At 64.8% G+C, this 41,100-nt stretch carries 37 protein-coding genes and 1 pseudogene (1 of these 38 only partly in view); 7 read left to right on the plus strand and 31 right to left on the minus strand.

From position 1 onward, the window contains the following. The 3 genes in view from YUU_RS0147110 to rimP are tightly spaced (at most 24 nt apart) and all read right to left on the minus strand, a layout consistent with a single transcriptional unit that may run on beyond the window. Nucleotides 1-237 carry the 5' portion of an RNA-binding protein gene (locus YUU_RS0147110; RefSeq protein ID WP_027528328.1) on the minus strand. 447 nt of this gene lie to the left of the window's left edge, so the window shows 237 of its 684 coding nt (coding positions 1-237); its start codon is at nt 235-237; its stop codon lies off the left edge, out of view. 24 nt (nt 238-261) lie between these two features. Then, nucleotides 262-1,872 carry a transcription termination factor NusA gene (gene nusA / locus YUU_RS0147115; RefSeq protein ID WP_027528329.1) on the minus strand — a complete coding sequence of 537 codons (1,611 nt, stop codon included), beginning with the start codon at nt 1,870-1,872 and terminating at the stop codon, nt 262-264. A gap of 2 nt (nt 1,873-1,874) precedes the next feature. Beyond that, nucleotides 1,875-2,630, minus strand: coding sequence for a ribosome maturation factor RimP (gene rimP, locus YUU_RS0147120; protein WP_027528330.1), 756 nt, complete (start codon nt 2,628-2,630; stop codon nt 1,875-1,877). A gap of 354 nt (nt 2,631-2,984) precedes the next feature. Here rimP and YUU_RS0147125 point away from each other — a divergent pair, with 354 nt between their 5' ends. Then, a complete protein-coding gene (locus tag YUU_RS0147125; RefSeq protein ID WP_027528331.1) occupies nt 2,985-4,067 on the plus strand; it encodes a DUF2336 domain-containing protein in 1,083 nt (360 codons plus the stop codon). A 93-nt stretch (nt 4,068-4,160) separates the two neighbouring features. Here YUU_RS0147125 and trmB read toward each other — a convergent pair whose 3' ends face one another. From trmB to murJ, 18 genes are all read right to left on the minus strand, one after another. Beyond that, on the minus strand, nt 4,161-4,874 hold the full coding sequence (trmB, locus tag YUU_RS0147130) for a tRNA (guanosine(46)-N7)-methyltransferase TrmB (protein ID WP_027528332.1): 714 nt from the start codon (nt 4,872-4,874) through the stop codon (nt 4,161-4,163). Beyond that, nucleotides 4,871-5,998 (minus strand): M20 family metallopeptidase, encoded by a 1,128-nt coding sequence (locus YUU_RS0147135; protein ID WP_027528333.1) that lies wholly within the window; start codon nt 5,996-5,998, stop codon nt 4,871-4,873. Before YUU_RS0147135 ends, trmB begins: the two co-directional genes overlap by 4 nt. Nucleotides 5,999-6,118: 120 nt before the next feature. Further along, nucleotides 6,119-6,532: a helix-turn-helix domain-containing protein gene (locus YUU_RS0147140; protein WP_027528334.1), complete on the minus strand. Its 414-nt coding sequence runs from the start codon at nt 6,530-6,532 to the stop codon at nt 6,119-6,121. Between the two features lie 218 nt (nt 6,533-6,750). Next, complete coding sequence (gene lnt, locus YUU_RS0147145; protein WP_027528335.1) at nt 6,751-8,364, minus strand: apolipoprotein N-acyltransferase; 1,614 nt, start codon at nt 8,362-8,364, stop codon at nt 6,751-6,753. Beyond that, complete coding sequence (locus tag YUU_RS0147150) at nt 8,361-9,479, minus strand: hemolysin family protein (protein WP_027528336.1); 1,119 nt, start codon at nt 9,477-9,479, stop codon at nt 8,361-8,363. The genes lnt and YUU_RS0147150 overlap by 4 nt, the downstream gene beginning before the upstream one ends. Nucleotides 9,480-9,492: 13 nt before the next feature. Then, nucleotides 9,493-9,990 (minus strand): rRNA maturation RNase YbeY, encoded by a 498-nt coding sequence (gene ybeY / locus YUU_RS0147155; protein WP_027528337.1) that lies wholly within the window; start codon nt 9,988-9,990, stop codon nt 9,493-9,495. Between the two features lie 56 nt (nt 9,991-10,046). Next, nucleotides 10,047-11,042, minus strand: a complete 996-nt coding sequence (locus YUU_RS0147160; RefSeq protein WP_027528338.1) for a PhoH family protein — start codon at nt 11,040-11,042, stop codon at nt 10,047-10,049. Between the two features lie 65 nt (nt 11,043-11,107). Then, on the minus strand, nt 11,108-12,505 hold the full coding sequence (gene miaB, locus YUU_RS0147165) for a tRNA (N6-isopentenyl adenosine(37)-C2)-methylthiotransferase MiaB (RefSeq protein ID WP_027528339.1): 1,398 nt from the start codon (nt 12,503-12,505) through the stop codon (nt 11,108-11,110). A 213-nt stretch (nt 12,506-12,718) separates the two neighbouring features. After that, nucleotides 12,719-13,129 (minus strand): hypothetical protein, encoded by a 411-nt coding sequence (locus tag YUU_RS0147170; RefSeq protein ID WP_051390304.1) that lies wholly within the window; start codon nt 13,127-13,129, stop codon nt 12,719-12,721. Nucleotides 13,130-13,139: 10 nt separating this feature from the next. Continuing rightward, on the minus strand, nt 13,140-13,823 hold the full coding sequence (locus YUU_RS0147175) for an HAD family hydrolase (RefSeq protein ID WP_027528341.1): 684 nt from the start codon (nt 13,821-13,823) through the stop codon (nt 13,140-13,142). After that, entirely contained in the window at nt 13,823-14,278 is a 456-nt protein-coding gene (locus tag YUU_RS0147180; protein WP_027528342.1) for a Fur family transcriptional regulator, read from the minus strand. Before YUU_RS0147180 ends, YUU_RS0147175 begins: the two co-directional genes overlap by 1 nt. A 38-nt stretch (nt 14,279-14,316) precedes the next feature. Next, a complete protein-coding gene (gene rimI, locus YUU_RS0147185) occupies nt 14,317-14,802 on the minus strand; it encodes a ribosomal protein S18-alanine N-acetyltransferase (RefSeq protein WP_027528343.1) in 486 nt (161 codons plus the stop codon). Beyond that, nucleotides 14,799-15,494: a tRNA (adenosine(37)-N6)-threonylcarbamoyltransferase complex dimerization subunit type 1 TsaB gene (gene tsaB / locus YUU_RS0147190; protein WP_027528344.1), complete on the minus strand. Its 696-nt coding sequence runs from the start codon at nt 15,492-15,494 to the stop codon at nt 14,799-14,801. The genes rimI and tsaB overlap by 4 nt, the downstream gene beginning before the upstream one ends. Nucleotides 15,495-15,582: 88 nt before the next feature. Continuing rightward, nucleotides 15,583-16,152, minus strand: a complete 570-nt coding sequence (locus tag YUU_RS0147195; RefSeq protein WP_027528345.1) for a NifU family protein — start codon at nt 16,150-16,152, stop codon at nt 15,583-15,585. Nucleotides 16,153-16,307: 155 nt separating this feature from the next. Continuing rightward, nucleotides 16,308-16,802, minus strand: a complete 495-nt coding sequence (locus YUU_RS0147200) for a universal stress protein (protein WP_027528346.1) — start codon at nt 16,800-16,802, stop codon at nt 16,308-16,310. A gap of 78 nt (nt 16,803-16,880) precedes the next feature. Next, on the minus strand, nt 16,881-17,276 hold the full coding sequence (locus YUU_RS54650; RefSeq protein ID WP_051390305.1) for a hypothetical protein: 396 nt from the start codon (nt 17,274-17,276) through the stop codon (nt 16,881-16,883). 16 nt (nt 17,277-17,292) lie between these two features. Further along, entirely contained in the window at nt 17,293-18,345 is a 1,053-nt protein-coding gene (gene trpS, locus YUU_RS0147210) for a tryptophan--tRNA ligase (protein WP_027528347.1), read from the minus strand. Between the two features lie 86 nt (nt 18,346-18,431). After that, entirely contained in the window at nt 18,432-19,982 is a 1,551-nt protein-coding gene (gene murJ / locus YUU_RS0147215; protein ID WP_027528348.1) for a murein biosynthesis integral membrane protein MurJ, read from the minus strand. A gap of 186 nt (nt 19,983-20,168) precedes the next feature. Between murJ and YUU_RS0147220 the strand changes: the two genes are divergently transcribed. Beyond that, the gene (locus YUU_RS0147220) at nt 20,169-21,170 is read left to right on the plus strand and encodes an adenosine kinase (protein WP_027528349.1); all 1,002 of its coding nucleotides are present in this window, start codon (nt 20,169-20,171) and stop codon (nt 21,168-21,170) included. A 147-nt stretch (nt 21,171-21,317) separates the two neighbouring features. On the opposite strand, the gene YUU_RS0147225 is transcribed toward YUU_RS0147220, so the two are convergent. Both YUU_RS0147225 and YUU_RS54655 read right to left on the minus strand, forming a co-directional pair. Beyond that, entirely contained in the window at nt 21,318-23,012 is a 1,695-nt protein-coding gene (locus YUU_RS0147225) for an AMP-binding protein (protein ID WP_027528350.1), read from the minus strand. A gap of 116 nt (nt 23,013-23,128) precedes the next feature. Then, nucleotides 23,129-24,318: pseudogene (locus tag YUU_RS54655) on the minus strand (serine hydrolase domain-containing protein). 338 nt (nt 24,319-24,656) lie between these two features. Between YUU_RS54655 and YUU_RS0147235 the strand changes: the two are divergent. Further along, nucleotides 24,657-24,977, plus strand: a complete 321-nt coding sequence (locus YUU_RS0147235; RefSeq protein WP_027528351.1) for a hypothetical protein — start codon at nt 24,657-24,659, stop codon at nt 24,975-24,977. 220 nt (nt 24,978-25,197) lie between these two features. Next, a complete protein-coding gene (locus tag YUU_RS0147240) occupies nt 25,198-26,691 on the plus strand; it encodes an NAD-dependent succinate-semialdehyde dehydrogenase (protein ID WP_027528352.1) in 1,494 nt (497 codons plus the stop codon). Nucleotides 26,692-26,805: 114 nt separating this feature from the next. Here YUU_RS0147240 and YUU_RS0147245 read toward each other — a convergent pair whose 3' ends face one another. The 3 genes from YUU_RS0147245 to YUU_RS0147255 form a co-directional block, all read right to left on the minus strand. Further along, on the minus strand, nt 26,806-29,022 hold the full coding sequence (locus YUU_RS0147245) for an SLC26A/SulP transporter family protein (protein ID WP_027528353.1): 2,217 nt from the start codon (nt 29,020-29,022) through the stop codon (nt 26,806-26,808). A gap of 341 nt (nt 29,023-29,363) precedes the next feature. Then, the gene (locus tag YUU_RS0147250) at nt 29,364-30,278 is read right to left on the minus strand and encodes a phosphoribosylaminoimidazolesuccinocarboxamide synthase (RefSeq protein WP_027528354.1); all 915 of its coding nucleotides are present in this window, start codon (nt 30,276-30,278) and stop codon (nt 29,364-29,366) included. A 65-nt stretch (nt 30,279-30,343) separates the two neighbouring features. Next, entirely contained in the window at nt 30,344-31,261 is a 918-nt protein-coding gene (locus YUU_RS0147255) for a pirin family protein (protein WP_027528355.1), read from the minus strand. 190 nt (nt 31,262-31,451) lie between these two features. On the opposite strand from YUU_RS0147255, the gene YUU_RS0147260 reads away from it, so the two are divergent. Together YUU_RS0147260 and YUU_RS0147265 are read left to right on the plus strand one after the other, a co-directional pair. Next, nucleotides 31,452-32,513 (plus strand): helix-turn-helix domain-containing protein, encoded by a 1,062-nt coding sequence (locus YUU_RS0147260; RefSeq protein WP_027528356.1) that lies wholly within the window; start codon nt 31,452-31,454, stop codon nt 32,511-32,513. 145 nt (nt 32,514-32,658) lie between these two features. Beyond that, nucleotides 32,659-34,086 (plus strand): serine hydrolase, encoded by a 1,428-nt coding sequence (locus tag YUU_RS0147265; protein WP_027528357.1) that lies wholly within the window; start codon nt 32,659-32,661, stop codon nt 34,084-34,086. Between the two features lie 61 nt (nt 34,087-34,147). Here the strand turns inward: YUU_RS0147265 and YUU_RS0147270 are convergent, their stop codons facing one another. Next, nucleotides 34,148-35,515 (minus strand): MmgE/PrpD family protein, encoded by a 1,368-nt coding sequence (locus YUU_RS0147270; protein WP_027528358.1) that lies wholly within the window; start codon nt 35,513-35,515, stop codon nt 34,148-34,150. 119 nt (nt 35,516-35,634) lie between these two features. Here YUU_RS0147270 and YUU_RS0147275 point away from each other — a divergent pair, with 119 nt between their 5' ends. Further along, nucleotides 35,635-36,759, plus strand: a complete 1,125-nt coding sequence (locus YUU_RS0147275; protein WP_027528359.1) for an aromatic acid exporter family protein — start codon at nt 35,635-35,637, stop codon at nt 36,757-36,759. Here YUU_RS0147275 and YUU_RS0147280 read toward each other — a convergent pair. From YUU_RS0147280 to YUU_RS0147295, 4 genes are all read right to left on the minus strand, one after another. After that, nucleotides 36,756-38,066 (minus strand): SMI1/KNR4 family protein, encoded by a 1,311-nt coding sequence (locus YUU_RS0147280; RefSeq protein WP_027528360.1) that lies wholly within the window; start codon nt 38,064-38,066, stop codon nt 36,756-36,758. The two genes, YUU_RS0147275 and YUU_RS0147280, sit on opposite strands and share 4 nt — an antisense overlap. Nucleotides 38,067-38,161: 95 nt before the next feature. Continuing rightward, nucleotides 38,162-38,812: a 2-hydroxychromene-2-carboxylate isomerase gene (locus YUU_RS0147285; protein WP_027528361.1), complete on the minus strand. Its 651-nt coding sequence runs from the start codon at nt 38,810-38,812 to the stop codon at nt 38,162-38,164. Further along, the gene (locus tag YUU_RS0147290) at nt 38,809-39,306 is read right to left on the minus strand and encodes a DUF2867 domain-containing protein (RefSeq protein WP_027528362.1); all 498 of its coding nucleotides are present in this window, start codon (nt 39,304-39,306) and stop codon (nt 38,809-38,811) included. The genes YUU_RS0147285 and YUU_RS0147290 overlap by 4 nt, the downstream gene beginning before the upstream one ends. Further along, nucleotides 39,303-40,697 carry an MATE family efflux transporter gene (locus YUU_RS0147295; protein ID WP_027528363.1) on the minus strand — a complete coding sequence of 465 codons (1,395 nt, stop codon included), beginning with the start codon at nt 40,695-40,697 and terminating at the stop codon, nt 39,303-39,305. The genes YUU_RS0147290 and YUU_RS0147295 overlap by 4 nt, the downstream gene beginning before the upstream one ends. Between the last annotated feature and the right edge of the window lie 403 nt (nt 40,698-41,100).

Genomic DNA, 41,100 nt, shown 5'->3' on the forward strand with positions numbered 1-41,100 from the left:
GCTGAAATGGTTACGGCGGACGGCTTCCGCAACCGCCTGTCGCGAGGCCGATATCCACATGCCCCGGCCAGGGAGCTTGCGCTTGAGGTCGGGAACAATATCGCCCTGGGGTGAAACGACGAAGCGGATCAGCTCGTCGATCGGCCGGACCTTTCGGCTGACCACGCACATGCGCATGGTCGCGGACCTTTCGGTCCGCGGTCCATGGTCGAGTTCGGGGTCAGTGCTAGCAAGCATCCGGGCGACATCTCCTGATCGCCCTTAAGCCGGCTGCTGTTCGGACGCCTCGGCGTCTTCAGCGGGCTTGGCGAGGTCGGCCTCGGTGATCCAGCCGGCCTTGACGCGCGCCTGCATGATCATCGCCTCCGCATCGTCGCGGGAGATGTCGATGCCGTCGAGCGCGCCCTTGAACTTGGTCTGCTCGCCGCCTTCCTTGCGCTCGGTCCAGCCGACCAGGTCGTCGGTGGCGCAGCCGGCGAGGTCGTCGACAGTCTTGATGTCGTTCTCGCCGAACTTCACCAGCATCTTCGAGGTGACGCCGGGCACGTCCTTGACGGCATCCTCGACGCCGAGTTCCTTGCGCTTGGCCTCGAGCTCGGCTTCCTGCTGCTCCAGATATTCGCGCGCGCGGTTCTGCAGCTCCTGCGCGGTCTCCTCGTCGAAACCTTCGATGCCGGCGAGTTCCTTGACGTCGACCATCGCCAGTTCCTCGACCGAGGTGAAGCCTTCGGACGCCAGCAATTGACCGACCACCTCGTCGACATTGAGCGATTCCATGAAGACGCGGGTGGAGTTCTCGAAATCGGCCTGGCGGCGCTCCGATTCCTCCTGCTCGGTCAGGATGTCGATGTCCCAGCCGGTAAGCTGCGAGGCGAGGCGGACGTTCTGGCCGCGGCGGCCGATCGCCAGCGACAGCTGGTTGTTGGTGTCGGGCACCACGACCTCGATGCGCTCGCGGTCCTCGTCGATGACGACCTTGGACACTTCGGCCGGCGCCAGCGCGTTGACCACGAAGGTCGCGATATCCGGCGACCAGGGGATGATGTCGATCTTCTCGCCCTGCAATTCGTTCACCACCGCCTGCACGCGAGAGCCGCGCATACCGACGCAGGCGCCGACCGGATCGACCGAGGAATCGCGGGAAATTACGCCGATTTTCGCGCGCGAGCCGGGATCGCGGGCCACCGCCTTGATCTCGACGATGCCGTCATAGATTTCCGGCACTTCCTGCGCGAACAGCTTCGCCATGAACTGCGGATGGGTGCGGGAGAGGAAGATCTGCGGGCCGCGGGTCTCGCGGCGCACGTCGAAGATATAGGCGCGGACGCGATCGCCGTTGCGGAACACCTCGCGCGGCAGCATCTCGTCGCGGCGGATGATGGCTTCGCCACGGCCGAGATCGACGATCACGCTGCCATATTCGACACGCTTGACGACACCGTTGACGATGTCGCCGATGCGGTCCTTGAATTCCTGGTACTGCCGGTCGCGCTCGGCCTCGCGCACCTTCTGCACGATGACCTGCTTGGCGGACTGCGCGGCGATGCGGCCATATTCCAGCGGCGGCAGCGTATCGGCAATGGTGTCGCCGACCTGGGCGCCGGGATTGGCGCGCTGCGCGTCGACCAGTGAAATCTGGTTGGAATGATTTTCAACCTTGTCGACGACCAGCATGTGGCGCGACAGCCGGAGCTCGCCCTTCTTGGGGTCGATCTCGGCGTGAACGTCGGTCTCGCTGCCGTAACGGGCGCGCGCCGCCTTCGCGATGGCGTCCTCCATCGCGGCAATGACGATACCGCGGTCGATCGATTTCTCGCGCGCAACGGCGTCGGCGATCTGCAGCAATTCAAGTCGATTGGCGCTGACTGCCATGGTTAGTCTCCTTCGTCAGGCTCGATTTCGCCGCGCCGCGCCCGTTCGGCGGCCAGGCGATGTTGCTTGGTGTTCTTCGGTGCCGGGTTCTTTTTCGGCTTGGTGTTCTTGGTCGTCTTTTCGCTGATCTTGGCGTGCGCCGGTTGCGGCGGCTCCAGGCCGAGATTGCGGCGCATCTCGCGTTCCTGCGCCTTGCCCCGGCGCATGGACTCCGCGATCAGCTCGTCGGTCAGGACCAGTCGCGCCTCGCCGATATCCTCCATCACCAGGAGAACGTCGGTGTCCTCGCCGGCCTTGACGTCGTCGCGCGTGATGCGAACGCGGTCGCCTTCGATGCCGGCAATGGTGCCGCGGAAGCGCTTTCGCCCGTCATGGGCGACGGCCATCTCGATCTTCACGAGGTGACCCAGATGGCGCTCGAAATCGGAGCGGCGCACCAGCGGCCGGTCGATCCCCGGCGAGGATATCTCCAGCCGATAGGCGCGGTCGATGGGATCGGCGACGTCGAGCACCGGCGACAGCGCCCGCGAGATCGCCTCGCAATCCTCGATCTGCATTGAGCCGTCCGGCCGCTCCGCCATGACCTGGACCGTGCAGCCGGCTTCCCCGGAGATGCGGATCCGCACCAGGCGATAGCCCATGCCTTGCAGCACGGGGCCCGCGATCGCCGAGACCCGCGCGGCCACGCCCGGCTCGACCACGAGCCGCGGCTCGGCCAATAGCTCGGTATCTGTGGAACCAGCGCTGGGTTCGATCATATCAGGGGTCAAGACGCTTCTAGTGGTTAACGCTTGCTTTAAGCTGCTTTAGGGAACTCGTGGGGTCGGTCGGCCCTCGCAGACGTGGTCGCCCGATCTCGTCGTCGATGCAGGTAACAAAAAAGAGCGGGTCCTTCCGGGCCCACTCTCAATACCGATCGTATGAGAAGATAAGTTGCCGCGGATATAGCGCTTTTCGCCCCTCTCGACAAGGCCCGGCCGCCCCAGGAGCGGCTTTTTGTGCGGCCCATGGCCTAACCGTTCCTTCACCAAGGATGGCCTAAATTGCCTGCTGGCGGCGCATTTTAAGGCTTCTCGTGTACTCCCGGCGTGCCCAATGCGAGTTTGCGTTTCATGACCGTTGCCACGTCGCTCATTCCCGGACTGGACGAGATCGTCAGGCGTGGCGACCCCCGGCGTCGCAGCGACATCGCGCGCGCCGTCGCTGACCTGTTCTTCCAGGACGCCGCCAAGCTCAGACCTGATCTCGTCGATCTCTTCGACAATCTCCTGATCGACCTCGTTCCGCATGCCGACCTGACGGCGCGCATCGATCTTGCCGAACGGTTTTCGCGCGTGGCAAACGCGCCGCGCCATCTCGTCGGTCAGCTCGCGCGCGAAAACGAAATTCAGGTGGCGGGCCCCGTGCTGCGCCGCTCGCCGGTGCTCGACGAAGCCGCGCTGCTGGAGATTGCGCGCCTGAAAGGTCAGGGCCACCTTCTTGCCATGACCGAGCGACCCGTCCTGTCCGCCGACATCACCGATGTGCTGGTCGAGCGCGGCGATCGCGACGTGGTGCGGCGTGCCGTCGGCAATGCCGGTGCGATGTTCTCGGCAGGAGGCTATTCGGAGCTGATCAAGCGTGCGGCACAGGACGGCGTGCTGACGCTCAAGATCGGCCAGCGCGACGATCTCTCCGGCGACCAGCTCAGGGACCTCCTGGGCGGAACGCTCGACGTCATCCGCCGTCGTCTGTCGAGCGTGGTCAAGCCTGCGCGCCAGGCCGAGATCAGGCGCGCGATGAACGAGCTCGAGGAGGCCTCGCTGCCGCCAGGTCCGCGGCGCGATTATGCGGCGGCACAGCGCACCGTGCTCGGCCTGCATCGCGAAGGTCACCTCGGCGAAAGCGCGCTGCTCGGCTTCGCTAAGGCCCACAAATATGAGGAATCCATCGCTGCGCTGTCCGCGATGTCCGGCGTCAGGCTCTCCGTGCTCGACCGGCTGATCGCCGGCGACCGTTACGATCCGATCCTGATCCTGGGCCGGGTTCTGAATTTCGGCTGGCCGACCGTGCGCGCCCTGATCCTGTTGTGGTACGGCCCGCAGCGCGCGCCCGCAGATGCCGATATCGAAGCGGCGCGAATGAACTTCACCAAGCTGATGCCGTCGACCGCCGAGCGCGTCGTGAATTTCTGGCGCAGCCGCCAGACGATCTGAGGTCAATTCTTCTGTCATTCCGGGGCGCGCGAAGCGCGAACCCGGAATCCCGAGATTCCGGGTTCGATGCTGCGCATCGCCCCGGAATGACAACTATAGTCGTTTGAATCGCAAATACGCCGCCTTGCGGCCCTCGCGCTCGGCTTTTCTGCCATAGCGCGTCATGGTGTAGCCGTCCCAGGGCTGCCGAAAATCGTCGGCGCGCTCGGCGAGCCAGACGAAATCCGGCGAGCGCGCGAGATGCGACAGCGTCCAGGCGCAGTAATCGTCGATGTCGCAGACGAAGCGGAATTCGCCGCTGCTTCTAAGCACGCGCGCCATCGCGGCAATGGTCTTGTCCTGGACGAAGCGTCGCTTCCAGTGCCGCCGCTTCGGCCAGGGATCGGGATGGATCAGGTCGATCCGCGACAGCGAAGAGTTCGGCAGCCAGGCCAGCAGCTCGGCGGCATCGCCCGCGAACAAGCGGATATTGCCGATATTGCGCGCCTCGATCTGCGCGAGGATCTTTGCCATGCCGTTGACATAGGGCTCGCAGCCGATGAAGCCGGTGGCCGGAAAGTCTTGCGCCTCCGCCGCCAGATGCTCGCCGCCGCCGAAGCCGATCTCGAGCCGCAGCGCTTGCGCGGCGGGATCGAAGATCTCGCGCGCATTCGCAGGCGCGCCTTGCGTGATGTCGAGCGTGAGATGCGGCAGCAGATGCGCAACGAGGTCGGCCTGGTGCTGGCGGAGCTTGTGCCCCTTGCGGCGGCCGAAGAACGCGCGTTCGCCGTCGTCAGCGCGAGCCGGATCCGATCTGCGCTCGCTCATCGCAGCGTCTGGTACAGGCGATAGAGCAGCCGCGCGCGCGGCTCGAGCGAGGAGACGTAGAGCTGCTCATAATGGGTGTGTGCGCCCTTGCCGTCGACGCCGAGCCCGTCGAGCGTCGCGGTATGGGCCGCGGTGAAATTGCCGTCCGATCCGCCGCCGGTGTGGGTGTCGATCAGGTCGAAGCCGAGCTCGCCCGCCAGCGTTTTCGCGTGCTCATAGAGCGAGGCGCCGGAATTGCTCTTTTCGTAGGGCGGCCGGTTGAGGTTGCCCGTCACCTTGACGGTGACGCCTTCGGTCTTCGATGTCAGCCCAAGAATCTTTCCGACGAATTCTTCGGCGTCGGCATTGCTGAGCACGCGCAGGTCGACCTCGGCATGGGCTTCTTCCGGCGTGACGTTGGGTCGCGTGCCACCGCGCACCACGCCGACATTGACGGTGACGCCACGCTCGAGATCGTTCATCCCCTCAAGTGCGTGGATGATGTGGGCGAGCTCGCGGATGGCGCTGCGGCCATCCTCGGGCCGCGAGCCCGCATGCGCGGGCACGCCCTTGATGAAGATTTCGAATCGCCCGACGCCCTTGCGGCCCGTGACGATCTTGCCGCCGTCGCGCGCCGGCTCCGTCACCAGCACATATTTGGCCTTGCGTCCTTCCGCTTCGATCAGCGCGCGCGAAGTCGGGCTGCCGATCTCCTCGTCCGAGGTGAATATGTGGGTGATACCGAGCGGCGAGCGGTCGGACGTGGCGCACAGGTTGCGGAATGCGTGATGGGCGATATAGGCGCCGCCCTTCATGTCGTAGATGCCGGGGCCGAAGGCGCTGTCGCCCTCGACCTTGAAGGGCAGGCGCTCGATGAAGCCCATCGGGTGTACTGTATCGAGATGGCTGAGCACGAGAATGCCGGGTCTGTCCTGTCCCCATGCCGAACGCACCACGAGATGATCACCGCAGCCATTGATGCCCGCGACGCGTTCGGTCGTGACGGGCAGGTCGCGATGCTGCTCTGTGACGACAGACATCAGCTTGTTGACCTGCTTAGGCGCCTCCGTCGGCGTCTCGATCTCCACCCAGTGGCGAATGCCCTCGAGGATGGTCGCAGTGTCGAACGGATTTGAGCTGGACATGTCGTCGCCTAAAGCCTCGGGGTGAGGAATGTCGTGGAAGGTCGCGCGCCTTATACGCGGACCGCACATCACGACATAGGCCAGATTTGGCGCAGCCTCATGGCCCGAATGCAGGGCGCGTCAGCGGTTGTCGGGGCCTTCGCGGGCGGCAATCTGCTCGACGAGATCGACGATCGAGCGGCGCAGCTTGGAATCGGTGATCCGGGTGAAGGCTTTCGTCAGCGCCAGCCCTTCGGACGTGGCGAGGAAGTCGGAGACGTAGGAGGGCGAGGCGCCCTCGCTGAAGCCTTCGGGGCCCGGCGTGCCGCTCGGTCCGCCCTCGAACAGGAACGACACCGGCACCTGGAGGATTTCCGCGATCTGCTGAATGCGACTCGCGCCGACCCGGTTGGTGCCCTTCTCGTATTTCTGGATCTGCTGGAACGTCAGGCCAAGCGCTTCGCCAAGTTTCTCCTGGCTCATGCCCAACATGATGCGGCGCATGCGCACGCGGCTGCCGACATATTTGTCAACAGGGTTGGGCGCTTTCGACATCTCCTCTGCCCTCCTCAGACACCTTTAGCGCAACAGGGGAGTATGCGTCAGGTGATAACGTCGCCAAAACCTCTCTTGGGATTTTTGGGAAACATTGCGGAGAAATTTAGCAACGCCCCACTGTCTTGGTGCAGCAAGGGCAGAATGCGGAGCGCGCCGCCGCTCTGTCAACCGGTGGATTACGGTTGTCAAAAGTTTACCGGCAGCGCCGCCGGCGATCAGGGAAGCCGTCTGGCAACGCGCTTGCGCACTGCAAGAATGACGGCGAGCGCGACGAGGATCGCGGCCGGAATGTCGCCGACCCTGGCATACACGGTCGGCGGGATCGCAGTGGGCAGGCCCGAATCCAGCACGCCTTCGATGCCGAGGCCAAGACTGGCGACGACCCGGCCGACGGGATCGACGACCGCCGAAATCCCTGTATTTGCCGAGCGGACCAGCGGCAATCCGAGCTCGATGGCGCGCATCCGCGCCTGCTCCATGTGCTGGTGCGGGCCAGTGGAAATTCCGAACCAGCCGTCATTGGTCAGGTTGACGATCCAGCCCGGGCGTTCTTCGCGTCCCGCAACGTCACCGGGAAAGATGGCCTCGTAGCAAATGAGCGGTAGCGCGGACGGCGCGCTCGGCACCGGCAGCGCGTGCCGCAGGGTGCCGGGAATGAAGCCGCCCTGAACCCGGGTCAGTTGCTCGAAGCCGAGCTTCTCCATCAGATCCTGATAGGGAAGAAATTCTCCGAACGGTACCAGGTGCAGCTTGTCGTAGACGGAAAGCACGCTGCCGTCGTGGTCGATCACGTAGATCGAGTTATAGGCGCGCGTGATTCGCGTGCCGGGCGGCAGATCGGGCGCACGGACCGACCCCGTGATCAGCACCGTTCCCTTCGGCAGGAGGTCCGCGATTTGCGCCATCGCGTCGGCTTCGCGGGTCAGGAAGAACGGAAAGGCGGATTCAGGCCAGATCAGGATGGTGGCATCGCGTACGCCGGTCGACTGGGGTCCGGAGGCGCGGTCCGACAAAGCGAGGTACTTCTTCATCACCTCCGCCTTGGCGGAGTAGTTGAACTTGGCGTCCTGCTGGAGATTCGGCTGCATCAGGCGGAGCTTTGCGCCCGCCACCATCGTCGTTGGATGCAGCGACAGGCGGATCGCGCCGAAGATGCCCATGACGATCAGCAATGCGATCGCTGCGACCGGCACGCGCCACGGCATTTTCCGATCCGCGGTGCGGTCGATCAGCACCGCGGGACTGGCGAAGATCGCGACCGTCAGGAACGTCATGCCCCACAGGCCGATCAGGGACGCGGTCTGTGCCAGCGGCAGCGGCTCGGACAACGCATAGCCGAAGGCATTCCAGGGAAAGCCGGTCAGGGCATGGCCGCGCAACCATTCGGCGACGGTGAGACTAGCCGCGAGCGCGAGAATGCGCCCGCCGTCCTTGGTCCAGAGCAGCCGTGCCAGGCCAAAGCCGATCGCCGTGTAGATCGCGAGATAGGCCGGCAGGCCCAGCACCGCGAACGGCGTCAGCCAGGCAAAGGTCTGGGCATCGACGAAGAAGGCGTAGCCGATCCAGTAGAGGCCGGGGACGAAATAGCCGAGCCCAAACCAGTAGCCGGTCAGCGCAGCGGCTGGAACGCCACCGAACCGGCCGCCGCCGGCACCGTCGATCAGCCAGACCAGCACCGGAAAGGTCAGGAACAGCACCGGCCAGGCGTTGAACGGTGAGAGCGCCAGCACCGAGAGCGCGCCGGCCGCCATGGCAATGAGCGCGCGCTTCCATCCCCAGGTGAGGATGATGGCAAGAGCGACCATCCGAAGTCGTTGCGCCGGGGTCACTGCGTGCCGGCTCCGTCGCTGGGCGGCGGATTGGGCGCGTCACCGGATGGCGGCGTACCTTGATCGGGTGAGGCCTCGCGGCGGCGGCTTTCGCGCTGGGTGCGCGGGGCCGGACGCTCTTTGCGGGCCGCGATGCGCAGCCGCTTGACGCGGCGCGGGTCGGCGTCGAGCACCTCGACCTCGTAATTGCCGGGGCCGGAGATCACCTCGCCGCGTACCGGCAGGCGGCCGACGAAGCTGACGAGATAGCCGCCGAGCGTCTCGACCTCTTCACCCGCCTCGCCAGTGACGAAATCCTCGCCGATCACGGAGCGGACGTCGTCGATGCTCGCGCGCGCATCGGCGATGAAGGAATTGTCGAGCTGGCGCACGATCGACGGCGGCTCGTCGCTGTCGTGCTCGTCGTCGATCTCGCCGACGATCTGCTCGACGATATCCTCGAGCGAGACCAGCCCGTCAGAGCCGCCATATTCGTCGACCACGAGCGCGAGATGGATGCGCGAGGCCTGCATCTGCGCAAGCAGGTCGATCGCCCGCATCGAGGGCGGCACGTAGAGGAGCTTGCGGATGATGTTGGCGTCCTGCAGCGGCAGCGCGAGGTCGACCGCGCGCAAATCGAGACCGGCAGGCAGCGGCTTCTTGCGCTTGGTCTTGGTGGCCTCCGAGACGCGGGCCTTGGCTGTCATGAAGGTCAGGAGGTCGCGGATGTGCACGATGCCGACGGGATCGTCGAGCGTCTCGTTGTAGACAACGAAGCGGGAATGGCCCGCGCTCTCGAAACGGTCCATCAGCTCGCCGAGCGGGATGTCGCGCTTCACCGCGATGATGTCGGCGCGATGCACCATGACGTCGGCGATACGGCGCTCATGCAGGTTGAGGATGTTGCGCAGCATGGTGCGCTCGACGGCGGAGAAGCCGGCATCGTCAGGCGTCGTGGCGTCGAGCACGACCTGGAGATCGTCGCGGACCGATCCCGCCTTCCAGCCGAACAGCGTGCGGATCGCGCGGATCAGCCAGCCTTCGGCGGTCGGACGCGCGATCTCGCCCGGCTGCACCACCGCGGGCAGGTTGCGGGTGTTTCGCGGATTGTCGTGGATTGGTTCGGAATCCGCCATCTCAATCGATCCGTCAGCGCTCTGCATAGGGGTCTGGGATACCGAGCTGGGCCAGGACGTCCTGTTCGAGCGCTTCCATCTCCTCCGCGTCAGCGTCGTTTTCGTGGTCGTAGCCGATCAGGTGCAGGAAACCGTGCACCGCGAGATGGCTCAAATGGTGGTCGAACGGCTTCTGTTCCTCGTCCGCCTCGCGCCGCAGCGTCTCATACGCGATCGCGATGTCGCCGAGCATGCGCGGCGCATCGCCCGCCTTCCATTCGCCCTCCGGCTGGAGCGCGGGAAAGGACAGCACGTTGGTCGGCTTGTCGATGCCGCGCCAGTTGCTGTTCAGCGTGCGGATGCCGGAATCATCGGTCAGCATCACGGCCACTTCGGCATCCGTGACGTCGTCGTCGACGAAAGAGGCCGCCGCGGCGATCGCGCGCTGGATCACCGCCTCGGCATCGGGCTCGCCCTGCCAGCAATCGGCAACGACGAGAACCTCGGTCATGGGAAGGTTGGAATGCGACATGGTGTTGTTCGGAGCGGACGACGCTTGTCTTGCGTCTTTCGATCCGGCTTTTCTCGCTATGGCTTGCCTGCGGCCGGCCGCTGTGCCGACCCCTCATAGGCGGCAACGATCCGCGCCACGAGCTCGTGGCGGATCACGTCCTCGGCGGTGAAATGAACTTGTGAAATGCCCTCGACGCCGCCGAGCAGACGGGTCGCCTCCGACAGGCCGGAGGTCTGGCCGTTCGGCAGGTCGATCTGCGACGGATCGCCGGTCACGATCATGCGGCTGTTCTCGCCGAGACGCGTCAAGAACATCTTCATCTGCATCGAGGTGGTGTTCTGCGCCTCGTCCAGGATGATCACGGCATTGGTCAGGGTGCGGCCGCGCATGAAGGCGAGCGGCGCGATCTCGATCTCGCCGGTCTGGAGCGCGCGCTCGACGATGCGCGCGTCCATCAGGTCATAGAGCGCGTCGTAGATCGGGCGCAGATAGGGATCGACCTTCTCGCGGAGATCGCCGGGCAGGAAGCCGAGTCGCTCGCCGGCCTCCACGGCCGGGCGCGACAGGATGATCTTGTCGACCTCCTTGCGCTCGAACAGTTGCGCGGCGTGCGCGACCGCGAGCCAAGTCTTGCCGGTGCCGGCGGGGCCGATACCGAACACCAGCTCATGGCGTTTCAGTGCGCGGATGTAGGAATCCTGTGCGGCGGTACGCGCGCGCACCGGGCGCTTGCGCAAATTGATGCTTTCGAAGGTCGACTTGGCCGACTTGGCGTCGAACTCGAACAGCGAGCCCTGCGCGATCACGGCACGAATCGCGCCTTCGACCTCGCCCTGGTCGAGATCCTGTCCCTTCACCGCCTGGGCGTAGAGCATCTCCAGCACGCGCCGCGCCGCGTCGCAGCCGTCGCGCGTGCCGCCGATGGTGATGTGGTTGCCCTTGGAGTCGACGACGACGCCGAGCCGGCGCTCGACCTGCGCCAGATTCTGCCCGTAGGGGCCGACCAGCGCGGAAGCGGCGCGGTTGTCGTCGAAGTCGATGACGACCTGGGTTTCGGGCGGAACTTGCATGTCGCGGTCAAATTTGCGGCTGGGAGCGAACGAAGACGAATCCGATGCGCTTTTTGGCAAGGGTTTCAGGCTCCAGTGGCGATTGGCGATAAAGCGGGCCGCTGCGCGGGCTCGGGCGTCACGAGCTCGCCGAGCAGGCTGTAGCGTTCGAGGCTGTCGATGCGAACCGGCAGGATTTTTCCGATGATATCGGGCGATGCCATCACATGTGCGGGCTGAAGGTAAGCGGTGCGACCGACGATCTGGCCGTCCTTGCGCGCCTCGCGCTCGAACAACACGTCGACGGTTGTACCAATCGCAGCCTTGTTGAAGGCCGATTGCTGGGCGTCGATCAACTCCTGGAGCCGCTCCAATCGCTGGTCCATCTCGACTAGGGACACCGTCTCCTGCATCTCCGCGGCTGGGGTTCCCGGCCGGGCCGAATATTTGAACGAGTAGGCTGCAGCGTAGCCGATTTGTGTGACCAGTGCGAGGGTCGCGCGAAAATCTTGCTCGGTCTCCCCAGGGAAACCCACGATAAAATCTGATGAAAAAGCAATGTCTTGGCGTACAGCCCGGAAACGGTCGATGATCTTCCGGTATTCATCGGCGGTATGCTTGCGGTTCATGGCCGCCAGGATCCGGTCCGAGCCCGACTGCACCGGCAGGTGCACGAAGGGCATCAGGCCGGGAAGGTCGCGGTGGGCCGCAATCAGGCTGTCGTCGACGTCGCGGGGATGGCTGGTCGAATAGCGCAGCCGAACGATGCCGGGAATCTGCGCGAGATGCTCGAGCAGCTTGCCGAGCGGCCAGCTTTGTCCGTCCGGTCCCTCGCCGTGATAGGCGTTGACGTTCTGGCCGATCAGCGTGAGTTCGCGCACGCCATGGTCGGCTAGCCGCTTCACGTCGTCGACGATCTTCGCAACCGGACGCGACACCTCGGCGCCGCGCGTATAGGGCACGACGCAGAAGGTGCAGAACTTGTCGCAGCCTTCCTGCACGGTGACGAAGGCGGAGATGCCGCGCGCGCGGATCGCCTCGGGCTTTGGCTGGGCGAGGAAGCCGAACTTGTCGGCCGCCGGAAATTCGGTCTCGATCGCGCGGCCGTCATGGCCTGCGCGCTTCAACAGCTCCGGCAAATGGTGATAGCTCTGCGGCCCGACCACGACGTCGACCACCGGAGCGCGGCGCACGATCTCCTCGCCCTCGGCCTGCGCGACGCAGCCGGCGACCGCGATCTGCATGGTGCGGCCACCGCGCGCGGCCTCGTCCTTGGCGACGCGCAGGCGCCCGAGCTCGGAATAGACCTTCTCCGACGCCTTCTCGCGGATATGGCAGGTGTTGAGGATGACGAGGTCGGCATCCTCTGTGCTCGCCGTCTCCACGAATCCTTCCGGCGCCAGCGTGTCGACCATGCGCTGGGCATCGTAGACGTTCATCTGGCAGCCATATGATTTGATGTGCAGCTTGCGCGGCGGCGTCATGGAACCCGGATTTGAGGTGGAGAACGGCCCTCAGATATAGGCTGTAGGGGCGAAAATCCAGCGATTGGACCCCTCAGAGACCGTCATTCCGGGGCGATGCAAAGCATCGAACCCGGAATCTCGCGCCAAATCCCCTGGATTCCGGGCTAATCGCGGCGCGATGCCCCGAAACGACGATGGCAGGCCAAGCTGCGGCGACCTGGGTGTATCAACCTACCGGCGCGGGGTGGCGAGCCATTCTCTCCAGAACGCATCCTGCGCATCAACCGAGGCGGGGATGACATCAGGCCCCGTTTCGAAGATTTCGACGAGATCGGTCATGTGCACGTGGGCACCCTTGGTCAGCCGGTATGCCTTCAGGCCCCGTCCCATGTCTCTCGCCATTCCAGAAGGATACACATTGAGGCTGGCACCGTAGCAGAATGGGATGAACCCCTCAGGTTCAAGCTGACGGCGTATCAGGCACAGAGCCTCGAAGAAATCGTCAGCGTTGGCTTCGATTTTCCTTCCGCGATAAGTGCAGCTCAGCCTGCACGTATCACCAACGTCGTGCTCGATGAGCACAGCTCTCTCGTCGTCACCGGCGCCAATCAGCTGAATTTCGTGTTGCTCGTCCAAGTTCACCGCACATTCTTCACGCCAAAAGCTCAGGGTCGGCCGCGACCTGCCGGACCAGCTCCGGCAACCGCCGCATGTCATCGAACGTCACTCCAGCGCCGGCCGCACGCAGCCTGGCGGCGTGACCCGGTGGGCAGTGGCTACCGCCGTGAAAGCCGAGCACGGTCATCCCGGCAGCGTGCGCACCCGTCACCCCGGGAACGCTGTCCTCGATCACGAGGCATCGTTCCGGCGCGGCTTTCATATGCTCGGCGGCGAACAGAAACAGATCGGGTGCGGGCTTGCCGCGTGCGACCTGGCTTGCGGAAAAGATGTGCGGAGCAAGCATATCGTATAGCCCGGCACAAGACAGGCCGTGACGGATCTTCTCCGGTGTGCCGCTCGATGCAACGCATTTGGGCAAATCGATTGCGCCAATCGCGGCGGCCACATGGGTGATCGGCAGCAGATCGCTGGCATAAAATCGCAGCGTCGCCGCATTCACCTGCTGCTCCAGATCGTCAGGTAGCTTGCGGCCGATTTCCTGTTCGACCATCAGCCGCGCATCCCGCTCGGATACGCCGAGGAAGCGGACCAATACCTGCTCCGGTGTGATCGGGTAGCCGTGGCGCGTCAGCACATCCGCATGCGCGCGACAGGAGATCACCTCGCTGTCAACGAGCACGCCGTCGCAGTCGAAGATGATAAGGTCTACAGGCACTAACTTGCAGGCTTGTCGTCGTCGAGCGGGACGCAATAGAGCTCGAGCCGGTGATCGACCAGCTTGTAGCCGAGCTTGCGGGCGATCTCCGCCTGCAGCTTCTCGATCTCTTCGGAGGTGAACTCGATCACCTTGCCGTCGCGCAAATTGATGAGGTGGTCGTGATGGCTGTCGCGCATCTGCTCGTAGCGCGCGCGGCCCTCGCGGAAATCGTGGCGCTCGATGATGCCGGCATCCTCGAACAGTTTTACGGTGCGATAGACGGTCGAGATCGAGATCTTGTCGTCGACGGCGACGCAGCGTCGATAGAGTTCCTCGACATCGGGGTGATCTACTGCTTCCGCGAGCACGCGGGCGATGACGCGGCGCTGCTCGGTCATGCGCATGCCGGTGGCGGCACAGCGCGCCTCGATGCCGGTCGCCTTGGTCGCGGAAGAATGTTTGAGTACGGTCATAGGGTTGTCTGCCTGGCGGGCGCCTTGTTCAGTCGATGTTACGACAAGTCACGTCGCATCAGAAGTGCGTTCAATTGTTCCCCGTTCGCCTGCTTATAGTAGCGTTCGCGGCGCCCGACCACCATGAATCCGATGCCGTCGTAGAGGGCCCGCGCCGGCCGGTTATTTTCCTCAACTTCGAGAAATATAGTGCGCACGCCGCGGCCGGCGAGGTGGCCGAGATGGGTCAAGAGCAGCGCGCGAGAGAACCCGCGGCCGCGATAGGCCTGGTCGACGGCAATGGAGAGGATTTCCGCCTCGTCGGCGCCCATCCGCGAGACCGCAAAACCGATCGTCTTGCGGCCCAATCGCAAGCGATGCACCAGCGTGTTGCGCTCGCTCATCATGCTTTCGAATTCGCCTTCGCCCCAGCCGCGCGCAAAGGCTGCGCCATGCAGTTGCGCGAGGCGCGCAGCGTCACGCGCGCTCGCGCCCTCGACGACGGCGGTGCCGCCGCGCCACCATTCGGCGAGCCAATTCATCATGGGGCTGTTGCGTGTGCTGCGAGCGGCGGCATGGCGGCCGGTTTCGCATCGGGCGCCCGCAAATAGAACGGACGCGCCGGATTGGTGTCGGGATCGGCGGCCGCACCCAGCCAGGCCACCCAATTGATGTCGGGCGCTGCCTGCGGATCGACGGCGATCGGTTGGGCTGCGTCCTTCGGCCAGCGATCGGCGAGAATTTTGGCGGCATTGCCGACCAGATGCGGCGCGCCGAATTGCGAGGCGGCGATCGCCTCATCGACGCCAGCAACTCCTGGCCGCACGAGCTGGCTGCCGTCGCCGGCGACGATCTGAAAATAGACGTGGTCATGCCGCGCGTCGATTGCGGAGATGACAGGTGCCGGCTTGTTCTGGCTGATGATGGCGGCAGCATAGGCCGACAGCGTCGTCAGCCCCACCGCCGGCTTGCCGGCGGCGAGCGCAAGTCCGCGCGCGGCCGAAATCCCGACGCGCAGCCCCGTGAAGCTGCCGGGACCGGTGGTAACCGCGATGCGGTCGAGCGCGGTGAAGCTGAGCTCGGCCGATTGCATCACCCGCGCGATCAGCGGCATCAAGGCTTCCGCATGCCCGCGCTTCATCGGCAGCGATTCCTGCGCGCGCAGTTCGGCGGTTTCGGTGTCGAGCACGGCCGCGGCGCAGGCGTCGAGCGCAGTATCGATGGCAAGGATCAGCATAGAAAAGCGAATGGCGAGTGGCGAATAGCGAGCAGCCTAACCGATCGGGGTTTCATTCGCCATTCGCTACTCGCCATTCGCGGCCAAATCACATCGGCCGGACTTCGACCACGTCGGGCACGAAGTGCCTCAAGAGGTTCTGGATGCCGTGCTGGAGCGTCGCGGTCGATGACGGGCAACCGGAGCAGGCGCCCTTCATGTTGAGGTAGACGACGCCGTCCTTGAAGCCGCGGAAGGTGATGTCGCCGCCATCATTGGCGACCGCGGGACGCACGCGGGTCTCGATCAGATCCTTGATCATGTCGACCGTCTCGGCATCCGCCTCGTCGAAAAATTCGTCTTCCTCGTCGAGGTCGTCGTCGCTGGCGGCCACGCCATCGGCGAGCAGCGGCGCGCCGGACATATAATGCTCCATGATCGCGCCGAGGATCGCGGGCTTGAGCTGCTGCCATTCACCGCTCGATTTGGTCACGGTGATGAAGTCGCTGCCGTAGAACACGCTGGTGACGCCGGGCACGTCGAACAGTTTTTCGGCGAGCGGCGAGCGGGCGGCGGCCTCGCGCGAGCCGAATTCCATCGGGCCGCCATCGGACACGACGCGGCCGGGAATGAACTTCAGCGTGGCGGGATTGGGGGTGGCTTCGGTCTGAATGAACATGGTTTTCTCCGGACGTCGCCGGTTCAAGGCCGGCGCGTGAGCTCTCAGTACCAGATGGCGACGCCAAACGCACGGTCAAGGGGCGGGTAGGGGAGTTTCGCTGCGGGATCAGCGGGTTAACCCCTCGCGCCGCTTACGGGGAGGGGAAAGCGGTCCTATGACAGCGCGTCGACCTCGGGGTCGCTCAGCTCGCCCGAGATGATCGTCACCGGAATCGGGAACGTGCCGACGGCGTTGGCGAGCAGCGCGACGAGCGGCCCCGGTCCCTCGGCGCCGGGATTGGCCGCGAGCACCAGCATCGCGATATCCGGATCCTGGTCGATGACCTCGAGCAATTGTTCCATCGGGTAGCCCTCCCGGATCACGCGTTCCGGCGTGATCGCGGCGATGCCGTTGGCGCGGCCGGCGGCGCGATCGAGCGCGGCGTTCGCCGCCTCCTCCGCTTCAGCGCGCATGATGTCGGCGACACCGAGCCATTGCTGGTTCTGGTCCTCGGTCTCGATGATGCGCAGCATCACCACGCCGCCGCCGGCGCGGATCGCCCAGCGGCTGGCATAATAGACCGCGCGGTCCCATTCGGCGGTGTCGTCGACGATGACAAGGCATTTGGGCTTGTGACCCGGCTCAAAGCATCGTCGCTTGCTGCTCATGCATGTCCCGGCGTATCCCCGCCCGGCATGCTGCCACGGTGTGGCCGTCTTCGACAAGCGGCGTCGCCGATCTGAGCCCTAGTCTGGACGATTCCAGGGGATCGGCACGGGCGCCTTCGCGGCTGCAACACTCTCTGCGTCGCCCGGCTGCACGGAAATGATGTGCAGGTACTCAAACGGCAGTTCGGTTCCTAGCCAAAACTGATCGTTCTCAGCGACAGAAGCGGGTTGATTCGCGAGCATGCCGACATAGCCATTCGCCTTGCGCTCGCGGACGATCACCCACATCCGCTCAACGGATGGGTGTTCTTCACCCTCGACGACAATCTCGAAGATCAGCTTGGCGTAGTCGCCAGGCTGGAGAAGCTTCCGGACGGCGAGATCCGGAATTTGAAAGGTCTCGGGGGTAGCGCGGTGGCGCTCCTCCCCGTCTCCGAGGCGCCAGCCATCTCTTTCGAAGTCTGGCGTTCTCATCGGCGTCGTCCGCCGACTAGCGCTTGCGGATGAAGCCGACGATGTCCTTGGAAAGCGCCATGGTCTCGTCCGCAATCGCGCGCGCGCGGTCGGCGCCGTCGTTCAGGATGGTATCGATGTGACCGGGATCGGCAACCAGGCGCTTCATTTCGCCGGCGATCGGCGCCAGCTTTGTCACGCAGAGATCGACCAGCGCGTTCTTGAAACTGGAGAACTGGCCGCCGCCGAAATCGCGCAGCACGTCGGCTTTCGCCCGGCCCGACAGCGCGGCGAAGATCCCGACAAGGTTGTCGGCCTCGGGGCGCGCTTCCAGGCCCTTCTCCTCCGTCGGCAGCGGCTCCGGATCGGTCTTCGCCTTGCGGACCTTCTGCGCGATGGTGTCGGCATCGTCGGTCAAATTGATGCGCGAGTAGTCCGACGCATCCGACTTCGACATCTTCTTGGTGCCGTCCCGCAAGCTCATCACGCGCGTCGCGGGCCCCGTGATCAGCGGCTCCGGCAGCGGGAAGAGCAGGCCGTCGCCGAAGCCGTGACCGCGAATCGAATCGCCAAAATCGTTGTTGAACTTCTGCGCGATGTCGCGCGAAAGCTCGAGATGCTGCTTCTGGTCCTCGCCGACCGGAACATGCGTGGCGCGATAAAGCAGGATGTCGGCCGCCATCAGCACGGGATAATCGTAGAGGCCGACGGAGGCGTTCTCGCGGTCCTTGCCGGCCTTCTCCTTGAACTGGGTCATGCGGTTGAGCCAGCCCATGCGCGCGACGCAGTTGAAGATCCAGGCAAGCTCGGCGTGGCCGGCGACCTGGCTCTGGTTGAACACGATGTGCTTCTTCGGATCGATGCCGCTAGCGATGAACGCCGCGGTCACCTCGCGGGTGTTGCGCGCGAGCTCGGCCGGTCCGCCCCAGACGTCCACGCCTTGCGTGATCGCATGCATGTCGACCACGCAATAGATGCAGTTGTGCGTTTCCTGCATCTTCACGAAGTTGACGATCGCGCCGAGGTAATTGCCGAGGTGCAGATTGCCCGTCGGCTGGACGCCCGAAAAAACCCGTTCAACGAATGGCATGGCAGCTTTCCTGGCAAGCTTTCCCCAGAGGTACGGGCCGTCGTTTCCAACAGCGGCGCTGCTCCGTCAAGTGTAATTCGCTGCTCTTACGCGCCCCGGTCCTGATGCGCCGGCCGCCTCAAGGCGGCAACGGCCTCGCGCCAGGACGCGATGCCGAGCAGTTTCAGGAACAGGCCATAGGCCACCAGGCCACCCGTGATCTGAAGGCCGAGAACGATCAACCCGAGCAGGCTGTGGCCGCCGGCGGGCGTGATCGCGGTCGTGAGCCAGAGCAGGGTGCCCATGGCGAGCGCGGCGAGCGCGATCCGCGGCAGCCGCTTGCGGGCGTCGTCGTCGACCGCGAAGCCGAATTCGTCTGCACCCTTGCGAAGCAGCGAGAGCGCGCTGCTCCAGGCGCCGCAGGCGATGCTCGCTGCAATGCCCGTTGCGCCGAAGACATGGCCTAGAACCACCGCGAGCGCCACGGCGACCACGAACCCCTTTGCAGTCGCGATCAGCGGCGCCATGGTGTCGCCGCGGGCAAAGAAGGCCGGCGACAGGGCCTTGATCAGGACATGGGCGGGCAGGCCGAGCGCCAGCGCCATCAGCGCGCGTGCGCTGGCCGCAGTGTCGGCCGCGCCGAACGCGCCATGCTCGAACAGCAAGCGCACGATCGGCTCGGCCAGCACGATCAGGCCAAGGGTCGCCGGCAGCGCGAGACCCGTGGCGAGCTCGAGCGCCCGAGATTCGGCATGCGCCACGGCGCCGCGGTCGCCGCTACCGGTCGCGCGTGTCAGCTCCGGCACCAGCACGGTACCCATGGCGACACCGACGATGCCGAGCGGTAATTCGATCAGGCGGTTGGCGAAATAGAGCCAGGAGACGGCCGACGGCGTCGCCGAAGCAATGATGGCACCCGCCACCATCAGCCATTGTGGTCCCGAGCTTGCGATCATGCCGGGGATCGCCTTGGCGAAGAAGCCGCGCATTTTCTTGTCGAAGGTGACGCGCAGGGGCGTGGCGAGGCGCGCGCTGCGCTGCGAGCCCAGCATCAACAGTTGCAAGAGGCCGGCGATGCCGACGGTCGCGGCAAGCGTCCATGCGGCGAAGACCGCATCGGCGTGTTCCAGCAGCAGAGCTGCGATCGCGGCGATCAGCGCGATGTTGAACAGCAGCGGCGAGAACGCCGTGAGCGCAAAGCGGCCTTGCGCATTGAGCAGCCCCATCAGCACCGTGACCGGGCCGGCGAAGGCGAGATAGGGCAGCATCAGCCGCGCGTTCGCGACCGCCAGATCGCGCGTGTCGCTTCCGACGAAGCCCGGCGCGATGATGGTGATGATGAGCGGCATCACCAGCGCGATCACGATCGAGGCTACGATCAACGCCGCGCTGATCGTCCCCAGGACGCGGCCGGCGAAGGCCGCCGCAGCCTCTTCGCCATCGCGCTCAAGGATGCCGAGCCAGGCCGGGACCAGCGCCGCATTGAGCGCGCCTTCGCTGAGCAGCCGGCGTACCACGTTGACGAGCTGGAACGCGGCGAGAAATGCGTCCGCGACGGCACCGGTCCCGAGCAGCGCCGCGATCAGGGAATCGCGGGCAAAGCCCAACAGCCGCGAGGCCAATGTTCCCGTCGAAACGGTCAGGAAGGAGCGGATCATCGGGCCTACATACCATAGCGTTTTCGAGCGAAGCGGTCCCGGTTCGCGTAAAGAAAACGCGTCAAAAGATAACCCTTCGTTGCTTGCTCGCGCGGGGCCTAACGTGATAGGCCGCGAGCCGGATTTCGAGCCGAACAGGAAGCGGATTTTCCGCGTAACCGCAATCGGGCAACAGGATCAAGGTGAATGGCTGACGCGAAATATGACGTCTTGGGGATCGGCAACGCGCTGTTCGACGTGCTGGTCCGGACCGACGAGGCTTTTCTCGCCAAACACGGCATGACCAAGGGCAGCATGTCCCTGATCGACGAGGCGCGCGCCGCCGCCATCTACAAGGATATGGGCCCGGCCACGGAAGTGTCGGGAGGCTCAGCCGCCAACACCATCGTCGGCGTTGCGAGCCTGGGGGCGCGGGCGTCCTATGTCGGCAAGGTCAAGGACGACCAGATCGGCAAGCTCTATGTGCACGACATCCGCGCTGCCGGCGTTGCCTTCGACACCCCGGCCGCCAAGGACGGCCCTGCCACCGGCTGCTCCTACATCCTGGTGACGGCGGATGGCGAGCGCACCATGAACACCTATCTCGGCGCGGCGCAGGACCTGTCGCCCGCCGACATCGATCCGGCCGAAATCGCGGCCGCGCGCATCGTCTATCTCGAGGGCTATCTCTGGGACCCCAAGAACGCCAAGGATGCTTTCCTCAAGGCGGCGAAGATCGCGCATGATGCGCGCCGCAGGGTGGCGCTGACGCTATCGGATTCGTTCTGCGTCGACCGCTATCGCGACGAGTTCCTGTCGCTGATGAAGAACGGCACGGTTGATATCGTGTTTGCCAACGAGTCCGAGCTGCATTCGCTCTACATGACCTCGGATTTCGACGCCGCGCTCAAGCAGCTCCGCAACGACGTCAATCTCGGCGTGGTCACGCGCAGCGAGAAGGGCTGCATGGTGGTGTCATCAGAAGATGCCGTCGCGGTGCCGGCCTCGCCGATCGACAAGCTCGTCGACACCACCGGCGCCGGCGATCTCTTCGCTGCCGGCTTCCTGTTCGGCCTCGCGCGGGATCTCTCCTACAAGCAATGCGGCCAGCTCGGCGCGCTCGCCGCGGCCGAAGTGATCCAGCACATCGGCGCCCGCCCGCAGGTTTCGCTGAAGGAGCTGGCGCAGCAGCGCGGATTGACGGTGTAGCGCGAACTCGCCTCAGTCTCCGCTGTCATCGCCCGGCTTGAAACCGGGCGATCCAGTATTCCAGAGACAGCGACGAATACGGAGAGGCCGCGGCGTACTGGATCCCCCGCCTTCGCGGGGAATGACAGCCTCCCTTGGGCCGGTCACTCACGCCGTCTTCGCCGCCTTCAGCCCGAGCCGTTTCTCCACGGCATCCCGCATCAAAAACTTCTGGATCTTTCCCGTCACTGTCATCGGGAATTCGTCGACGAACTCGACGTAGCGCGGGATCTTGTTGTGGGCGATCTGGCCCTCGCAGAAGGCGCGGACCTCCTCGGTCGTCAGCTTCTCGCCTGACCTGACGCGGATCCAGGCGCAGAGCTCCTCGCCGTAGCGGGTATCCGCCACGCCAAAGATCTGCACGTCCTGGATCTTCGGGTGGCGATAAAGGAATTCCTCGATCTCGCGCGGGTAGAGGTTTTCCCCGCCGCGGATCACCATGTCCTTGATGCGGCCGACGATGTTGCAATAGCCCTCGGCGTCGATGGTGGCGAGGTCCCCGGTGTGCATCCAGCCGTTGGCGTCGAGCACGTCGGCGGTCTTCTCCTTGTCCTCCCAATAGCCGAGCATGACGCTGTAGCCGCGGGTGCAGAGCTCGCCGCGTTCGCCGCGCTTGACGATCTTGCCGTCGAGATCGACGACCTTGACCTCGACATGCGGATGAATGCGTCCGACGGTGGAGACGCGGCGCTCAAGCGGATCATCGACCGCGCTCTGGAAGCTGACCGGGCTGGTCTCGGTCATGCCGTAGGCGATCGTCACCTCCCGCATGTTCATCTCGGTGTTGACGCGCTTCATCACCTCGATCGGACACGGCGCCCCGGCCATGATGCCCGTGCGCAGCGTTCTTAGATTGAACTTCGAGAAATCGGAGTGATCGAGCTCAGCGATGAACATCGTCGGCACCCCGTAGACCGCGGTGCATTTCTCCTGCTCGATCGTCCGCAGCGTCACGAGCGGATCAAAACCCTCGCCGGGGTAGACCATGGCCGCGCCGAGCGTGACGGAGGCGAGATTGCCCATCACCATGCCGAAGCAGTGATAGAGCGGCACCGGGATGCAGATGCGATCCGTCTCGGTCAGGCGCATCGCGCGTCCGGTGAAATAGCCGTTGTTGAGGATGTTGTGATGGGTCAGCGTCACGCCCTTGGGTGAGCCGGTCGTGCCGCTGGTGAACTGGATGTTGACGGGATCGTCGAACTGCAAGGACGCGCCGAGCGCCGCCAGCTGTTCCCGGTGACGGGCGCTACCCATGCGCGCGACTTCTTCGAACGGGATCGTGCCTGATACGGCGGGACCGCCGATCTGGATGACGATGCGTAAATCGGGCAGCCGCGCCGCGTGCAGTTGCCCCGGCCTGGCACTGGCAAGCTCCGGCAGCAGCGTGTTGAGCATCTCCATGTAGTTGCTGGTCTTGAAGGCCGTCGCGGTGACGATCGCCGCGCAGCCGACCTTGTGAAGCGCGAATTCCAGCTCGCTGAGGCGATAGGCGGGATTGATCGTCACCAGGATCAGCCCGGCCTTGGCGGCCGCGAACTGGGTCAAGGTCCATTCCGGGCGGTTCAGCGACCAGATGCCGATCCGCGCCCCGCGTTCCAGGCCGAGCGCCAGAAAGCCGGCGGCGAGCGCATCGACCCGTTCGGCAAATTCCGTCCAGGTCCACCTGACGCCGTGGCTGGGCGAGACCAGCGCCTCGCGATCGCCCCAGCGCCGCACGGCCAGGTCGAGGCTGCGGCCGATCGTGTCGCCGAGCAGCGGCGTATCGGAGATGCCACAAACATAGCTGTCAGCTTTGTCTGCCAAGGTCGTGTCCTCCAGCCCGTTTCATGATGGCCACGTGCCCCGAGGGCGAGGGCCTTCGGGGCACGGTACATCTTGTTGTGAGCACGCGCGACAAGGCGCGTCTTAGACTTAAGGGGCTATGCCGCCCTCTGGCCGCTTCCGGCATCGAGGCCGGCATAGACGCCCCGTTCGAAGCCGGCGAAGGCTTCCAGGCAGTCCTTGTCGACGAAGGGTAGGAGTTGCATCAGGATCACGCCGGTGACGTCGCGTGACGGATCGATCCAGAAAAAGGTGTTGGCGAGTCCCGCCCAGGCCATGCTGCCCGGGCTGCGGCCCTCAGCCGTCTTGGCGGTGTTGATCATGAAGCTGAGGCCCCACTTCTTCGCCTAGGATAGAGGTCGACATCGTTGGTGTAGATCGGTGCAGCCGAAGTCAACTTGGTGACGTTGAAATCGCCGATGTGGTTCTGGCTCATCGTTGAGATCGTCTCAGGCCTGAGGACCTGGTTGCCGTTGCCGCGGCCCTTGTTCAGGATCATCTGGGTGAACTTGATATAGTCGCTTGCGGTGGAATAAAGGCCGCCGCCACCCATGTGGAATTCCGGCTCCTGCTCGAGCTCGAACGGGATCGCAGCGACCTGTCCGTTCTCGCCGCGCGCGTGCATGCCGACCAGCCGCTTGCGCATGTCATCGGTGATCTTGAACGCCGTATCACTCATGCCGAGCGGCGCGAACAGGTTGTCGCGCAAGTACGCGTCGAGCCGCTTGCCGCTGACGGCCTCGACCGCCTTGCCGACGAAATCGATGTTGATGCCGTATTCCCAGCGCGTGCCCGGATCGGACGTAATCGGCCTTCTCAACGTGTGGTTCTTGCAGGTGGTGATTCCCGGCGTTCCCGTTTTTTCCAGAAAAGCGGCGATGTCGCCGTTCCACAATTCATAGCAGAAGCCGGCGGTATGGGTCATGAGTTGGCGCAGCGTGATCGGCCGCTTCGCCGGACGCAGCTTTGGCGCGCCATTGGCATCAAAACCTTCGAGCACTTGCGGGGCGGCGAGGTCCGGCAACACCGTGCTGATTGGTGCTTCGAGCGAAAGCTTGCCCTGCTCGACCAGTTGCATCGCACCTGCGGCGGTGACCGCCTTCGTCATCGACGCGATCCAGAACACGCTGTCCACCGTCATTGCATCGGGCTCGGACAGGTCGCGCTTGCCGAACGCGCCTTCATACAGCACGTCCTTGCCGGTCGCGGCGACGGCGACCACGCCGGGAATGGCCTTCGCATCGCTCTTCTGGCGCAGAACCTGATCGATCTGGGCTTTGCTTTGCATGCGCATTTCCTCCGGTTTGATTATTGTTGGAAGTGATCGATTGTCCTCCCGCGAACCACGTGCGGCAAGCATCTCAACTGCAGCGCCGTTCGCGATGTCGTGACTTGACGGCGGGTCACCCGCGAAGGACGACACGGGGACCAAACTGCAACACCTCGTCACAATCTGCGGTGGATGACCGCACTTCGCCGAGACCTCGCGGGGTATCAGGCGATATGCTTCGGGCATACTGCTCTGAAATATTTTGTGAAGGCGTTCAGAATCCGGCCAATTCGACGCGGCCGGCCAAAGATTTGAAGCAAATGCTGGCGGCTTCGGTTGCCGCGAGGGGGCTTAAAATGATTTCGACCTGGAGCGAATGGAAGCGCTATCCCCGTCAGGGGCGGGGCGAGAACCTCGAGGCGCCGATTTCGCCAGGCATTTACGAAGTCCGGATCGCCGGTACCGGCGCGCTACATTCCTTCGGAGCGGTCGACAATCTGGCGCAGGCCCTGGCGCTGCTGCCGGTCGGCTCGAAGTCGTGGTTCGGCCGGCGCGACACCACTTCCGTGCCGGATCTCGAGTACCGGACCTGCGCCACCTCGACCAGGGCCGACGCGAAGGCGGCCGCCGAGCGCATGATCGGCCGGCGCGAGACCTATATGAGCGGCGCGGCGTAGACAACGCCAAGACTGAGTTGAGCTGAGTTCTGCCCACGATGCAGGACACCTCCCGTACGCAGAGGTAAGAGATCGCGGCCAGACTCAAGCAAAAATCGTCCTGCGCCGGCTTCGCGCTGATCCCAGATTAGCTTGACGCAGACTTGCGTTGCGGGGCGATGCAATATGCCCCGCATGCCCCTATATTCCGGGCCAATCCGACAGTCCTAGGAGCAACGCCATGACCCCGACCGCCGCCGCACGCGCCCCGCAAGCCACCGCCGCCCTGCGCGATCGTCTCAAGGATCCCTCGCTGCTGCGCGAGGCCTGCTACATCGACGGCGCCTGGGTTGGCACGCCGTCGCGGCCGGTGACCAATCCGGCGAACGGCGTCGAGCTCGCAAAAGTCCCGGTCATGAGCACGGCAGAGACGACGCAGGCGGTGCAAGCCGCCGAGCGCGCCTTCCCTGCCTGGGCCAAGTTGACCGCCAAGCAGCGCTCCAACATCTTGCGCAAATGGTTCGAATTGATTGCGGCCAATCGCGAGGATCTCGCGCTGATCCTGACCTCCGAGCAAGGCAAGCCGCTGCCTGAAGCGCTCGGCGAGGTCGATATCGGCGGCGCCTATGTCGAGTTCTTTGCCGAGGAGGCCCGCCGTGTCTATGGCGAGACCATCCCGACTCAGCGTCCCGACGCACGCCTGCTTGCGATCAAGCAGCCGATCGGCGTCTGCGGCGCCATCACGCCGTGGAACTTTCCCTGCTCCATGATCACCCGCAAGGTCTCGCCTGCGCTCGCGGCTGGCTGCACCGTGGTGCTGAAGCCCGCGAATGAAACGCCGCTGACGGCGCTTGCGCTGGTCGCGCTCGCCGAGAAGGCCGGCGTGCCGAAGGGCGTGTTCAACATCCTCACCGGCAATTCGTCGGCGATCGGCAAGGTGCTGTGCGAGCATCCCGCCGTGCGCTTCGTCGGCTTCACCGGTTCGACGGAGGTCGGCAAGATCCTCTATCAGCAGGCGTCCGTCGGGGTGAAGAAGCTCGGCCTCGAGCTTGGCGGCAATGCGCCGTTCGTGGTGTTCGACGATGCCGATATCGATGCAGCGGTTGAAGGTGCGATCGTCTCGAAATATCGCAACATGGGTCAGACCTGCGTCTGCGCCAACCGCCTCTATGCCCAGGACAAGATCTACGACGAGTTCGTCGAGAAGCTTTCCAAGAAGGTCGCGGCGATGAAGATCGGCGACGGCACCGAGACCGGCGTGGTGCAGGGGCCGCTGATCAATTTGGACGCAGTGCTGAAGGTCGAAAAGCACATCGAGGATGCAGTCAAGGGCGGCGCCAAAATCGTCACCGGCGGTAAGCGCCATGCGCTCGGCGGCAGCTTCTTCGAGCCGACGGTGCTTGCCAACGTCAAGCCGGATGCACTCGTTGCGCATGAAGAGACCTTCGGCCCGCTCGCGCCGGTGTTCCGTTTCAAGGACGAAGCCGAGGTGATCGCGATGTGCAACAACTCGCCGTTCGGTCTCGCCTCCTACTTCTATTCCCGCGACCTCGGCCGCGTCTGGCGTGTCGCCGAAGCGCTGGAATCCGGCATGGTCGGCGTCAACACCGGCCTGATCACGACGGAAGTCGCGCCCTTCGGCGGCGTCAAGGAAAGCGGTCTCGGCCGCGAAGGCTCGCATCACGGCATGGAAGAATATGTCGAGATCAAATACGTGATGATGGCGGGAATTTAGGTTTGTAGCCGCGGATGGAGTGCCGTAGCCCGGATGGAGCGAAGCGAAATCCGGGATTCCCGAGTCTGGTGAGAAACCCGGATTGCGCTTCGCTCCATCCGGGCTACGCTTTCGTCAGCGCCGCAGCACCGCGATCGTCCTGTTTGCAAAGCTCAGCCGCTCGGCCATGACCGACACGAAATAAGTCAGGAGCTTATGGCTGAGCTCGGGGTCTTCGTCCCTGATCGCATCGAACTGGTGCGTGTTCAGTACATAGAGCACGCTCGCGACCTCGGCCTGGATGGTCGCGCTGCGCGGCGTATGCGACACCAGACCCATCTCGCCGATCGTGGTGTAGCGGCCAAGGCTGCGCACGCGGGTGGTCCGGTTGTCCTCGGCCGGGACCATGATGCCGACACGTCCGTCGAGGATGAAGTGCATGGAATCGGCTGGGTCGCCGGCGTGCACGATGACCTCCCCGGCGTCGACCTCGATACGCTGGCAGCGGCGGATCAACTCGTCGGCGTCACGCTCGCTATCGAGAATCCGCGCGAACCAGTCCCGCAGGTTGGCCTCTTCCTGCGCCAGCCCCTGATGTTGCGAGATGATCTCGTTCTCACACCACTCCAGCGCATGATCGAGCTCGGGAATGATGGTGACGCCTTCACTGATGAAATCGCTGGACCGCAGCACCTTTTCGGCCGCGGCCGACAGATGCACCAGGATCAGCTCGACGCCGAGGTCGCGTGCGCTGCGCTTGATCTGGGCAAAGCTGTAGGCGGCTGACGAATCGACGCCGGTCACGAGCTTGAAGTCGAACAGCAGATAGCGGCACTCCGGCCGCTCCTGGAGCAGGCGCTTGACGTGCTGATAGAGCCGGTTGGCGGAGCCGAAGAACAGGTAGCTCTGCAGGTTCAGGCCCTGGATCGTGCCGCCATGGGCCAGCAGCACCTCCTGGTCGTCGCGCGAGCGGTCGAGCGAAGAGCGGTATTCGGAGCCGTCAAAGCTGTACTTGATCGACTCCACCCGCGCCGCGCTGAACGCGAATGTCAGGCAGCCGATGATCACGCCGATCAGGATGCCCGGCACGAAGCCCCAGCCGACAATGATGATGATGATGGCGATCAGCGACAGATATTCGAGCTTCGACAGCCGCTTGCGCGATTCGATGATCCATTTGTGGAGCTGATCGGCGCCGAGATAGAGCAGAAGGCCGCCCAGCACGAATTTCGGCATGAACCCGAGCAGGTCGGGGCCGATGGCGAGCATCAGCAGCGACATGGCCGCGACGGTGAGGCCGGACAAGCGTCCGCGGCCGCCGCTGCTGAAATTGAGAATCGAACGGCTGACCGAAATGCAGCCGGTATAGCCGCCGATTGCCCCGGTCAGGATGTTGGCCGCGCCCGTGATGTTCAGCTCGCGCTCCAGATTGGCCTCGCGATGCACGGCGACCTCGATCCCCGTGGTGTTGAACAATGTGCTGGACGCCGTGACGAAGATCACGGCAACCACGTTGCCGAGCAGGTCCGGCACGGCGGACCAGGGATAGCGGACGAGATCATCGCTGTGCCAGGGCAGCATGAAGGCCGCCGGCGGCGGAGGCTGGAAGGTCCAGCCCATGGCGCGCGCGTCCTCCGGCGAGATGCCCGCGATCCAGAACGCCACATGCGCCGTGAGCATGCCGCCGACAAGGATGATGGGCAGTCCGAACGGGCTGCGCGAGCGATGCCAGGTGAGGTACAGCACCAGCGCCATGGCGCAGGCCGCTCCCAGTTCCGACAGGGTGACGCCGCTGGTGAAGCGCAACAGCGTCCCGAGCTGCACCGGATGATTGGTGATCACCCGGATCGCGCCCATGACGATCAGAAGTCCGGTGGCTCCGAGGAATCCGCCGACCACGGGATAAGGCACGTAGCGGATCGCCCGGCCCATCCGCGTCAGCCCCAATCCGCACAGCGTGATACCGGTCAGAACGGTCGACAGGCCGAGCGTGATCAACACGGACGAGAGCAATGGTGCCGGCAGATTCGCCGCATCGATGCGCTCGACCAGCGAGGCGGCCAGGATTCCCGTCACCGCAGCGGTGGAGCTGTCCGGCGCGGCAATCGCAAAGGGCAGGGAGCTTCCGAATCCGATGACGGCCGCAAGCACGGCGGAGCTGATGAAGGTCGCGGCGATTCCGTAGGACAGATAGGGCGAGAGCGGACCGGCGAAGATCAGCAGGGCATAGGAGAGCCCGAAGGTGACGGTCAGCACGCTCGCGGCGCCGCCGCCCAGTATATCATTCAGCGCACGCTTGAGAGTCGGATCGAATCGAGTGGCTGGATCGTAGGTGATTGCTGGATCTGTCACGCCCTTGCGCTCGCCTCTGAAAATTCCCGTCCGAGACGTAGACGACTGCGAGCCTAGCGCAAAAGGATTCTTGCAAATATGAAATAGCCAACAGTTTGGGCGATCTGAAATGATCGGTCGAAGGCGCCGTGTCAGCCTCGGTGTCGTCCTGGCGAAAGCCCGGACCCATTACCCCAGGGAGAAGTCGTGGAGCGAACGTAACCGCGAATCTTCGCCAAACCCTGTCCTGTGGTAATGGGTCCTGGATCAACGCTCGCTCCGCTCGCTTGTCCAGGACGACAGCGGAATGTGAATGGCGGTCAACGTCGGAGTGCGTCCCCGACGATGACTCGCGAGGAGAGCTAGAGCTTCAGCTCCGACCCCGTAATCCGCCGATACGCTTCCAGGTACCTCTTGCTCGTCGCCTCGACGACGCTTGCCGGCAGCGGCGGGGGCGGGGCGTCGCCGTTCCAGCGGCCGGCGCGGCGCTCGACATCGAGATAGTCGCGCAACGGCTGCTTGTCGAAGCTCGCCTGCGGCTGGCCGGGCTTGTAGGCGTCGACCGCCCAGAAGCGCGATGAGTCCGGCGTCATCACCTCGTCGATCAGGATGATGCGGCCGTCCTTGTCGCGGCCGAATTCGAACTTGGTGTCCGCGATGATGATGCCCTGTTCTCGCGCCAGCTCCTCGCCGAGCGTGTAGATCGCGCGCGTCATGCTTTCCAGCGTATAGGCGACCTCGTCGCCGACGATCTCACGCATCCGCGCGATCGTGATGTTCTCGTCATGGCCGGTCTCGGCCTTGGTCGCCGGGCTGAAGATCGCAGGATCGAGTTTTTCGCTCTCCACGAGCCCCGCCGGCAGCTTCTCACCGGCGAGCGTGCCGGAGGCCGCGTATTCCTTCCAGGCGGAGCCGGAGATGTAGCCGCGGATCACGCATTCGATCGGAAACACCGTGGTGCGCTTGCACAGCATGGCGCGGCCGAGGATGTCGGCGCGGTGCGCTTTCAGCGCCGGCACTGCTGCGATGATCTCATCCGTGTTGGCGCTGATGACGTGATGCGGCACCACGCCTTCGAGCTCCCTGAACCAGAAGGCGCTGATCTGGGTTAGCACCGCTCCCTTCATCGGGATGGTCTCGCCCATCACGACGTCGAAGGCGCTGATGCGGTCGGTGGTGACGAGCAGCAGGCGGTCGTCATCGACGGCGTAGATATCGCGCACCTTGCCACGCCCGATCTTGGGGAGCGGCAGGTCACTGGAGAGCATGGTGGTCATCGGCAGGGGGCCTTCGGACAGGAGATCTTAAGCCGCGCGAAAAGGCGGCCCAAGATCGGGATAGCCTATTCCGGCAGCGGAATGAACTCGTGTTCCTGCGGAACAGCCGCAAAGCGGCCGGTTTTCCAGTCCTGCTTGGCCTGCTCGATCCGCTCCTTGCTGGAGGAGACGAAATTCCACCAGATGTGGCGCGGACCCTCCAGTGCATCGCCGCCGAGAAACATCATCCGCGTCGGCCTCACGGCCTTCACGGTGATGCGGTCGCCGGGCCGGAAGATCAGCAGGCGCGGCCCCTCATACCGCTCATTGGCGATCTCGACCTCGCCGTCGACGACATAGATCGCGCGCTCCTCGTGATCGGGGTCGAGCGGCACGCTCGCGCCTTCCGCCGCCGTCACCTCGGTATAGAACCAGGGCGAGACCATCGTGACCGGCGAGGTGATGCCGAACGCGGAGCCGGCGATCACCCGCGCGGTGAAATCGCGCTCGGAGATCATCGGCAGGTCGCCGGCGGCGTAGTGCTGGAACGACGGCGCGATCTCTTCCGATGCTGCCGGCAGCGCGATCCAGCTTTGCAAGCCCAGCATCTTCTGACCCGAGGCGCGCTGCGTATCCGGCGTGCGCTCGGAATGCGCTATGCCGCGGCCGGCGGTCATCAGATTCATCGCGCCGGGCGCGATCTCCTGGACGTTGCCCTCGCTGTCGCGATGCATGATCGCGCCGTCGAACAGATAGGTGACGGTGGCAAGGCCGATATGTGGATGCGGCCGCACGTCCATGCCCTTGCCGGAAACGAACTGCACCGGGCCGAAATGATCGAAGAAGATGAAGGGCCCGACCATCTGCCGCTTGCCATGCGGCAGCGCGCGGCGGACTTCAAATCCATCGCCGAGATCGCGGGTGCGCGGCACGATGACGAGATCGAGCGCATCGCATGTTTTGGGATCGCCGAGCACGGGATCGTTGTCGGGCATCCAGCTCATGGGAGAACTCCTGTTGGCCGTCTTTGGCGCAATCGTAGCAGGATTTGGCATTGCCGTCGCAATAATACCCGGACCGCTCATCGCATGCGCGTGATGAGGCGTCGCTAACTCTGATAACCTGCGGGTGCTTGAAAAAATCGGCCTGACGGACGATGTTCGGGCTGCCCAAACCCATCGGTCGCAACATTTGATGACTACAGCCGCTCTCGAGCTTGCCTTCCGCTCCGCCAGCGTCGCGCTGCTACTGGTGCTGGCTGCGTCATTGGTCGCCGATTTTCGCAACGTGTTGGCGGGGCGGCTCGGTGCTGCTCTCGCACTGGGCTTGGCCGCGCATGCGGTTAGCTATTCGGTTGGTGTCACGTCGCGGATCCCGGCATCGCATGCGCCGCTAATTGCGCTATCGACCGGCAACATCGTGGTGTTCTGGCTGTTCACGCGCGCGCTGTTCGACGATGAGTTTCGCTTGAGCTGGTGGCACGGATGGGTCTGGGCGCTGGTGACGGCGTTCAGCTTCGTTGGATGCCTCTGGATTGCACCGGGCGGCCACGTGCGGTTCTCGGTGACGGTGGTCAATCTGATCGTGCTCGGCTTCATCGCGCTTGCGATTGGGCAGACGATCGCCTCGTGGCCGGCCGACCTGGTCGAGCGCCGCCGCCGCGTTCGCGTCTTCCTCGTCTGTGCCGGCGCGCTCTATGGCGGAGTGAATGCACTGCTTCAGATCTCCGTCGCGGGTTACCGCGTCGGCGATGCCGCCGACACGATCAATGCCGGCGTGCTCGCCTGCATCGTCGCGGCCATCGCCTATGCCATGATGCGCGTCGATGCCGCCGATCTGTTTCCGGTTGCCGCGGAGGCCGCACCGGCGGTCATTTTCAGCCCGCAAGGAGCCGAAGATGCCGCTGACCAGAAGCTGATCGATGCCCTGATGCGGCTGATGGCGGATGAGCGGATCTACCGCCAGGAGAACATCACCATCGGCGTGCTGGCGGGCCGGCTGAAGATCCCGGAATACCGGTTGCGTCGGCTGATCAACCAGCGGCTCGGCTACCGCAACTTCAATGTGTTCCTGAACAACCACCGGATCGAGGAGGCGAAGGCCGCGCTGGCCGATCCCACCCAGGCCGAGGTTCCCGTTATCACCATCGCGATGGACGCCGGCTTCCAGTCCCTCGGCCCGTTCAACCGCGCCTTCAAGGCGGTGACCGGCGTGACGCCGACGGAATATCGCCGACTCAAGGCCGATGCGGCTTAGATTTTTAGATCATTGAAATCACAGATAAATTTCAAAATCGGCTAGGTCCGATCAGTTTCAACCAGGTCATTTTCCAAATCCGGCGAGCGCTTCCCGCCCGCATCCGGCTCCCTCTCCGGCACTCGCCTCGAACCGGAGAAAGCCTGTGACCCGCCGCCGAAAAATCCTCCTCCTCACCACCGCCATTGCCTGTGCCGGCCTCGCGCTCGGCGCGGCGCGGGCGCGCGATGTGCCCAAGGTTGCCACCGGCTTCATCGCCGACACGCTCTGCGCGGAAACGTTCGTCTCCGGCCTCGATCCCCAGCACAATCTCGCCGAGACCACGGATGCGATGCCGGGCGCCGGTCTGTTGACCTGGGCGATGGATTTTCAGGTCGATCGCGTGCGCAAGGATGTGACGGTGTCACTGTTCGGCATCGGTCGCAGCCACGCCGTCTATCGTGAGGGGCTCGGCTGCACGCTCGAGCACGGCCAGCGGATCACCGACGTGGCACTGCCGCCTGACGACAAGCAGCCCGCCTTGCTGCCGGAGATCGCCGGCCCGGGACTGGTGGAGCCGCAAAGCGAAGGACTGTCAACCGCGCTCGACCGCGCTTTCACCGAACCCGCGCAGCCGCCCTATCGGCGCACGCGCGCGATCGTCGTCATGAAGGCCGGCCACATCATCGCCGAGCGGTATGCCGACGGTGTCGGACCGCAGACGCCGCTGCTCGGCTTCTCCATGACCAAGTCGGTGACCTCGGCGCTGACAGGCATTCTAGTGCGCCAGGGCAAACTCAAGCTCGACGGGCCCGCGCCGATCGCCGCCTGGCAGAATCCGGATGATCCGCGCCATGCCATCACCGTCGACCAGTTGCTGCGTCACACCGCTGGGCTCGCGCTCGGAAGCTCGTTGCAGGCCTCGCTCGGCTCTGCGCTCGAGCCGGTCAACACGATGAAGTATGCGGAAAACGACATGGCAGCCTTTGCCGAGCGTGCGCCGCTTGCGACCGCGCCGGACACGGCCTGGAATTATCACGACGGCAACTTCGTCATCCTCGCGCAGCTGATCCGCAATGCCGCCGGCGGTAAGCCCGGAGATGCGCTCCGTTTCGCGCGCCGCGAACTGTTCGCGCCGCTCGGCATGGTCAACGTCACGCTTCAGCTCGACGGCGCCGGCACGATCGAGGGCTCCGGCGAAATGCTGGCGTCCGCACGCGACTGGGCTCGGTTCGGCCAGCTCTATCTCAACGACGGCGTCGTTGGCGGCAAGCGTATCCTGCCCGAGGGCTGGGTCAGCTATTCGGCATCGGCGACGCCAAATGCCTGGGTCGGCATCGGCGCCGGCTTCTGGACCAATCAGGGCGACAGCTTTGGCGCGAAATTCCGCATCGAACATGGCTGGCCGCGCGATGCGTTCTTCGCCAAGGGGACGATCGGGCAATATGCGATCGTGATCCCGTCCGAGCGCCTGGTGATCGTGCGCCTCGGCCGCTCGCCGAACTGGCCACCGGAGGTGGACGGCGTGTTCGACCTCGTCCGCGACGTGGTCGCAGCCACGCATGACAAGAGCAAGATGGCGGGTGGGAATTAGTGGGCTCTTCCCTTCTCCCTTTGCGGGAGAAGGTGCAGCGCCGATGCGGGGCGAGCTGGGCTTATTGCCTCCCCAGCTCCGTCGCCTTCGCCACGCGATCGAATCGTTCCAGCGACAGGATCGCATCGGCAAATTGCTGGGCACGCGCGTTCAGCACGGGGCGTGCCAGCGTCAAGAATTTCTGCTGCATCGCCTGCGCATCCGGGAACGAGTTCGGTTCGCCCGAGGGATCGGCGTAGAGCCGCTCGTGCACGCCGTCGTCGGTGGTGATGCTCACGCGCGCGCCGAAGGGATGGACGCGGCCTTCCAGGCGGGCATCCTGCACGACGTCGAACTTGTCGGCGAGCGCATCGATTGCGGCATCGCCGAGCCTGCCATAGTCGTCCCAGCCGAAGCTGCCCTGGTCGAGGGCGAGCGCGCCGGTGAAAAACATCGAGAACTGGCCGCCGACGATCGAGCGCGGGTGCCGCTTGGTCGCGGCATCGCCGGTCAGCGTGATGCCGTTGCGATGCAGGCCGATCTCGACACGCTTGACCTGCTCGGGCGTCAAATTGTGCTCGCGCCGCATCGCGATCAGCGCGTCGATCGCGGCGTGGGTGTAGCGGCAGCTTGGATAGGGTTTGACGCCGATCTTCATGGTCTCGTAGCTCTTGCCGAGCTCGGCGACCGCTTTGTCCGGATGCGCATCATCTGTGTAGCCGACCAGGAGGCCGTGCTTGCCCTCGACCGATTCCGTCGAGCCGATGAAATCGTTGCGCGCCAGCGTCGCGGCGATCACGCCGTTCATCGCGGCGGCGCCGACCTGGTAGCGCTTGTTCCAAGCGCCGTTGAGCAGAAATTGCAGCGAGCCCGCGGCCTGGCTGCCGGAGACGCCGAAGGCCGAGATGATCTGCTTTTCGCTCAGGCCGAACAGCTTGCTAGCTGCGGCCGCCGCACCATAGGTGCCTGCGGTCGCGGTCGGATGGAAGCCGCGGGCATAATGTGAGGTCGGGTCGAGCGCGTTGCCGAGCCGGCAGCAGACCTCGTAGCCTGCGACGATCGCGGTGAGCACGTCGCGCCCGGAGGCGCCGACCATCTCGCCGACTGCGAAAGCCGCGGGCACCACCGGCGCGCTCGGATGCAGCGAGGAATCCGCATGCGTGTCGTCGAAATCGAGGGAGTGGCCGAGGGCGCCGTTGAGGAGCGCGGCGACCGCCGGCGTCCAGGTTTTGCTGTCGCCGAACACGGTGGACTCGCCCTTGCCGTCGAGCGCGAGCACCTCCAGCATCTTCAGCAGCGACGGCGTCGATTCCGCCTCGCGGCGCGCGCGAATCGCGCTGCCGAGGAAATCGAGCGTCAGCACTTTTGCGCGCTCAAGCACCTCCGCCGGAATATCCTCGTATTTCAGGTTGCAGACGAAGGCGGCGAGCGTTGCGGTTTCGTGGGCCATCGTGTTTCCTCGTTTTGGCCGGCAGGGTAGGCGGGCGGATTTTTCCTTTCAAGCCGCCTGGCGGCTTGCGGGTATCAGCTATGCTTTGGGCCGGGTTACGGGGATCGGGATATTCGACGATGGCATTCGCACGGCAGCTATACGACCGGGTTCGGTCGCGAAGGACGCAACTGGGGCTGGCGATCCGGGTCACGGTGGCGGCAACCGCGGCCTATGTGATCGCAACCGCGCTGCACCTATTGCTGCCGCTCTGGGCGGTCCTGACCTCGCTGATCGTGACCCAGATGAGCGTCGGGCGCTCGCTGAAGGCGACGCGCGACTACATGCTCGGCACGATCGGCGGCGCCATCTATGGTGGCGCCATCGCAATCCTGATCCCCTATTCGAGCGAAGCCGGGCTGTTGGGGCTTCTGGTCTTGTCGGTCGCCCCGCTCGCCTTCATCGCCGCTATCAATCCGAGTCTCAGCGCTGCGACAGTGACCGCCGTGATCGTGCTTTTGGTTCCCACCTTGCATCATTCCGATCCCATGACTTCGGCGATCGATCGCGTCAGCGAGGTCGCGGTCGGCGCGATCACGGGGCTGCTCGTCTCTTTCCTGGTGCTGCCGTCGCGCGCGATCCGGCAGATTCGTGCCGGCGCTGCGCGCCTGCTCGAGCTGATCGCCGACGCCTTCACCGAACTGCTGGCAGGCCTGACGCGCGGCCGCGACAACGACGCGCTGCATCGGATCCAGGACGGCATCGGCACCGCGATGGTGGGACTCAACGCCACTGGCGCCGAGGCCGAGCGCGAGCGCGCGGCGCGCCTGTCGAGCGGGCCCGACACCGGTCCTCTGCTGCGAACAGTGCTGCGGCTGCGCCATGATGTCGTGATGATCGGCCGCGCCACCGTGGTGCCGCTGCCGGCCGACGTGCAGGTCAGGCTCGCCGCGCCCTTGTCGGAGGTCGGTACGGTGATCGCGCAGTTCCTGCGCTCCGCGGCCGCGGCGCTGCGGGCCGGCGCCGGTGCGCCGCCGATCCATCCCGTGCACGTTGCGCTGCAGACCTACGCCGATGCGGTCGCCGCCGTTCGTCGCGACGGCCTGATCCGCGGCCAGCCCGGCGATACCGCCGAGCGCTTCTTCGCGCTCGGCTTCTCGCTGGAGCAGATGCACCAGAATCTCAGCGATCTCGATCGCGTCATCGGCGAGTGGTCGGAGGCGGCGGCGGACAAGCCGGCGCGGGTTGCGGATCAGTCGAGCTAGATGTTGAGGAAGCCGAGGGTCAGCTTGTCGCGCTGCTCGATTCCCTGAATGAGGGCTGCGAGCGCTGCATCAAAATTCGGTTCCGGCCTCTCCAGCTCCCAGGCGCCGTCATGATCCCAGCGATAGCACCAGCCGTAGCGCTCGCCCGGTTCGAGATGGAGCAGAAGGCAACGGCTGGCCTGTGCCGGCTCGGCTACGGGCAGCAAGTGCCGGAGCGAAACGCCGTATTCCGCGCGGAAATGCGCGACGGCCTCCTCGAGCTGCTCGGCGTCCGCGAAAGAGACAAAGCTGAGAATGTTGCTGCGCTGGGTGGCGAGATCCGCAGGCCGATAGAAGCGAAGCTCGGCGGAGTCCTCGGGCAGCCGGACCAGGAGCTCGGTCTCGCCGCGCGACAGCAGGAATTTGCGATAGTCGTCCGGTAGCTGAAGGCCGAGCTCGGTTTCCGCCTTGCGCACCTCTTCTTCGCGCGCGGGTTCAGCGGCCTTCCAGCGCCACTGTCCGTTTGCGTCCGCTTTGCGCCGCGCTTCGTAGTCGGCGTAACCGGGCAGCGCCATGATGTCCTCATAGCCGCCATAGCGTGACCGGCGATAGGCATCGTCGAAGGCATCCTCCGTGCGCTCCGGAAAATAGACGCAGAGGATGACGGCGCGCTGCAGGATGCGCTTGTGATTGGCCGCGACCCTGCAGGCCCGCTCGATCGCCGCGAGTCCGGCCGATGGATTGCCCGCGCGCACATAGGCGTCGCTGAGCGATTCGAGGATACGCCCCTCCAGCTCGCTCTCGTAAATCGACCAGGCGTAATGCGGTTGTTCTGCGGCACGCCGCGCGGCCAGCGTATCGCGCGCCCGTTCGGCAATGTGCAGCGTCCGTTGCGCGTCCGCATCGGCCGCGAGGCCGTGATGAGCGGCAAGCCACAGATACAGCGGCTCGTGCTCGGCCGGCGTGCCCTTCAGCGCCCGGAGATGTTTTGCCTGCTCGGCGAGCGGTGCGCCCAGTGCGGCCATCATCAGTTCGTCCAGGCCCTTCTGCCAATCCGGCTTGGCTTGCGGATCGGGCAAGAGGTTGCGCAGCGTATATTTGGTGTGGCTGGTCTCGAAATAGCCGGCGTCGACGAGTCTGGCCCCCTCGCGCCGGAACGAGGAGATCGCCACGGTGACGTCCGAATAGGTCTCGCGCAGAAACTCGTCCGATCCGTACTCCCCCTCGCGCATGTGGATGCCGATGATCATGGGGTCGCCGCCCAGGATCAGCAGCAGCTCGCGGTCGTCATCACCAGGCGGACGATGGAAGAATTTGGCCAGATACATCGGATCTCCGAACGCGAGCAAAACGTAGGCCGGCATAGCTGCCGGCCGTCACGTCTCAGTCGCTTGCGCGGAGAAACTGGTTCACGGTCGCGGGGTTAGCGCCGCCTCAGACCCTTGCTTTGCATGCGCCAGACCAGGAGATCGATGCGGTCCTGGCCGAAGAACGGCTCGTTCTCGAAAACGAAGGTCGGCACGCCCCAATGGCCGGAGGCCGCGTGATCCCTTTCGTTGTCAGCGATCACCTGCTGGTAGCTATCAGGATCGGCGCTGATCGCCGCATCCATCGCGGCGAGATCGAAGCCGGCTTTTTCGGCGGCACGCGCGAGATGGTCGCCTTCGTTCCATCCCTCGACCGAGCCGTCCCACAACACGCGCGCGATCGCGGAGGTAAATTCGAGCGCGCGACCCTCGAGCTGGGCCATGGCACCGAGCCGGGTCAGGCGATGGATGTAGGGTTGCTCCGCCGCGACCTCCAGCGTCGTCCTGTCCTGTACGACCGGGTCGGGACGGGGAAAGCGGAACGGAATGTTCTCGTGCTGAGCCACGCGGCTGCTGTCAAGGATGACATAGGGGATGAACTGCCGGTTGGTTCTCTTGAAGAAGCCGGGCACGCGCACCGCGAGCGGATAGACCGGCCGCAGGTTCACCGTGAGATCATAGCCCGCGACGAGTTTCAGCGTTCTGGGCAGCGCCAGATAGCTGTAGGGACTTCGGAAGGAGAAGAAGAGGTCGACTGAGAGGGTCATCGGACTGCCTCCACGATCCGCCCCATCATGCTGCGGACCACCAGCTTGTGGAAGGGCATGATCAGCGTGAGATAGCTTCGGCCGAGCAGATTATGTGTCCGCACCAGCGTGGTCGAGGTCACCTGCTTCTGCTTCTGCTTCTGCGTCGCGTCGCCGGCGACATCGACCACGATGCGGAAATCGAGATGATAGTCATCGAAGCCGGCGACGAGTCGCTCCGGCGTTTCGCTGACCACCGGAAACAGCCCGATCAGGCCTCCCGGCGCCGGCGCGCCTTCGCCCGACGTCTTGAGCCCGAACGGCGTCACCAGGATGTTACGCAGGCGCAGCAGCGCATCGATCCAGCGCGGTCCGTGCAGCACCATTCGGACACAGGCCTCGCGGGCGGTAAGCACCTTCCCGCCGATCTCAACGCGATGGGCGTCGATGAATTGCGCGCCGGCAAGCAGTGCGTCGGCGTCGACCTCTGGGGTAACTTCGCGGACGGGCGTCATTCCCCCAATCTGCGCGCCAGCCGCTGGAAGCGCAAGATCAGAAGGGCGGCGTAGACGAAGGTCCCGAGCGACAGCCCGATCCAGACGCCGACCGCGCCGAGATGGATGTTGAAGGCGAGCAGCCAGGCACTCGGGAAGCCGACGCACCAATAACCGATGATGGCGAAGACGAGCGTCATCGTTGTGTCGTTGAGGCCGCGCAGCGCCCCGCCCATGATGGTCTGCAGACCGTCGGCGATGAAGAAGGTCGAGCCGACCAGGAGCAACGTCGCGGTCAGCTCGATCGTCTCCGAGCTCGTCTCGCCACCGCCGAAGAACAGCCGCGCCAGCGCATATCGGCCGATCACGATGGCAAGCGTTAGCGCCGCGACGAGCGCAACTCCGAGCAGCGCCGCGACGAGGCCTGCGCGCTGCACCGCCGCCGGCTCGCTGCGGCCAAAGGCGTGTCCGACCCGCACTGTCGCCGCCATGCCGATGCCGAGCGGGATCATGAACAGCACGGCGGTAACCTGGAGCGCGACCTGATGGGCGGCAAGCGCGGTCGTGCTGATCAGTCCCATCAGAAGCGCGGCCGAGGAGAACATGCCGTATTCCATCAGCAGCGCAAACGAGATCGGCGCGCCGATCGCGATCAGCTCGCGCGTCAAGGGCCAGTCGCCACGCCAGAGGTGTACGAGCGGATGATAGTCCGAAAACGGCTTTCGAAACGCGACGATGGCCAGCGCTGCGAAGAAGGTGCCGAAGTTGATGAGCGTGGTCGCGAGCCCTGCGCCGAGCAGGCCGAGCTGCGGCAGGCCGAACAGGCCGTGGATCAAGAGATAGACCAGCACCGCATTGGCGGGGATCGCGGCAAAGGTGATCCATAGCGGCGGTTGCGGCCGGTTCACGGCGCCCATGAATCCGCGCAGCGCAATGAAGCCGAGCGCCGGTGCGATGCCCCAGGCAAGCCCGAACAGATAGCGCTGCGCCAGCGCGGCCGAATGCGGCGTCTGTCCGAGCGCCAGCAGGATCTCTTCGCCATAGAGCGGGGAGGCAATCATCGGCAGCGAGATGAGCAGCGCGACCCATAGCCCGACGCGCAGGGAGCGCCGGATGCGCCCGACGTCTCCGGCGCCAAAGGCCTGTGCCGCCAGTGGTGCCACGGCGGCGACGAGGCCGAGGCCGAAGGTGAAGCTGATGAAGTAGACCGTGTGTGCCAGCGCTGCGGCCGCGACCGCGTCCTGGCCGAGCCGGCCGATCAGCGCGAGGTCGGTCGTCATCATCGCGATCTGCCCGAGCTGCGTCAGCATCATCGGCACGGCCAGCCGCAACGTCTCGCCGAATTCATCGGCGAGGTGGTTGGGCTGCATACCGAGTTGTGGCTGCGGACGAGGTTCGACGGTATCGAGCATGGGCGCACGATAGCATCGCCACGCGTCGAAAACATGGCCTGCGCTTTTCACCCTCTCCCCTTGTGGGAGAGGGTGGCTCGCCGCGTAGCGGCGAGACGGGTGAGGGGTCTTTCTCCTCGCGCGAATCTCTCTCAGTCGTCGTGCGGATAGATACCCCTCATCCGGCGCTTCGCGCCACCTTCTCCCACAAGGGGCCTGTTGCGTAATCCGCGATTGTGATTCTCTAGGGCAGAAGCCTTGGAGGTAACGATGGCAGTGAAGCAGACTGGGCAGCCGAGTTTTATTGAGGCGTGGTTGCCGAAGGGAGCCGGTGCCAATGCGGCGCTGAATCGGTTGTCGGGCTTGGTCAAATGGTACCGGTTCGAGAAGCTGATGGCGCATTTGCGGGATGAAGGAAGCCCTG

This window comes from Bradyrhizobium sp. Ec3.3 (assembly GCF_000472925.1).
Lineage (GTDB): Bacteria > Pseudomonadota > Alphaproteobacteria > Rhizobiales > Xanthobacteraceae > Bradyrhizobium.

What these genes read in the sequence shown, in the direction of transcription:
- tsaB (WP_027528344.1), bottom strand. Translation starts at nt 15,494, where the DNA reads ATGCTGATCCTTGCCATCGATACTGCGCTCGACGCCTGCGCCGCGGCC.
- YUU_RS0147220 (WP_027528349.1), top strand. Translation starts at nt 20,169, where the DNA reads ATGGCTGACGCGAAATATGACGTCTTGGGGATCGGCAACGCGCTGTTC.
- YUU_RS0147140 (WP_027528334.1), bottom strand. Translation starts at nt 6,532, where the DNA reads ATGTCGAAAGCGCCCAACCCTGTTGACAAATATGTCGGCAGCCGCGTG.
- YUU_RS0147125 (WP_027528331.1), top strand. Translation starts at nt 2,985, where the DNA reads ATGACCGTTGCCACGTCGCTCATTCCCGGACTGGACGAGATCGTCAGG.
- miaB (WP_027528339.1), bottom strand. Translation starts at nt 12,505, where the DNA reads ATGACGCCGCCGCGCAAGCTGCACATCAAATCATATGGCTGCCAGATG.
- trpS (WP_027528347.1), bottom strand. Translation starts at nt 18,345, where the DNA reads ATGCCATTCGTTGAACGGGTTTTTTCGGGCGTCCAGCCGACGGGCAAT.
- YUU_RS0147290 (WP_027528362.1), bottom strand. Translation starts at nt 39,306, where the DNA reads ATGACGCCCGTCCGCGAAGTTACCCCAGAGGTCGACGCCGACGCACTG.
- YUU_RS0147255 (WP_027528355.1), bottom strand. Translation starts at nt 31,261, where the DNA reads ATGAGCTGGATGCCCGACAACGATCCCGTGCTCGGCGATCCCAAAACA.
- nusA (WP_027528329.1), bottom strand. Translation starts at nt 1,872, where the DNA reads ATGGCAGTCAGCGCCAATCGACTTGAATTGCTGCAGATCGCCGACGCC.
- YUU_RS0147235 (WP_027528351.1), top strand. Translation starts at nt 24,657, where the DNA reads ATGATTTCGACCTGGAGCGAATGGAAGCGCTATCCCCGTCAGGGGCGG.
- YUU_RS0147135 (WP_027528333.1), bottom strand. Translation starts at nt 5,998, where the DNA reads ATGTCCAGCTCAAATCCGTTCGACACTGCGACCATCCTCGAGGGCATT.
- YUU_RS0147150 (WP_027528336.1), bottom strand. Translation starts at nt 9,479, where the DNA reads ATGGCGGATTCCGAACCAATCCACGACAATCCGCGAAACACCCGCAAC.
- YUU_RS0147240 (WP_027528352.1), top strand. Translation starts at nt 25,198, where the DNA reads ATGACCCCGACCGCCGCCGCACGCGCCCCGCAAGCCACCGCCGCCCTG.
- YUU_RS0147180 (WP_027528342.1), bottom strand. Translation starts at nt 14,278, where the DNA reads ATGACCGTACTCAAACATTCTTCCGCGACCAAGGCGACCGGCATCGAG.
- YUU_RS0147160 (WP_027528338.1), bottom strand. Translation starts at nt 11,042, where the DNA reads ATGCAAGTTCCGCCCGAAACCCAGGTCGTCATCGACTTCGACGACAAC.
- YUU_RS54650 (WP_051390305.1), bottom strand. Translation starts at nt 17,276, where the DNA reads ATGAGAACGCCAGACTTCGAAAGAGATGGCTGGCGCCTCGGAGACGGG.
- trmB (WP_027528332.1), bottom strand. Translation starts at nt 4,874, where the DNA reads ATGAGCGAGCGCAGATCGGATCCGGCTCGCGCTGACGACGGCGAACGC.
- ybeY (WP_027528337.1), bottom strand. Translation starts at nt 9,990, where the DNA reads ATGTCGCATTCCAACCTTCCCATGACCGAGGTTCTCGTCGTTGCCGAT.
- YUU_RS0147275 (WP_027528359.1), top strand. Translation starts at nt 35,635, where the DNA reads ATGGCATTCGCACGGCAGCTATACGACCGGGTTCGGTCGCGAAGGACG.
- YUU_RS0147195 (WP_027528345.1), bottom strand. Translation starts at nt 16,152, where the DNA reads ATGTTCATTCAGACCGAAGCCACCCCCAATCCCGCCACGCTGAAGTTC.
- YUU_RS0147200 (WP_027528346.1), bottom strand. Translation starts at nt 16,802, where the DNA reads ATGAGCAGCAAGCGACGATGCTTTGAGCCGGGTCACAAGCCCAAATGC.
- YUU_RS0147295 (WP_027528363.1), bottom strand. Translation starts at nt 40,697, where the DNA reads ATGCTCGATACCGTCGAACCTCGTCCGCAGCCACAACTCGGTATGCAG.
- YUU_RS0147280 (WP_027528360.1), bottom strand. Translation starts at nt 38,066, where the DNA reads ATGTATCTGGCCAAATTCTTCCATCGTCCGCCTGGTGATGACGACCGC.
- YUU_RS0147285 (WP_027528361.1), bottom strand. Translation starts at nt 38,812, where the DNA reads ATGACCCTCTCAGTCGACCTCTTCTTCTCCTTCCGAAGTCCCTACAGC.
- YUU_RS0147260 (WP_027528356.1), top strand. Translation starts at nt 31,452, where the DNA reads ATGACTACAGCCGCTCTCGAGCTTGCCTTCCGCTCCGCCAGCGTCGCG.
- YUU_RS0147270 (WP_027528358.1), bottom strand. Translation starts at nt 35,515, where the DNA reads ATGGCCCACGAAACCGCAACGCTCGCCGCCTTCGTCTGCAACCTGAAA.
- rimP (WP_027528330.1), bottom strand. Translation starts at nt 2,630, where the DNA reads ATGATCGAACCCAGCGCTGGTTCCACAGATACCGAGCTATTGGCCGAG.
- murJ (WP_027528348.1), bottom strand. Translation starts at nt 19,982, where the DNA reads ATGATCCGCTCCTTCCTGACCGTTTCGACGGGAACATTGGCCTCGCGG.
- rimI (WP_027528343.1), bottom strand. Translation starts at nt 14,802, where the DNA reads ATGATGAATTGGCTCGCCGAATGGTGGCGCGGCGGCACCGCCGTCGTC.
- YUU_RS0147250 (WP_027528354.1), bottom strand. Translation starts at nt 30,278, where the DNA reads ATGACCACCATGCTCTCCAGTGACCTGCCGCTCCCCAAGATCGGGCGT.